Source organism: Allobosea sp. LjRoot9 (assembly GCF_964252745.1).
Taxonomy (GTDB): domain Bacteria; phylum Pseudomonadota; class Alphaproteobacteria; order Rhizobiales; family Beijerinckiaceae; genus Allobosea.
Window position 1 is genome coordinate 559,568 of sequence record NZ_CAXUPC020000002.1, and the last position, 54,577, is coordinate 614,144.

Genomic DNA, 54,577 nt, shown 5'->3' on the forward strand with positions numbered 1-54,577 from the left:
AAGGGGGAGAAGGGCGAGAGCGTTTTCGAGCGAAGTGGGTGCCGGTTCGCGTGAAGAAAACGCGTAAAAACAAGGGTCTAGAGCTGTTGAACGATCCAACTGGATCGGAAACTGCTCTAGCGCTCGATCTCGCGGACCCAGCGCTTGTTCCACTCGTCGCGCTGGCGGTTGATCTCGACCCAGTCGATCGTCTTGAGCTGGGCGACCTGCTCCGGGCCGTAAGGCATGCCGGCTCGGTACTCTGCAGGCAGGTCCGCTTTCTTGTTAACCGGTGCGAGGCCCGATGTTTTCGACATTGCGACCTGTATTTCGGGGGAAAGCAGATGGGCGATGAAGGCTTGTGCTTCGGGGCTCTCCTTGCCGCCGGCGACAGGGCAGATGCCGACACCGATCACCACGCCGCCCTCCTTCGGATAGACGAAGTCCGAGGCGAAACCGCTATCGGCCAGAGCCTTGGCCCGGCTCGAACCCCAGACAGCGAGCGCGGCCTGGCCGCTTTGCAGCAGCTCCGTCATCTTGCCGGGAGACGGCTCGTAGGCGAGGACGTTGGGGCCGATCTTGTTCTTGAACGCAGCGAAGCCGGGCTCGATGTTTGTCTCGCCGCCGCCATTGGCCTTGGCGACCTGGACGAGGCTGATCACGCCATAGGTGTTGTTCAGCGGCGGAATGACGATCTTGCCCTTGAATTTCGGGTCGGCGAGATCATTCCAGGAGGTCGGCACCGGCCAGTTATTCCTGGCGAAGGCGTCCTTGCTGTAGACGAAGCCTGCCCCCAGAAGCGCGAAAGCCAATGACTTTCCGTCCGGAAAACGGGCGATGTCATAGAGGTCGTTGACGACAGGCCCCAGATCGAGCGGCCGGCAGAAGCCGAGCGCGACGGCCTGCGCCATCGGCCCATCATCGATAATGGCGACATCGATCTGCTGGCTGCCCTTCTGGGCCTGCAACTTGGCCAGAACATCCGTCGAATTGCCAGCGACGTATTCGAGTTTGACCCCATGCTTGGCGGCGAAGGCCGGAAAGACATCGCTGCGGATAGCCTTTTCCATCGAGCCGCCGGAGCCGGCGACGTAAAGGGTTTTGTCCTGTGCCAATGCAGGAACGACATGGGTCGCAGCGATGGCGATGCTTGCGAGAAACACACCTCTTATCGTCATGATGTCCCCTTATTTTCTGGTTTTTTGACTTATTACCCCGCATGGTTCCAGCCGGCTTGGAACCAGTCAAATATAATTCTGGCTTGAGCCGAGAAGGCAATGTTATGGGTCGGCGATGATCAATCAGCGCCAGATCGAGGCTTTTCGGGCCGTGATGATTTCCGGCGGCGTGACGACCGCGGCCACCGCGCTGCGCATTTCGCAGCCCGCCGTGAGCCGCCTGATCCGTGACCTGGAGGACAGGATCGGCGTCGCTCTGTTCGAGCGGCGAACTGGCGGGCGGCTGCGGCCGACCACCGACGCCGCGACGCTGTTCCACGATGTCGAGCGCTATTTCATCAGCCTCGAACAGATCAGCCAGTCTGCAGCCAGCCTGCGTCGGCGCAGCCTCGGCAGCCTGCGGATCGCCTCGCTGCCGGCCTTGTATGTGAGATTGCTGCCACGTTTCATCGGCCGCTTCCTGGCCTCACGCCCCGATCTCGACATCGAACTCGTCGGCAATTCATCCGAAGCGGTGATCGATCTCGTATCGAGCGGTCGCTGCGATATCGGCTTCGTCGATCTGCCCTTCGAGCATGCACGGATTCGCCGCTACGAACTTGCGGCTGTGTCGGCTGTCGCCGCCATTCCGGTTTCGCACGGTCTGGCGGCCAAAGCTGTGCTTGCTCCAGCGGATTTCAGCGCCGAGCCCTTCATCTCGATCGCGAGGGCGACGCAATTGCGGACGCGTATCGACGCCTTCTTCATGACCCAGGGCATCCATCGGGAGCTTGGCCCGGAGACGCCTTTATCGATGGTCGCCTGTTCGCTGGTGGCCGCAGGTGCCGGCCTGGCGATCGTCGATCCGTTCACTGCGGACTCGGTCGCGGAACCGAAGGTCTGCTTCAAGCCGCTGGAACCGCAGATCGAGGTGCAATTCAGTCTCATAACAGCAACTGACGCCCGCCTGCCCGGCTCGGCGCGCGACTTCATCAGCGGAATGCAACAGGAGTTTGCCCTGTTCGCTCAAAGCTGCCTGCAGCATCTGAGCGCGAGCAGGTGAGCTTGCACTCCCGCTGAAAGCCCACAGCTGAGGGGCAGGCCTAGAGCATTGCGCGAGAAAGTGGATGCCGATTGGCGTGAAGAAAATGCGTTAAAACAATGATCTAGAGCAATTGAACGATCCAACCGGATCGGAAATTACCCTAGTTCAGCAACTCCATGGCGGTACGTGACAAGGCGAGCACGCCGTGGGCAATGCAGCCTTCGTCTGGCTGGTAGTTCGAGTTGTGGACGCGATCCTGCCGGCCGGGCTGCGCGGACCCGATCCGGATATGTGACGACGGCACGCGCTCGGAGAAGAAGGCGAAATCCTCGGCGCCAAAGCCGCCATCGATCTCGTGAATGGCCCCGCCCTGCATGCGAACCGCCGCGATGGTGCGATCCAGCAAGCCGTCATCGTTCATGACCGGGGGCAGGTTGCGGCTATAGGCGAGGTTGCATGTCACGCGATGCATGATTTCGGTGCCGGCGCAGATCCGGCGAACGGCGGCTTCCATGGCGTCGCGAGTCTCGAGGGCGCGCGTGCGGATCGTGCCCGCCATCATGCAGCTGTCGGGGATGATGTTGTAGGCGTCGCCCCCCTCGATCCGACCCACGGTGAGCACCGCGCTGCGGATCGGGTTGATCTCGCGCGAGACGATCGTCTGCAACTGCGTCAGGAGGTAGCCGGCCGCCATGATCGGGTCGACAGCCTCATGCGGCTGCGCCGCATGGCCGGAGCGGCCCTCTATGGTGATCTGGAAGCTGTCGGCCGAGGCGAAGCTTGCGCCGCGGATATAGCCGCTCGTTCCCGCCGGCACGCCCGGTTCGTTATGGAAGCCCAGCGCCATGTCGACACCATCGAGCACGCCGTCGGCGATCATCGCGGCGGCACCGCTGTCGATCGTCTCTTCAGCAGGCTGGAAGACCAGCCTCACCGTGCCACGCAGCTTGCCCGAGAGCTGATTGAGGACGGCCCCCACGCCGAGCAGCGTTGCGGTGTGGAGGTCGTGTCCGCAGGCATGCATGCGGCCGGGGATGGTGCTGGCATAGGCGAGGCCCGTCATCTCCTGGATCGGCAGGGCGTCCATGTCGGCCCGGATCACCAGGCAGGGGCCGGGCGCTCCGCCGACGATGTCCGCCACGACACCGGTACGCCCCACGCCGGTGCGGCAGGCGATGCCGAGCCGCGCGAGCTCAGCGGCGACGACGCCGGCGGTGCGCTGCAGCTCGAAGCCGATCTCGGGATGGGCGTGCAGATCGCGCCTGATGCCGATCAGCTTGGGCGCGATGTCCTGCACGATCGCATCGATCGCCTTGCCGACGTCGTTCATCTCACGAGCGTTGTCCACGAAGTCCCTCATTCCTTGTCGTTAAGTCGGCCGCCTTGACGTAAAACCTGCCGGTCGGAACCCGTTTGGAACATCCAGCCCTCGGATCAAAAAGCGCTCTAGCGGGCTACTGAGGCCTCGGCGATCCAACCATCGAACAGCGTCTGGTTCTCCTTGATCCAGCTGTCGCCGGCGGCTCGGATGGCGCGTGGCGAGCTGTCCGCCGCGATGACGCCTTCCCATTTCGCCCAGGTGTCGCGGGGATAGCGGGCGAGTTCGAGGAAGCGCCGGATGGCGGGGTTCTTCGCCAGGAAGTCGCGGTTGGCGACAGGCATATAGTTCCACTGGCCGAGCGCCATGCGGCACGGATCTTGCCCGCCGGCACAGCCCTTGACGCCGGAAACCAGCGCGCTGGTCGAGACCTTGAGGTTGGGCGGAACCGCATCGAACGGCGTCGGCAGCCAGACCACGTCCTTGCCCGGAACGAGCTTGTCCATCACCCAGGACGGGCTCCAGGCATAGTAGAGCGTCGGCTCGCCGCGCAGCGCGCGGCCGATCGCTTCGGCCATCAGCGCCTCGTATTTGCCGCGCACCGATTTGATCGTTTCCTTCAGGCCGAACTTGTCGAGCTGATATTCGACGACATCCCCGCAAGACCAGCCCGGGTCGCAATTGATCAGGTTGACCTTGCCGTCCGCCGCGAGCACTGCTGCGATCTTGGGGTCCTTCAGCTGATCGAGCTGGGTGATGTTGTTGGCATCGGCCGTCTTCTTGTCGATGAGATAGCCGTTGATGCCGCCCTCGATGATGGTGCCGTCGCCGATCGTGGCGAGCTGCTTTTCGACCGTCTTGAACTGCGGTTCGCGCTGCGGAAAATTGAGCCCGCTGAGCATGTCGAGATCGCCCAGCGCGGCGGCCTGGAAGAACAGCGTCGGATTGATCTGCGTTTCCGCGGTCTTGTAGCCCAGCTTCCGGAATGCGGTTTCGAGGATGTGGTCATGCATCCGCGTCGCGCCCAGCGTATCGCCGATGGCGATGCGGACGGTCCTGCCCTCGCCGGGTAAGGATTGGGCGTCAGCCGGGGACAGCGCCAGAAGCCCTGCGCATGCCAGCGCGAACAGCGAGCCCGTCTTGCCAGTCCAGGATGCAGCCATCGTCTTCGATCCCCTGCGGTTATGATCCCCGTCAGGATTCGTAGCGAGCCGGTACCGATAGAACTTCCTGTGGCAAGGCGGATGGAGAGGCGCGCTCTTCCTGCGAAATCGCGCATGCCGGCGGATATCGGGATAATCCGGACGGCTGCTTGGCCGATGACGGCGCTGCGAAGGCCTTGCCCGGCCTGGGCTCAGGGCTCGATCGGCAGGGCGAAGCCCGCCTTCACGCGGTCCATCACCACCATCGTCTTGAAACCCTTGATGTCAGGGTTCTCATAGAAGAACCGGCGCGTGAAGCGCTCATAGTCTTCCATGTCGCTGGCCGTGACATAGAGCACGAAATCGGCGTCGCCGGTCACGTAAAGGCCGATCATCACCTCCTTCGTCGCGCGGATCGACGCCTTGAAGCGGTCGACGATGTCGGCGCGCTCGCGCTCCAGCGTCACCAGCACCAGCATGGAGACCGGGCGCCCGACGGCCTTGGGCGAGACCACGGCGATATCGGCCTCGATGACACCTTCGTCGCGCAGCCGCTTCAATCGCCGCTGGCAGGCGGTGGCGGAGAGGCCGACCTGCTGGCCGAGCTCGGCGGTGGTCAGGCGGTTGTCCTGCTGGACGGCGGCGAGAAGGCGCCGGTCGAGACTGTCGAGCGAGGTCATGCAGAAATCCTGCGTGAAAGGAGAGAACGGCGCCGAAATTCGGCGCGATACCAGTGATTATACAGCAAAGAGCTGCGCCGCCCGCGATAATTTCCGGTGCGGTTCAATCACTGGTTCCGGAGGATCTTGATGCAGGGCATATCCGCGAAAGCGCTGAAGGGGCTCGCGCGAGCCGACCTGCTGCAGAGCCGGGCTTTTGTGAATGGCGCGTGGCGCCGCGCTCCGCAGCGGCAGCCGGTCACGGATCCCGCGACCGGCGAAACCATCGCGGAGGTCGCCGCCTGCGAGGTCGGCATGGTCGATGAGGCCGTTGCCGCCGCGGTCCAGGCGCAACGAGCCTGGCGCGAGCACCCACCTCTCGAACGCGGGCTCCTGCTGCGCGACTGGGCGTCGGCGATGCGCCGCAATGCCGGCGATCTCGCTGTCATCATGACGGCCGAACAGGGCAAGCCGCTGGCGGAATCCCATGGTGAGATCGCCTATGCGGCCGCCTTCCTCGATTGGTTCGCGGCCGAGGGCGAGCGGGCTTACGGCGAGACGATCCCCAGCCATCTGCCGGGAAGCCGGCTTTCGGTCCAGATGCAGCCGATCGGCGTTGCGGCAGCCATCACGCCCTGGAATTTTCCAAGCGCGATGATCACGCGCAAAGCCGGCGCGGCCTTGGCCGCCGGCTGCGTCATGATCGTGAAGCCCGCGCCGGAGACACCGTTGTCCGCGCTGGCGCTTGCCCGGCTGGCGGACGAGGTCGGTTTCCCCGCCGGCGTTCTCCAGATCGTCACCGGCGAGGCCGCGCCGTTGTCGCAGCGCCTGATGTCTCACACCGATATCCGCGCCTTCTCCTTCACCGGCTCCACCGAGGTTGGGCGGCTGCTGCTTGGGCAGGCGGCGCAGACGGTGAAGCGGGCCTCGCTCGAACTCGGCGGTCACGCGCCCTTCATCGTCTTCGACGATGCCCCGCTCGCTGCCGCCGTTGCCGGCTGCATCGCCGCGAAATTTGCAACCTCCGGCCAGGACTGCCTTGCCGCCAACCGCATCTATGTCCAGCGCAGCTCCTATCAGCGCTTCGTCGCCGCCTTCGCCGAGGCGACTGCGCGCTTGCGGGTCGGTCACGGGCTCTCCGAAGGCACCGATATAGGACCGATGACCAAAGCCTCCGTCGCCGAGAAATGCCGCCAGCAGATCGCGCAGGCGGTCGCGGCCGGCGCCCGGATCGTCACGGGCGGACAGGACAGTCCGCTCAGTGGCAATTTCGTCCAGCCGACCGTGCTCGCCGATGTCACCGATGCGATGACGATCGCGCGCGAGGAGACGTTTGGACCCGTCGCCGCCATTCTGCCTTTCGATGACGAGGACGAGGTCGTCGCCCGGGCCAATGCCACCGAGATGGGGCTCGCGGCCTATGTCTACACCGACGATCTGCGCCGTGCGATGCGGCTCACCGACCAGCTCGAATACGGCATGGTCGCGGTCAACACGCCAAAATTCACCGGAGCGCCGATCCCCTTTGGCGGCTGGAAGCAATCGGGCCTCGGCCGCGAGGGCTCGCGCCACGGCATCACCGAATATCTCGAAGCGAAATATGTCTGCTTCGGAAATCTCGCAGCCTGATCAAGGAGATCACCCATGACGATCGATGCCGCAGCCATCGGTGCGCTGGATCGCGCCAGCGTCCTGCACCCCTTCACCCAGCTCAAGGATTTTGCCAGCGGCAAGCTCGGCGAGCCGACCATCGTCGAAACCGGGAAAGGCATCCGCATTCAGGATGCGACCGGCCGCAGCTATATCGACGGCTTCGCCGGGCTCTACTGCGTCAATATCGGCTATGGCCGGACCGAGGTGGCCGAGGCGATTGCGCGGCAGGCCCACCGGCTTGCCTATTATCATAGCTACGCCGCCCACACGACCGATGAGCTCGCCATCCTCTCCGACCGCCTCGTCAGGATGGCGCCGGGACAGATGAGCAAGGTCTTCTACGGCCTATCCGGCTCGGACGCGAACGAGACCCAGGCCAAGCTGGTCTGGTATTACAACAACCTGCGCGGCCAGTCGCGGAAGAAGAAGATCATCTCGCGGCTGCGCGGCTATCACGGCTGCAGCGTCGTTTCCGGCTCGATGACCGGGATGAGCTTCTACCATGATCATATGGATCTGCCCCTCCCCGGCATCCTGCACACCGGCGCACCGCATCATTATTGGGGCGCCCAAGCCGGCGAGACCGAAATCGAGTTCTCGAAGCGCCTTGCGGACGAACTCGAAGGCCTGATCCTGCGCGAGGGTCCCGAGACTGTCGGGGCCTTCATCGGCGAGCCGGTGCTCGGCACGGGCGGCATCACCCCGCCGCCTGAGGGCTACTGGCACGAGATCCAGCTGGTGCTGCGCAAATACGACGTGCTCTTGATCGCCGACGAGGTCATCACCGGCTTCGGCCGTGTCGGCACGCCCTTCGGCTCGCATCTCTATGGCATCGAGCCGGACCTGATCACGGTCGCGAAGGGCCTGACCTCAGGCTACTTCCCGCTCTCGGCCGTGATCGTCGGAGAGAAGGTCTACAAGGTCATGGAGGACGGCGCAGACCGTGTCGGAGCCTTCTCGCACGGCTATACCTATTCCGGCCATCCGATCGGCGCCGCAGCAGCCAATGCCGTGCTCGACATCGTCGCGCGCGAGGATCTGGCGGGCAAGGCGCGCGATGTCGGCGGCTATTTCCAGGACCGGCTGAAAGCCGCCTTCGCGCAATTGCCGATCGTTGGCGAGGTGCGCGGCGTCGGCATGCTGGGCGCGCTCGAATTTGTCGCCGACCGCGCAGCCAAGACCCGCTTCGATGCGGCGCTCAAGGTCGGCGCGCGCATCTCCAAGGCGGCTCGCGATCGCGGCCTGATCGCGCGCGCGATGCCCCATGGCGATATTCTCGGCTTCGCCCCGCCACTTGTGACGACGAAGGACGAAATCGACGAGATCGTCGGCATCGCCGAGCAAGCGGTGCGTCAGGTCATGGATGAGTTGGCCCGCGAGAAGGTCAAGGTCGCCTGAGGCGTCGCAATGCGTCAGGTGCTCATCCCATGCAAAAGGGCCCACCGAGATGGCGGGCCCTGTTTCGATCGGCGGATGCCAAGAGTCGTCGGCGCAATGCGCTCAGGCGTTCTCCAGCTCCTGCTTCATCTCGTCCATGTCCTGGAAGCGATCGGCGAGCCGCGGATGGGCCCGGCTGTTGTCGCAGGCCCCGATCGCGACCAGGACCTCGTCGGCGGCCGGCGCATCCGGAACCTGGAAATTCGCCGTCAGGAAATGCGAGCGCTTGCCGGTTTCGCTCTTGTGGATCATCGGCAGCGAGAGCAGCGCGCCGGGCGCATTGCGCGTGTTGGTAAAGCTCAGATAGGCCGTGCCTTTGACGGCGTCGCGAAACATGTTGCCGAAGCGCAGCGTGTGGATCAGCGCCGAGGCGTGCTCGATCTCGCCGTTGGTGCCGACCGCCGCGGCCTTGCCATATGCCTCGACCTGTTCGGCCGGCATCAGTGCGACGAGGCGCTTGGTCAGCTCGATGCCGAGATGGGGCGCGATGCGCAGGATCTCGGGGCGCAGGTTCTCGACGAAACCCTGGCCCGCCCAAGGGTTGCGCAGCACGGCGGCGACGATGACCATGCGAACCGGCTTGTCAGCGGCTTTGCCGCCCTCGATGAAGGTTTCCTCGACGAAGGTCGAGATCTTGCGCAAGCCGAAATCCATGGGGTGCCACCTGTTGTGATTGTCCGATGCGGCCGCAGCGTAACGGCCCGGTTGCGCGAACGTCTTCCGCCGGATCGCTGGAAGATTCTGCGGACTGCCCCTGCGATGCGGGGTAAGGTCGCGATGCTGGCGCGGGAGGGCTGAATGGCGGGTCAGGCATCGCAGATGCGTTCGTTGCGGGATGTCGCAAGCCGGATCAATTCCGATGGCGATCTCGAGACCATCCTGCGCGACCTCATCCATGCCGCCTGCGAGCATGGCGGCTGGACGCTGGGATCGATCATGGCGATCGACGCCGCCCATGGCGAGGCGCATGTCATGGTGCGGCACGACCCGACGCTGCTGCGCCGACCGCTCGAAAACCGCTGGGAGCTGGCGACGAGCCCGGCACTGATCGCGCTGCAACGCAACGAGCCGGTCTATATCCGCGACGCCCGCGCCTCCGACGAGTTTCCGGGCTATCGACGCGAGGCCTTCGAGCGCGACTACCGCACGGTGCTCGTGCTGCCGATGAGCTGCGCCGATGCCGAAAACCGGCCGATGGTGCTGAACGTCGTCTCGCGCGGCATCACCGAGGTCTCGCCGGATGACCTCGCCTTCATGAGCATGATCGTCCATCTCGGCGGGATCGCGGTCGAGCGCGAGCATCGGATGAGGGCCGAACGCCAGGCCGCCGAGCAGTTGCAGAAGGCGCTGCAGACGCAGACAACACTTCTCCAGGAAGTGCTGTCGGGCGGCTCGACCTCGGCGCTGGCGGCGATGCTGGCGGATCTGTTGCCCGCCCCCGTGCTGGTCGTCGATTTCTCCGGCAATGCGCTGGTCGCCAGCCGGTCACCGACGCCGCTTCATTTCGACGACACGGCCTGGCAGCGGGCGATCGACACCAGCCTTGGCAGCCAGATCATCACAGCGGCGCGGGACGCCGTCGCGGCGCAGCGCAGCGAACCGCGGGGCTTACGGCTCGATGACGGCGAGCGGCAGCTGCAGCTCATGGCCAGGATCGAGCCCCTGAATGTCGATGGCCAGGCCGTCGGAGCGCTCGTGATCTTTCCGACTGCGCAGGCTGCCGGCGATCTCGAACGGCTCCTGCTCGACAGCGTGAAATTCGCCCTCAGCGTCCAGATGATGCGCAGCGTCATCCGTTTCCGCTTCGAGACGCGGACATTGACCGAATTGTTCTTCGAGATCATCGAGCGCCGCTGGCGCGATGCCGACGACGTCCTTCTGCGCGGCCGGCGGCTCGGCCTCGCGCTCGGCGCGCCGGCGCGCATGGTGGTCGTCGATTTCCCGGACATGCCGTCCCTGCCGGCCGACATCAGCGTCGATTGCCACCATGCGGTGACGCGGCTGGCACGCCAGTTGAACGTCCCCGCAAGCGTCGTCGCCATCGGCGGCGGGCTGGTCTGCCTCCTGCCGCATGACGGGGACGACGACCAGGAGCGGATCGGACGCCTGGCGCGCCGCATGGTCGAGACGCTGCGGCACAGCTTCAACCGGGAGCCGATCGTCGTGCTCGGCGGCGTCTGCGATGGTCTCGACAGCTATCCCAAGGAATGGGAGCGCTGCTGGCGGATGATCCGCATCGCGCGCGCTTTCGGCCGCACAGGGACCCTTTCGGCCTCGGATTTCGGCCCGATGCCGATGCTGATCGGCGCAGCGGAATCGGCTGATGTGCGCAGCTTCGTTGACAGCAGCATCGGCATCGTGGTCGCGCACGACCGCAAGCACGACACGCCCTATCTGGAAACGCTCGCCGCCTATCTGCGCGAGGGTTGCCGTGCCCAGGCCTGCGCCGATGCGATGGGGCTGCATGTGACGACGCTGCGCTACCGGCTGGCGCGCATTCAGGACCTGTTTGGCATCGACCCCGAGACGCCCGACCGCCGTTTCGCGATCGAGCTCGCCATCCGGCTCCATGGCGTTATCGAGAATGGAAGCGCCACGGCCGGTTGAGGCCAGGCGAGGCGCTTCCCACTGTCCCGTGAGGAAGATCGCCATTTCATCCTTTGCTTCATAGGAAGAATAGGCGGCGCCCGCCGCCTAGCCTTCACCGGTCCTGACTTGATCGAGGTGAAGCGCATGCTCGCTGCAGCCACTAACGCCCCCAACACGATCGATCCCGTCGCGCTGCGTCGTGCGCTGGGGACGTTCGTGACGGGCGTGACCATCATCACGACCCGCGATGCCGACGGCACGCCGCGTGGCATGACGGCGAACTCATTCACCTCGGTCTCGCTCGATCCGCCGCTGCTGCTGGTCTGCGTCGGCAAGGGCGCGCACAGCTTCGCGGCCTTCAACAGCTCGCCCGCCTTCGCGGTCAACCTGCTGCATGAGGGGCAGGTCGACGTCTCGAACCTGTTTGCCTCGAAGGCGGCCAATAAGTTCGACACCGTCAGCCATGACCGCATCCATACCGGCTCGCCGGTCCTGACGGACTGCCTGACCTGGTTCGACTGCACGGTCCACCGCCGCGTCGATGCCGGCGACCATGTCGTGCTGATCGGCGAGATCCAGGCCTTCGGCACGAGCCCGTCGGCGCCGCTCGGCTTCTGCCGGGGCCGCTACGCCAACGTCAAGGATCCGCTGCCGCCGGGATGGCTCGCCTCACATGGCATGATCGTGGGCTATCTCATCGAGGCCGACGGGCATCTGCTGTTGCGCTCGGACGGCAAGGGCGGCTGGGTGCTGCCGAGCGCGCAGCGCCGCATCGCCGATAACGAGCTGAAGCTCGAGGGCGGCGACGCGCTGACGCTGGTTCCTGACGACACCTTTCTCTACTCGGTCTTCGACGTAGCCGACGGCGACCCGGGCTATCTGATCTACCGCGCCCGCCTCGCGCAGGACATCAGCTCGGCGCCCCTGTCGGCTGGGCTGAAATTCTTCCCCGTAGACCAGCTTCCCTACGACCATATTCCGACGCGCGAGATCAGCGCGATGCTGCGCCGCTATGTGCGCGAGAGCGCCAGCAAGCGCTTCGGGATCTACATGGATTCCAACGATGGCGGGCGTCTCGCCATGGTCGGCGAGGCCCAGCCCTGGGCGCCAAACCCGCAATCCTGAGCCGGCAGAACAGATATGCAGACCACGGTCAAAACCCTCGAAGGCTCGCGCCAGGATCTCTTCATCGACGGCCGCTTCGTCGCACCCAAGAGCGGCGTCTATCTGCCCTCCTACGATCCGACGACCGGCGAGCCCTGGTACGCCTTCGCGCAAGGCGACGCCGCCGATGTCGATGCCGCCATACGCTCGGCCCGTGCTGCGCTGGTCAACCCCGCCTGGCGGCGCCTGACGCAGACCGACCGCGGCAAGCTGGTGCGCCGGCTCGCCGAGCTCGTGCTCGAGAACGCCGACGAGCTGGCGATGATCGAGTGCCGCGACAACGGCAAGCTGCTCAAGGAGATGCGCGCCCAGATGCGCGCGATTCCGGACTCCTATCTCTATTTCGCGGGGATGGCCGACAAGCTCCAGGGCGACACGATCCCGGTCAACAAGCTCGACACGCTGAACTTCAATCTGCGCGAGCCGATCGGCGTGGTCGGGATGATCATCCCGTGGAATTCGCCATTGATGATGCTGACGGGCACGCTGGCGCCCTGTCTCGCCATCGGCAACACCATCGTGGTAAAGCCCTCCGAGCACGCGACCGCCTCGACACTGGCGCTGGCCGAGCTCGTGATCGAGGCGGGCATTCCGCCTGGAGTCGTCAATGTCGTCACCGGCGACGGCGCGACCACAGGCGACGCGCTGACGCGCCATCCCGGCATCGCGAAATACGTCTTCACCGGCTCGACCTTCACCGGACGCAAGATCGCCGGCAATGCCGCCGAAAACCTCGTGCCCTGCCAGATGGAGCTGGGCGGCAAGTCGCCCCATGTCATCTTCTCCGATGTCGACATCGACAAGGCGGTGAACGGCGTCGTCTCCGGCGTCTTCGCCGCGGCCGGGCAGACCTGTGTCGCCGGCTCGCGCTGCTTCGTCGAGCAGCCGATCTATGACCGCTTCGTCGAGGCGCTGGTCGCGCGGACGCGCCGGATCAAGGTCGGCCACCCGCAGCTCGAGGACACCGATATCGGACCGCTGGCGCTCTCGGCGCAGCTCGCCAAGGTCGAGGACTATGTCGCCTCCGGCGTGCGGGAGGGCGCGAAGATCGCGGCCGGCGGACGCAAGCCGCAGGACGGCGAACTGGCGTGCGGTTGGTATTTCGAACCGACGGTGATGACCGAGGCCAGCAACGACATGCGCTTCATGCGCGAGGAGATCTTCGGGCCGGTCGTCGGCGTCGTGCCGTTCCGGAGCGAGGAGGAGATGATCGCTCTCGCCAACGACACCGAATACGGCCTGGCATCCGGCATCTGGACCCAAAATATCGACCGCGCGATGCGCTTCGCCCGCAACATCGAGGCGGGCACGGTCTGGATCAACACCTACCGCTCCGCCGCCTACATGTCCGCCAATGGCGGCATGAAGAACAGCGGCTATGGCCGCCGCGGCGGCTTCGAGGTCATGCGCGAGTTCTCGCGCCTGAAGAATGTGGTGATCGACTATTCGGGCGCCATGCAGGACCCGTTCGTGATCCGCCTGCGCTGAACCCCAAAAAGCCAAGAACGCCGAGCCGGGAGGCCATCATGAAATTTGCCGTTTCGATCAGCATGGAGCGTTTCTCGCCCCAGGATTCGATGCAGGATGCCGTCAGCAATTTCCGTGCTCTGGCGCGCATTGCCGACGAGGGCGGCTTCGAGACGCTCTGGACCGCCGAGCACCATACGATCGAGTGCACGGTCTCGCCCAACCCTTTCACGGTGCTGACCTGGCTCGGCCAGCACACCGACCGGATCAGGCTCGGCACCGCGACGCTGGTCGCCCCCTACTGGTCGCCGATCCGGCTCGCAGGCGAGGCCGCGCTCTGCGACCACCTGACCGGAGGCAGGCTCGAATTCGGCATCGCGCGCGGCGCCTATCAATACGAGTTCGACCGCATGGCCGGCGGCATTCCCCAGCAGGAGGGCGTCGCCTTCATGAAGGAACTGGTGCCGGCGGTGCAGAAGCTCTGGGCCGGCGACTATGCCCATGACGGGCATTACTGGAAGTTCCCGCTTGCGACCTCGGTGCCCAAGCCGCTGCAGCAGCCGCATCCCAGCATCTGGGTGGCGGCGCGCGATCCCGGCACCTTCGACTGGGCGGTCGGCATCGGCGCCAACATCCTGTCGACGCCGCTCTCCTCGCCTCCGGCCGAGGTCGGCGTGCTCGGCGAGAAGTTCCGCAAGGCCGTGGCCGACCATCCCGAGCGGCCGCGCCCGCGCCTGATGATGCAGCGCCGGACCTGCGTCTATGACCGGCAGGAGGATTGGGAGGTCGCGGTGCGGCACTCCGTCGATTACGGGCGCTATTTCGAGAACCTGATGCAGAATATCGGCACCGTGACCAACGGCTTCCCCGAGGCGGTGCCGTTCGAGGCCGTCGCCAACCGCGCCAACTACAATCCGCAGGCGGTCCGCGACAACCTGATGTTCGGCACGCCGGACGAGGTCATCGAGAAGCTGCAGATCTATGAGGATGCGGGCGTCGACCAGTACTGCCTCGGCCTGTCTTTCAATCTGCCCTTCGAGCTGCAGGTGAAGACGCTGCGATTGTTCATCGACGAGGTGATGCCGCATTTCGCAGCCCGCGAGCAGGAGCGCGCCACGGTACCGCGCTTCGCCGCAGCCGGGTATTGAGCCATGGGCACCGCGGAGCAAGTGGCGCGCGCACCACAGGAGCATGGCTCGACGAGCCTGACGATCGGCGACGTCAGCTTGAACTATCGCCTGCAGGGCAGCGGCGAGCCGCTGGTCTGCATTCATGGCGTCGGCTCCTATCTGGAAGCCTGGGAGGGCGTGGCCGAGCGCCTGGCCGACCAGTTCCGCATTCTCACCTTCGACCTGCGCGGCCATGGCCGCTCCAGCAAGGGCAGAGGGCGCTACGAGATCGATGATTTCGTCGGGGACGTGTTGGCGCTGGCCGACCATGCCGGTTTTGAGACCTTCCATCTCGCCGGCTTCTCTCTCGGCGGGCTGGTCGCACAGCGCATGGCGCTGACGCATCCGGCGCGGCTCAGGCGGCTCGTGCTGCTGGCGACCGTGGCGGGCCGGACCGAGGAGGAGCGCGAGCGCGTTGCTGCCCGCCTCGCAGCCCTGCAGGCCGGCGATCGCGGTTCGCATTACGACGCCTCGCTATCGCGCTGGCTGACCGAAGCCTTCCAGGCGCGCAACCCGGACCTCATCGCGACGCTGCGGCAGCGCAATGCCGAGAACGACCCCGACTGCTACGCCGCCGCCTATCGCGTGCTGGCGCAGACCGATTTCGGCGGGCTGCTCGACCAGATCCGCATACCGGTTCTCATCGCGACGGGGGAGGAGGATGCCGGCTCCAACCCGCGCATGGCGCGCTACATGCACGAGCGCATCAGCGGCTCCGAGCTGCACATCCTGCCCGGCCTGCGTCACTCGATCCTGACCGAGGCCCCCGAGCAGGTGGCCGCGCTGATGCGCGGATTTCTCGGCAGCAGCGCCGGAGATGCACAATGATTGTCGAGGAACGGGTCTATCGTATCCGCAATGGGCGGATGGGGCGATATCTCGCGCTTGTGAGGGATGAAGGCCTGGCGATCCAGCAGCCCATCCTCGGTCATCTGATCGGCTATTTCACCACCGAGATCGGCCTGCTCAGCCATGTCACCCATCTCTGGGCCTATGCCGATTTCGAGGATCGGGTGCGGCGGCGCCAGCAACTGGCTGACGATCCACGCTGGCAAGCCTTCCTCCCGCGACTGTCGGAGAACATCGAGCAGGCGGAAAACCGCATCCTGTTGCCGACCGATTTTTCGCCACTTCGGTGAAGGCACGGATCGCGCGACGCGCCACCGCCGTTTTTAGCGCTTTTCCGACAAGGGATAACAGCATCCGTCCTCTGGATCGCAGGAAGACGGGCCGTACCAACCGGCTCTTAATCGATCGCGGCAGGGGTCGGACAAGCCCGAAGACATCGGGCGCCGAAAGGAGGGGTTTTCGGACATGACCGAGCGACTGCAGATTCAGAATCTGTACAAGATCTTCTCGGCGGCACCGGAGGCGGCGCTGCAGATCCTCGCCAATGGCGGGGACAAGAACACCGTGTTCGACAAGCTCGGCGCCGTCGTTGGGCTCAACAATGTCTCGCTCAGCGTGCCTGAAGGCGCCATGTACATGGTCATGGGGCTGTCTGGCTCCGGCAAGTCGACGCTCGCGCGCTGCATCAACCGGCTGAACGAGCCCAGCGCCGGCAAGATCCTGCTCGACGGCCGCGATATCGTTCCGCTGAAGGAAGAGGAACTGCGCGAGGTTCGCCGCACGCGCATCTCGATGGTCTTCCAGCATTTTGCGCTCCTGCCGAATAAGCGCGTCATCGAGAATGTCGAATTCGGGCTGAAGCTGCGTGGCGCCTCGCCGGCGGATCGCCGCCGCCGTGCCGAGGAGGTGCTGAGCGTCGTCGGGCTTGCGCGCTGGGGCTACCATTTCCCCCATGAGCTGAGCGGCGGCATGCGCCAGCGCGTCGGCCTTGCCCGCGCGCTCGCGACCGATGCCGATATCCTGATCATGGACGAGGCGTTCAGTGCGCTCGATCCGCTGATCCGCACCGAGATGCAGGACGAATTGCTGCGCCTGCAGCGCACGCTGAACAAGACCATCCTGTTCATCACCCATGATTTCCAGGAGGCGCTCAAGCTCGGCACGCGCATCGCGATCATGTCCGAAGGCGAACTGGTTCGCGAGGGCACCCCGCAATCGATCGTGCTGGAGCCAGGCAGCGATTATGTCGCGGCCTTCACCCGCGAGATCGACCGGGCTCGGCTCTTCGACGCCCGCTCCGTCATGCGCGAGGCGGCCCCGATCCTGCGCTCCGAGAACGGCACCCTGGTGGGCGGCGCGGAGGCCGGCGATCCCGGCTTCGTTCTCGATGGCGAGGGCAGGATCCTCGGTGCGCTCGACGGCGCGGCGCTGGGCCATGCTCGCCAGAGCGGCGAAATCGGCACGCCAAGCAGCGACTACGTCAGCGTCCCGGAGAATGCCAAGCTCATCGAGGTCGCGCGCAGCTATCGCAACGGCGCGCCGATGGCGGTCATCGACGAGGATGGCAGGCTCGTCGGGACCCTGGGCGTCGGCGAGCTCCTGTCCCGCATGTCCTCGACCTCACCCAAAACCGCCTCAGCCGGAGATCGCCATGTTTAAGGCCGACGATCTTGCCATCTTCCCGATCGACAGCTGGATCCAACAGGGCGTCAGCTGGGTCGCGCTCAATCTGCGCCCCCTCTTCCTCGCCATCAAATGGCCGGTCGAGGGCCTGCTCAGCCTGAACGACACGGTGCTGCACGCCATTCCGTTCCCGGTCTTCGTCGTCGGCTTCACGCTGCTGGCATGGCGCCTGGCGACACCCGGCATCGCGGCCTTCAGCGCGATATCGCTCGTGGTGGTCGCGGTGCTCGGCGTCTGGAACGAGGCGATGACGACGCTCTCGCTGATCTCGACCGCGATCGTGTTCTGCGCCGTCATCGGCATTCCGATGGGGATCTGGTGCGCGAGCAGCGACCGTGTCTGGAATGTGGTGCGGCCGATCCTCGACATCATGCAGACCACGCCGAGCTTCGTTTATCTGGTGCCGGTCGTCATGCTGTTCGGCGTCGGCACCGTGCCGGGCGAGGTTGCCGTCGTCACGGCAGCAGCGCCGCCCTTGATCCGCTTCACCAATCTCGGCATCCGCATGGTCGAGCACGAGATCGTCGAGGCCGGCCTCGCCTTCGGCGCCGACAAGCGCCAGCTCCTGTTCGAGATCCAGCTCCCCCTTGCCATTCCGACCATCCTCGGCGGCCTCAACCAGACGGTGCTCACCGCGATGGTGCTCTCCGTCGTCGTCGCGATGATCGGCGCCGAGGGTTTGGGACTCGTCGTCCTCCAGGGCCTGGGACGTCTCGATGTCGGCCGCGCCGCGGTCGGCGGCATCGCCATCGTGCTGCTGGCGATGGTGCTCGACCGTGTCACGCAGAAGCTGGCTGAACCCAGGCGAGGCGGTGCGACGCGGACCTCGCTGCTCGCCACGGTGATGCGCCTGTTCAAGGGCGGTCGCCCGGAAGAACCGACAGCAAACGCGATAGCGGCAAAGCAAGCGCTCTGACGCTCGCCGCCAAGCGGCATGACTGGAGAATAGCCGGAGCGCTAGAGCGTTTTCGAGCGAAGTGGATACCGGTTCGCGTGAAGAAAACGCGTCAAAACAAGGATCTAGAGTATTTCCGCGATTCAGAGAAACGCGGAAATACTCTAGGGCGCGCCGGCTCGAAGACCCGCCGCGAGGCGGTCAGGGGAAATCACAAAACGATCGAACAGATCGGCATCGAGAAGGAGACCGCAATGACAGGCATGACCGGATTGAAGACATTAACGGCTGCGGCCGTCGCCGTGGCAGCGATCGCTTTCGCTGCAGCGCCTGCAGCTGCGCAGGAGCTTCCAGGCAAGGGCAAGACCATCCGCTACGCCCAGAGCGACAGCCTGGGCGCCAACTACGTCGTCGCGCAGATCGTGATGAAGGCGATGAAGCAGCTCGGCTACGAGGTTAAGCTCAGCACCGTCAACACGACGCTGTTCTTCCAGGCGGCGGCGCAGGGCGATCTCGACATTGCAACCGACGTCAATTTCCCGCAGCGCGAGCCCGGCTTCCGCGCTGTCGAGAAGCAAGCCGAAATCGTCGGCGCCGGCATGATCGTCGGTGGCGGCATCAATGGTTATCTGATCGACAAGAAGACGGCGACCGCCCACAACATCACCACGCTCGTGCAGATGAAGGACCCCAAGATCGCGGCGCTGTTCGGCCGGGACGGCAAGGCGGATCTGATCAATTGCGATCCTGGCTGGAGCTGCGGCGACGTCGTCGATTTTCAGCTCGACAAGTTCGGTCTCAAGGACACCGTGAAATCGATCCGCGGCAAATACGAGGCCCTGATGGTGGAGGCCGTCGCCCGCGTGAAGCGTGGCGAGCCGGCGTTCTTCTACGCCTGGAGCCCATCCTGGATGAACAATGCCCTCGTCCCGGGCGAGGATGTGGTCTGGCTGCCGACGCCGGCGGACGCACTGCCGCCCTCCGTGCCGAACAAGGGCTCGGCGATGGTCAGCGGCGTCAAGGGCTGCGCCGGCGGGGCCGATCCGTGCCGCATGGCGATGTCGTCATGGAACTGGTCGGCCGTCGCCAATAAGGGGTTCGTCGCCAACAACCCGGCGGTGAAAACCTTCGTGGAGCAGATGAAATTCCCGCTCGAAGACTGGTCGAACTGGGAAGCCAGCATCAACAAGAACGGCGGAAGCACCACCCTCGTGACCAAGATGGCAGATGAGTGGGTCGGCCTGCACAAGGGTCTGTTCGAGGGCTGGGTCGAGGCCGCCCGTTCGACAAAATGAGGTCCGGTCCTTCTCAATCCAGTCTTGCTCAATCCAGTCCTGCTCAATCCAGTCCTGCTCAATCCAAGCGCGCGACCGTTTCGTCGAAGCCTTTGGACCCTAACTCATAATCCGCCTGCGAACGCAGCCGCCCGGTGTGCGGCTGCGTTTAGAGCGTTTTCGAGCGAAGTGGATACCGGTTCCCTCGCGACAAACGCGAAGCGTTTGCGCGGAGAAAACGCGTTAAAACAAGGATCTAGAGCCATTGAACGATCCAACCGGATCGAAAATTGCTCTAGAGCCAAAGCCGGGCTGGGATAGCGAACTGCCGCGCGACGGCAGCATCGACTTTGAAACCGGCGTGATCGACCCGGAGGACGTGCGCCGAAATCCGAACGTCCTCCGAGGGCAGCCGCGGAGCAGGTTCGGATTGGTCATTTGGGAACGTTGCTCCAGTAGTCACTCATTTCCTGCTGACGTGTCTGGTCCGGCAAAGCGCCTTTGTCTCCATACAGGTTCGCGGCACCTCGGACCTGTGCCTCGGTGAGGTCGGTGCAATAGCCCTCAAGCTCCTTGTCGTAGGTGAGCTTTTCCCACGGGATTGTAACGTGGCGGCTGCCGATGCCGAGAAATCCTCCAAACGTCACGTCGACGAAGACAACACGGCCACTGACCTTCTCGATCAACAGCCGCTTGATGGTGCCGATCTGATCATATTTACGATCGAATACGGCGGTCCCTTCGACACGATCACTTTCGATGATCAGGTGCGATGCCGCCGGTCGCTCGACGGGCCCCCAAAGATAAAAACCGTTCTCGATAATGCCGGCCGCGACGACTGCTCTGCTGACGGGGATCGCCCATTGCTCATTGGGTCGGATCTCACGCACGAGGGTCCACGGCCCAAGATCCGGAGGCAAACTGCTACCGGCAGGCTCCTCGGCGAAGGCGCGTAGGTCTGGGGAGTTCACGGCTTGGAACAAGCAGTAGGTTCTCATGAGCGCCTCCCTTTGCCCGATCACAGTCTGATGGGCTGTGGCTCCATCCCACATCTGCGTCCCGAGGCCCTGGTCACACGTCCCGTGTCGTAGCAGGTACGGCGTCGCCGGCTTCCGCGCATCGACGGCACGGCATGGGGTTGATGGGGGTCGAGCCTATCGAGCAAGCCGTTGCCTCCTCGAAGACCTCCCGCAAAGGCCGGCACGCATCGCGATCGAGAGCCTCCAGATCGCCCGTCATGAACCCGCCACGAAGAACGCCAGCCGGGTGAAGAGCGTGTAGTTCGATTCGAAGACCATGATCCCGACGAAGACCAGCAACACCAGCGGCGGGACGAGGATCGCATAGGACAGCGCCAGCCGCTCCCAGGCCATGTGCATGAAGACGGCGATGATCAGCCCGGCCTTGAGCGCCATGAAGATCAGGATCAGCGACCATCTGAGATAGCCGACGAGGCCGAAAAAATCGACCAGGTAGGAACACAGGCTGAGGATGAAGAGCCAGCCCCAGACGACGAGATAGAGCCTGATCGGATGCTGTTGCGTATCGGTATGAGTTTCTAGCTGTGCCATGGCGGTCCCTCACCAGAGATAGAACAGCGCGAAGATGAAGACCCAAACGAGATCGACGAAGTGCCAGTAGAGCCCGGTGATCTCGACGATCTCGTAATGCCCCCTCCGGCTCGTGAAGAAGCCGCGTCGCCCATCATCGAAATCGCCACGCCAGACCTTGCGGGCGACGATGATCAGGAAGATCACGCCGATCGTGACATGGGTGCCGTGGAAGCCGGTGATCGTGAAGAAGCTGGAGCCGAATTGCTCCGCACCCCAGGGATTGCCCCAGGGGCGGACGCCCTCCGCAATCAGCTTCGACCATTCGAAGGCCTGCATGCCGACGAAAGCCGCGCCGAGCACTGCGGTCAGCAGCATCAGGATCGCGGTCTTCCTGCGATCGCGTCGATAGGCGAAATTGACCGCCATCGCCATCGTGCCGCTGCTGCTGATCAGGACGAAGGTCATGATCGCGATCAGGATGAGCGGCAGGTGGTGGCCGCCGATCTCGAGAGCGAAGACCTCGCTCGGATTGGGCCAGGGCACGGTCGTCGACATCCTGCCCGTCATGTAGGAAATCAGGAAAGTGCCGAAGATGAAGGTGTCGCTGAGCAGGAAGATCCACATCATGGCCTTCCCCCAGGACACATTTTTGAAGGCCCGCTGATCCGACGACCAATCCGCCACGATCCCTTGCCAGCCGGGCGCGTGACCGATCTTGGGGTTCAGGGTGTTCGGTGCGACCTCATTCATCGTTTCGACCTCACTTAGAGCCTCTAAGTCAGCAGTCCGCGGCAGATCGCGATGAGATCATCCGCCCAGCGCATGAGGAGGCTGAAAAGGATGAGCCAGACCAACAGCAGGAAATGCCAGTAGAGGGCGCAGAGCTCGACGCTGAGCGTGAGCTCGCCAACCGCCCGCGCAGAGCTCGTCGCCGATAGGGCGAACGCTCTGACGCTGGTTCGGCAGAGCGCCACGAGCCCGCCCAGCATGTGCAGGCCATGCACTGCGGTGATCAGGTAGAAGAAAGCGCTCGCTGGATTCGCGGCGCTGAAATAGCCCGCGGCGGCGAGCTCGCGCCACGCCAGCAATTGTCCCGCGAGGAAAGCGAGCGCGGAGATACCGGCGGCGAGCAGGCCGGATTTGACCCCATCCAGCTCGCCCCGATGTGCGGCGACCACCGCCGTTTGCAGTACGACACTGCTCAGGATCAGCAGGCCAGTACTGAACCACAAAGCGGTCGGCATCGGCAGCGCGCGCCAGTCCGCCATGTCCATCCGCATGGAATAGGCGCTGACCAGAAGCGAGAACAGCGAGCCGGCTACGACGAGGAAGGCGCCGAGTCCGACCTTCGCGGTCGGATGAGGGGGCAGCCCCGCACCGCCGGCTTGGTTGCCCACCCCGACCTCCAGCCAAGGCTTGTCGGCCAGCCCCTGGCGCGACAGCCACCAGCCGGCGAGCGCTGCCATGATGACCATGAAGGTGACGATCACGATCATGTCGCCTCTCCTCACGCGGTCCGTGGATCGGGAGGCTGGTTCTGCGGCAGGAAATCCTCCGCGGCGCCGGGCACGCTGTAGTCATAGGCCCAGCGGTAGACCACCGGCAGGGTTTTGCCCCAGTTGCCATGCGCGGGCGGCGTCTGCGGCGTCTGCCATTCCAGCGTGGTCGCGCGCCAGGGGTTGCCGCCGGCCGGTCGGCCGTGCCTGACGCTCCAGATGAGGTTGAACAGGAAGACGAGCTGGGCGGCGCCGACGATCAGGGCGACGACCGTGATGAACTGGTTCAGCGTCGCTGTCGAGGGCGGGACGAAGGCCATCCCGCTGATCTCGTGATAGCGGCGGGGCACGCCCATCAGCCCGATATAATGCATCGGGAAGAAGATCAGATAGGCCCCGAGGAAGGTGACCCAGAAATGCAGCTTCCCGAGCATGTCGTCGAGCATCCGCCCGGTGACCTTCGGGTACCAATGGTAGATCGCTCCGAAGATCACGAGGATCGGCGCGACACCCATCACCATGTGGAAATGGGCGACGACGAACATCGTGTCGGAGAGCGGCACGTCGACGACGACATTGCCGAGGAACAGGCCGGTGAGACCGCCATTCACGAAGGTGACGATGAAGCCGAGCGCAAACAGCATCGGCATGGTGAAATGGATGTCGCCGCGCCAGAGCGTCAGCACCCAGTTATAGACTTTGATGGCGGTGGGGATCGCGATGATCAGCGTGGTCGTCGCGAAGAAGAACCCGAAGGCGGGGTGCATGCCGCTGACATACATGTGGTGCGCCCAGACGACGAAGCTCAGCGCACCGATCGCCACCAGCGCCCAGACCATCATCCGGTAGCCGAAGATGTTCTTACGGGCATGGGTGCTGATCAGGTCGGAGACAATGCCGAAGGCCGGCAGCGCGACGATGTAGACCTCGGGGTGGCCGAAGAACCAGAACAGGTGCTGGAACAGGATCGGGCTGCCGCCCTTATGGGCCAGCCGCTCACCCATCGCGATGATGGCCGGCATGAAGAAGCTCGTGCCAATCAGCCGGTCGAGCAGCATCATCACGGCGCCGACGAAGAGCGCGGGGAAGGCGAGTAGCGCCATCACGGTAGCCGTGAAGATCCCCCAGATCGTCAACGGCATGCGCATCAGCGTCATGCCTCTGGCGCGCCCTTGCAGCACGGTCACCACATAGTTCAGCCCGCCCATGGTGAAGCCGATGATGAAGAGGATCAGCGAGACGAGCATCACGAGGATGCCCCATTGCTGGCCGGGCGTATTGGCGAGGATCGCCTGCGGCGGATAGAGGGTCCAGCCCGCGCCCGTCGGCCCGCCCGGCACGAAGAAACCGGCGACCAGGACCAGCACGGCCAGGAAATAGATCCAGAAGCTCAGCATGTTCACATAGGGGAACACCATGTCCCGCGCGCCGAGCATCAGCGGGATGAGGTAGTTGCCGAAACCGCCGAGGAACAAGGCGGTCAGCAGATAGATCACCATGATCATCCCGTGCATGGTGATGAACTGGTAGTAGCGGTCAGGGTCGATGAAGGAGAATGCGCCGGGGAAGCCGAGCTGCAGCCGCATCAGCCAGGACAGGACCAGGGCGACCAGGCCGATCGCCAGCGCCACCATGGAATACTGGATGGCGATGACCTTGGCATCCTGCGAGAAGACGTATTTCGTGACCCAGCTCTTCGGGTGATACAGTTCGACATCGTCGACCTCGGCCCCCGACAGCGGTCCGGCTGCGTCATGCGTCACGTCGGCCATCGGAGCATCTCCCACTCCTTTTCGGACGCAGCCCCTTACAGGGCCTGGCCCCGTATCAATCCCTAGTTTTTCGCCTGCGTCCTCACCGGCGCCTGGAGTTGGGCGAAGGTCTTTTGTTGCTGCAGCCAGGCCTGGTAACTGCCATCCGGCTCGACCACGACATTGCCGCGCATGAAAGTATGGCCGGTGCCACAGAGCTCGGCGCACAGCACATCGAAAGTGCCGGCCAGGGTCGGCGTGAACCAGTAATAGGTGACGCTGCCGGGGATCATGTCCATCTTGGCGCGGAACTCCGGCACATAGAAATTGTGCAGGACATCGACTGCGCGCAGCAGCATCTTCACCGGCTTGCCGAGCTGGAGATGGAGGTTGTCGCCCTGAATCACGACATCGTCCTGCCCGTGCGGATCCTTGGGATCGATGCCGAGCGGATTCTCCGGGGTGACATGAGCGATATCGGAGGCGCCGAGCCTGCCATCGGCGCCCGGCAGCCGGTAGGCCCACTGCCATTGCTGGCCGACGACCTCGACCATGGTAGCGTCCTTCGGAACCGTGATGAACTGGTGCCAGACGACGAGGCCGGGCGCGAGCATGGCGGCGACGCCGACGCCCGTGCCGATTGCGAGCCACCATTCGAGGCGCTTGTTCTCCGGCTCGTAGGCCGCGCGGTGGCCCTCGCGATGGCGGAACCGGAGGACGCAATAGGCCATGAACAGGACGACGGCAGCGAAGACGACGCCGGTGATCCAGAACGTGATGATGATGGTGTCGTCGATATAGCCCCAGTTGGAAGCGATCGGCGTCCACCACCACGGGCTCAAGAAGTGGAAAACCACCGAGCCGATCACGATCAGAGCCAAGACGACTGCGATACCCATCCCTCTTTCATCCTTGCCGAGGACGGCGCGAACAGGAACCAGGCTATGCCACGGCGCGTGTCATGCGCCATGCGCTACGTAAACGAGCTCACTTTCGATATGAGAACAGTGTTGCGGCCCGAGATGAATCGGGCCTGCGGTTTAAAACGGAGTTGGACTTTAAAACGGGCTTGGCCAATGACATCGCTTGCGGCACATGACCGTTGCGGGGCGCGGGCTCGGGCGAGCGCACCTTCGGGCTGCAAGTTTTGCTTCCTGTCCGCCATCGCCGAACCTTGGGCTCGCCTGGACGACCGCACGTCGCGGTTGACGCAAAAGACTCTCAGCCGGGCTGCAGGATCTTCAAGCCTTCAGCCCGTTATCTCATGTTGTCGTCCTGCTCGCGGGAGTTGTCAATCGATCCCGCTCCGAAAGCCTGCGCCGCCACAACTGCAATCGTACGCCGATCCGATTATTTTTTCTTTCCGTCCGCGTCGAATTGCTTGAGGAAGGCGAGAATGTCATCGATTTCCTGCTCCGATTTGAGGCCTGGAAACACCATCTTGGTGCTCGGGATCTTGGCCTGCGGCCCCTTGATGTAATCCCGGAACGTGGGCTCATCCCACAGGATGCCGGAGTTCTTGTTGGCGGGCGAGTAGCTGTAGCCCTCGATCGATCCCGCCGGCCGACCGAGAAGGCCGTTCAGTTTCGGCCCGACGGCATTCTTGGCCGTCTCCCCGATCTGGTGGCAGGCGCGGCACTTCTGGAAAATCTTCTCACCCGCAGCGGCATCGCCCGCCGCTTTGGCAGGATGGGGCAAGGCCGCAAACATCAACGAGGCCATCAAGGTCCAACGCAGCATCGAAGGTTCTCCTTCGAATTCGGAGGCGACCCAATCCGCTTGACCGCGGCCGAACCGCACAACCTTTCGCAATACGCTTACATCATTGCCGGCTTCCCTCCAAACCGGCTGAGGCAGCGTGAGGACGAGAACGCCAGGCTTCGGAAACTGACGCCAGTCCGAAAAGGGCCAAGTAGCGACATGAATGGCGGCGGCCGCGGGCTGCTTCGGTTCTTGCCGGCAATCGAAGTGGGGGGCCACAATGCCGAGAAGGCATCACTTCTTTTGAATTTCGGGTCGCCGAGAGAGATCAATTCCGGCTGACGCCCGGAGACTCCGCCGATTTCGGCGCAGCCTGCTGCAAATACTGGGAGGTTGAGAATTAGCTGGCGGACAGGGCGGGATTCGAACCCGCGATACGGTTTCCCGTATACACACTTTCCAGGCGTGCGCCTTCAACCACTCGGCCACCTGTCCGGCGCGCTGCTTATGACCGCCGAGCCGGCTTCTTTCAAGGGCCGATCGCAAGGCTTTTCACAGTTCGTGCGAATGAGGCGCTCGCGCCCGTTGCAAAGGCCTGTCGGAATGGGCACATCGAGGCTGGGGCCGGCCCCGATCCCGGTCTGCGGGCTCGGTTGCGCGCGAGGGAGCGATGGTGCGGTTTCTGCTGCGGCTGCTGGGCTATGTCCTGATCGCGGCCGGCTTTGTCTCTCTCGTCATCGACGGCGCGCGCTCGATCGCCAATTCCGCGCTGCAGTTCACCTCCCTCGGCACCACGCTCTCGGCCCTGCTCGGCGAGCGCTACCAATCGCTGCAGCCGGCGATCGAGCGCAATCTCCACCCGCTGCTCTGGGACCCGGTCCTGCTCAACCTGATGCGCTCGCCGACCGCGCTGGCGGCGCTCCTGCTGGGCTTCCTGCTGCTCAGGCTCGGCGCGCGGCCGGAACCGACGATCGGCATCGTCACACGACGGTGAAGTCGCGGGCGCGGATTCATGCCTGTCGAAATCGCGCCCACATGCCTATCTTGGTGGCCGACAGCACGATTAGGGAGCCCAAGATGTTCTTCCAGCGCAAAAAAGCCGTCCTGCCCCAGGCCGATGAAGCGCTGCCCGGCCGGCCGCAGGCGATCGCGACCGCCGAGCGGCATTTTCTCAGCAAACGCGCGCTGCAAGGCCCCTATCCCGAGGGGCTCGAGACCGCTGTTTTCGGCATCGGTTGCTTCTGGGGAGCGGAGCGCAAGTTCTGGCAGATCGAGGACGGCATCTGGGTCACAGCGGTCGGCTATACCGGCGGCCTGACCCCGAACCCGAACTATGAGGAGGTTTGCTCGGGCATGACCGGGCATAACGAGGTCGTGCGCGTGGTCTACGACCCCGCCAAGCTGCCCTACGAGATGCTGCTCAAGACTTTCTGGGAGAATCACGACCCGACCCAGGGCATGCGCCAGGGCAACGATATCGGCACGCAATATCGCTCCGGCATCTATGTCACCACGGCCGCGCAGCGCGAGGCCGCCGAACGCTCGAAGGCCGACTATCAGCAGGCGCTCAGCCAGCGTGGCTATGGCCCGATCACCACCGAGATCCTCGACGCGCCGGAATTCTACTTCGCCGAGGACTACCACCAGCAATATCTCGCCAAGAACTCGGCCGGCTATTGCGGATTGGGCGGCACCGGCGTCGCCTGCCAGATCGGCGTCGGCGTCGAAGCCTGACGCTCCGACCAACCCGAAACGGGACCCCGTAGGCTTGCCTGCGGGGTCTCTTCACGTCATGGCAGGAGGAGAGAGGACATCAGGAGGCACAGGATGGCACAGCAGGAGACCGAAGCGGAGACCGCGCCCGATTTCACGCCAGCAGTCCCTGAGCGCGTCCTGGAGACCTTCCTCTCGGCCAGCCGCTGGCTGCTGGCGCCGTTTTATGTGCTGCTCGTCGTCGCGCTTGGCGGGCTGCTGGTGAAGGCGCTGCAGGAGGCCTGGCACTTCATCAGCCATGTCTTCTCCGCGACCGAATCCGACGTGATCCTCGGCGTGCTCTCGCTGGTCGACCTGACCTTCACGGGCTCGCTGATCGTCATCGTGATCTTCTCCGGCTATGAGAACTTCGTCTCGAAGATCGATCCGAAGGCGCATCGCGACTGGCCGGAATGGATGTCGCAGATCGACTTCTCCGGCCTCAAGCTGAAGCTGATCTCCTCGATCGTCGCGATCTCGGCGATCCAGGTGCTGAAGGCCTTCATGAATGTGAAGGCCTCCTCCGACCGCGACCTGACCTGGCTCGTCGCGATTCATGTCGTCTTCGTGGTGTCGGGGCTGGTGATGGCCTGGACCGACAGGATCTCCGGCGAAGGGCATGGCGGCAAGGGCGGGCATTGACGCGATAGGCGCCCCGTCGCCTACGCACTCAAGGCCGGATGCGCTCGAACATGGTGACCTCAGCGCTTTTGTAGGACGCCTGCCCGAAAGGCGCATAGCCCAGCTTTCCGGCCAGCCGGACCGAGGCCGTATTGTTGGGATTGATGATGCAGACGGTACGGGTCTGTGGCCGATTGGCGTCGAACCAGGCATGAGCCGCGCCCACGGCCTCTGCCGCGATGCCACGCCCATGCGCCGCTGTCGCCGTGATCCAGGCGGCTTCCGGATAGGGATCGAACACCTCGCCGAGGCCGCGATGGAAATCGGCGAGCCCGGTCTGGCCGAGGAGGCGGCCGCTCTCCTTCTCGATGATGACGAAAAGCCCATACCCCAGCAGCGACCAGTGCCCGGCATAGCGCAGCAGACGGTGCCAACTCTCCTCCCGCGACAGCGGCCCGCCGATGAAGCTCATGACCGCGGGGTCGGAGAGCAGCGCGTAGCTCGCCTCGAAATCATCCAGGACGGGCGGGCGGAGCAGCAGGCGTTCGGTCTCGATCATAACAGCTTTGAACCATTTCCAGCGCTCGTCGCCTATGGCGGAGATGCGCGCTCCCGGTTGCGCGCCGGACACATCGCCGGCGAAGATCCCACACCGCATAAATGTGAAGCAGCCACCATAAGTTCTCGATATGTTCTTGCGTGAGACCTGAAGCTCGACTAGCCTCACGCAAGGGCAAGGGGTGGCGCTGATGGTGACGCGGGTCGCGACGGTGGCGTTCGAAGGCATCGAGGCGCGCGCCGTCGATGTGCAGGTGCAGGTGACGCCGGGCGGCGTCGCCTTCATCCTGGTCGGCCTGCCCGACAAGGCCGTGGCTGAAAGCCGCGAGCGAGTGCGCGCCGCGCTGATCGCCTCGGGACTGGCGCTGCCGGCCAAGCGCATCACTGTCAATCTCGCGCCAGCCGACCTTCCAAAGGAGGGCAGCCATTACGACCTACCGATCGCGCTCGGCGTGATGGCGGCGATCGGGGCGATCCCGGCAGATGCACTGGCGGGCTACACGGTCCTGGGCGAGCTTGCGCTCGACGGCTCGATCACGGCGGTGGCCGGCGTGCTGCCAGCCGCCATCGCCGCCTATGGCAGGGGCCAGGGGCTGATCTGCCCGGCGGCGTCCGGCCCCGAAGCGGCCTGGGCCGCCGCCGATATCGACATCCTCAGCCCGCGTTCGCTGATCCAACTCGCCAATCATTTCAAGGGCACGCAAGTGATGGCCCGGCCGGAGCCGGCCGTGGCGCGGCAATCGGGCTCCCTGCCCGATCTCGCCGACATCAAGGGCCAAGAGAGCGCCAAGCGCGTCCTCGAAATCGCTGCGGCCGGAGGTCATAATCTCCTGATGAACGGGCCGCCCGGCGCCGGCAAATCGATGCTGGCGAGCCGGTTGCCCTCGATCCTGCCACCGCTGAACCCGCGCGAATTGCTGGAAGTCTCGATGGTGCTCTCGGTCGCAGGCCATCTCGCCGACGGCGCCCTGACCGACCGGCGGCCCTTCCGCGCGCCGCATCACTCGGCCTCGATGGCGGCGCTCGTCGGAGGCGGATTACAGGCCAAGCCCGGCGAGGTCTCGCTCGCCCATCACGGCGTGCTCTTTCTCGACGAATTGCCGGAGTTCCAGGCGCAGGCGCTCGATGCGCTGCGCCAGCCGATGGAGACCGGCGACGTGCTGATCTCGCGGGCCAATCATCGCGCCGTCTACCCGGCCCGCTTCCAGCTCGTCGCGGCGATGAACCCATGCCGCTGCGGCAGGGCGACGGAGCCGGGCTTCGCCTGTCGCCGCCAGCAGAACGAGCGCTGCATGGCGCAGTATCAGAGCCGCATCTCCGGGCCGATGCTCGACCGTATCGACATCACCATCGACGTGCCGGCGGTCACAGCGTCCGACCTGATCCTGCCGAGCCCGAGCGAGGGCTCCGCCGAGGTCGCGGCCCGCGTCGCGGCGGCAAGGCGGCTCCAGACGGCGCGGTTCGAGGCGCTCGGCCTCGGCGGCATCTCGACCAACGCCGCCTGCCCGGCGACGGTGCTGGACGAGATCGCGCGGCCCGACAATGCCGGCCTCAAGCTGCTCAGGGATGCCGCCGATGCGATGCGCCTGACGGCGCGGGCCTATCACCGTGTCCTGAAGGTGGCCCGGACGCTGGCCGATCTCGACGGCGAATCCAAGGTCGGGCGCATCCATCTGGCCGAGGCCCTGTCCTACCGCTCGCGCATCGACCAGGTTGCGCAGGCGGCGTAAGTCTTGGCCTTCTCGTGAGCCTTGGCCTTCTACGGACAGCGCCCGCTTGCGACGATGCGGGCTGCACGGTCTGCGGAACGCCCGCAGGGTTAACGTTTCATGCCGTTCGATCGCTAAACTTCGACGGTCCAACCAACTCTTTCTCAATAGGGCGATGATAAGCAGGGGACATGGCTTTCCCTTCGTCATCGCTGGCATTCTGGATGGCGGTCGCAACGGCGATCCTCGCAATCCTGTTCGCGCTCAAGCTGGCGCGGCAGCGCGACCGCGTCGTGCGCCAGGCCACCGAACTCGCCCATGACATCGAGACACTGAACGACCGGCTCTGGGCACTGGCCGATAGCGAGGAGCGCTATCGCAGCCTGATCGAGGCTCAGGGCGACCTGATCGTGCGCCGCGACGGCGAGCGGATCGTCTACGCCAATGCCGGCTATGCCTCCCTGCTCGGCTTGAGCGAGGCCGAGGTCATCGGCAGCCAGGCGCAGCCGAGGCGCATCGCCTGCCGACCCGCTTTGGCGCTGGGCGACGGCGCCCGTGTCTTCGACGAGAGCCTGGCGACGCTCGAAGGCGAGCGCTGGATCTCCTGGGTCGAGACCGTCGTGCCGGTCGCGCTCGGCAAGACCGTGCTGCAGCGCGTCGGCCGCGACATCACCGCCCGCATCGCCGGCGAGCAGGAACTGGTCGAGGCCCGTGCCCGGGCCGAGAGCGCCAGCGAGGCGAAATCGCGCTTTCTTGCCACCGTCAGCCATGAATTTCGCACGCCGCTCAACGGCATTCTCGGCATGGCCGACCTGCTCGGCGACACCCGCCTCGACCCCGAGCAGACCACCTATGTCGGCGCGCTGCGGACCTCGGGCGAGGCGCTGCTCTCGCTCGTCGACGACATCCTCGACGTCGCCAAGGTCGAGGCCGGCAAGCTCGAATTGTCCGTGGCGCCCTTCGATCTCGGCCCGCTGGTCGAGACCGTCGGCGAATTGATGGCGCCGCGTGCCCAGGCGAAAGGCCTCGACATCGCGACCTATCTCGCCCCCGATCTGCCCAGCCGCCTGGTCGGCGACCGCGATCGGCTGCGCCAGATCCTGCTCAACCTCGTCGGCAACGCGATCAAGTTCACCGAGCATGGTGGCGTCGGCATCCGCCTCGATCGCGCCGGGGAGATGATCGAGATCACCGTCTCCGACACCGGGCCGGGCATCCCGGAAGACCGGCAGAAGGCGATTTTCGACGAGTTCGAGCAGGCGGACAACACCGCCACGCGCAGCCATGAAGGCACGGGGCTGGGTCTTGCCATCGTGCGGCGACTCGCCGCGCTGATGGGCGGCGAGGTCGGCGTCGAGAGCCGGCCTGGCGAAGGCGCGCTCTTTCGCGTCCGCCTGCCGCTCGGGGTCGCGGAGGCCGACGCGATCCTGGCCCCGCCGGACTGGCAAGGGCGGCGCGTGCTTGTCGTCTGCGCCGCCCCCTTCGCCGGGCGCTTCCTGGCGGACACGATCGCGACCACGGGCGCCACGGCCATGCTGGCAACCGGGCCCGACGGGGCGCTCGCCCTGCTGCGGCAAGACGCAGCTTACGACGCCATTCTCATCGATCAGTCGATCGGTCCGGACGCGGCGCGCGCACTGGCGGAAGCAGCGCGCCAGGCCGGGCCGGGCGAACGGTTGATCATGCTCTCCCCGACCGAGCGGCGGCAATTCGGCGTGCCGCGCGAGCAGGGCTTCACCGGCTTCCTGATGAAGCCGGTGCGGGCGCGCTCGCTCTATGAGCGCCTCTCGCCACGGCCGGAAGCCACCCTGCTCCCGCCGGATTCGCGTCAGGACGCGCCCGCTCCCATACTCCCGGTCGCGCCGCGGCTCACCGTGCTCGTCGCCGAGGACAACGAGATCAACGCCTTGCTGGCGACACGGACGCTGGAGCGGCTCGGCTGCGCCGCGATCTGGGCCCGCAACGGGCGCGACGCCATCAGCCATGTCGAGGCCAGCCTGAAGGGCGAGGCGGCAGCGCTTGACCTTGTCCTGCTGGACATCCGTATGCCGGAGCTCGACGGGCTCTCGGCCGCGCGCATCATCCGTACCATGGAGGCCGAGGCGAAAGCCGGCGCAAAACTGCCGCTGATCGCCGTCTCCGCCAATGTCTCCGCCGCAGATCGCAGCGCGGCGCAGGCCGCCGGCATGGATGATTGCCTGGCTAAACCTCTCGACCGCGCCGCGCTCAAACGCTGGCTCGACCATGTCGAAGGCGGCCTGATGTTGACTTTGAGTGCTTGAGACGGCGTCATAACGCTGACGCAGTTCTGTCGCGATCCTGTTAAATCGCCGGCGCTAGCGTTCCCATCGCCAGCATCGGCGGCGCAGGGGCAAGACGAGCCATGGCATTTGAGGTCTTTCGCGGCCACGATCAGCCGGCAAACCAATTGCCGGCCGGACATCCGTTCCTGGCGCGGCTGCGCAAGCTTGGCGGCCGCCCGGGCGAGTTCGACCCACTTTCAGGCACGCTCGGCCGTTCCGGCGCGCTCGAGGTCAGGCTGGCGCGAGGCCCACGCGAGATCTGGCGGGCACAACGGTTGCGCTACCGGGTGTTCTACCAGGAAATGTCGGCCAAGCCCGATGTCGTATCACGGATGTTCCGCCGCGACGCCGACCGTTTCGACGGGGCTTGCGATCATCTCCTGGTCATCGACCATGCCGCGCGCGGGCGCTTCGGCGGCACCAAGCCCAAAGTCGTCGGCACCTATCGCTTGATGCGGCAAGGCACGGCGACGCGCTTCGGCGGCTTCTACACGCAAGGAGAGTTCGACCTGCAGCCGCTGCTCGCGCGCCACCCATCCGCGCGCTTCCTCGAGCTCGGCCGCTCCTGCGTGCTCAAGCCCTATCGCACCAAGAAGACGGTCGAACTGCTCTGGCACGGCATCTGGGCCTATGTCCGCCACCATCGGATCGACGCGATGTTCGGCTGCGCCAGCTTCGACAGCACCGATCCCGACGCATTGGCGCTGCCGCTGAGCTTCCTGCACCACCATGCCCGTTCCGAAGGCGAATGGGGCGCCGCCGCCCGGCCCGACCGCAGCGTGGCGATGAACCGGCTCTCGGCGGAGGTGCTCGACGCCAAGCAGGCGCTGAAACAGATGCCGCCACTGATCAAGGCCTATCTCCGGCTGGGCGCCCGTTTCGGCACGGGCGCGGTGGTCGACCGGCAGTTCGGCACCACCGACGTGCTGGTGATCCTGCCCGTGGCCGCGATCGACCAGCGCTATCTCGATTATTACGGCGACGAGGGCCAGCGCTACGCGGCTTGAGGGCTTCAGAGCGTTTTCGAGCGAAGTGGACACCGGTTCGCTCGCGACAAACGCGAAGTTTGCGCGGAGAAAACGCGTTAAAACAAAGGAACTAGAGCTGTTGAACGATCCAATTGGATCGGAAACCGCTCTAGCTATTCCCCTGCCTCCGCCAGCGCCCGCAGGGCCTCGCGATAGGTGGGATAGCGGAGCGCGTAGCCGAGTTCCCGCTTCATCAGCGCGTTCGAGACACGCTTGTTCTCGCCATAGAAGCTCGCCGCCATGGGCGTCAGCTGCGCCGGATCGAACGGGGTCTCGGGCGGCGGCTCGATGCCGATCAGCCCGGCGGCGAAGCTCACCACATCCTGCGGCGGGGCGGGCTCGTCATCGGTCACGTTGTAGACTGCCCCGTTGCACGGCTTTTCGAGCGAGGCCAGCAGCACGCCGGCGATATCCTGCGCATGGATGCGGTTGAAGACCTGGCCGGGCTTGACCAGGCGCCGCGCCGTGCCCGCGCGCAGATTGACGATGCCGTTGCGGCCGGGGCCGTAAATGCCGGCGAGGCGGAAAATCTGCACAGGCTTTCCGGTCTTCTCCCCGAAGGCGAGCCAGGCCTTGTCGGTCGTGAGCCGCAGCGTCGAGCGCGCATTGGTCGGCCGGCATTCGGCTGTTTCGTCGATCCAGGCGCCGTCATGATTGCCATAGACACCGATGGTCGAGAGATAGCCGATCCAGCGCAGGTCGGGCGCAGCCGCAAGCTGCCCGGAGAGGCAGGCGAGCGCCGGATCGCCGTCCTCGCCAGGCTGCGCCGAGACCAGCACGGCATCGGCCTCCACGACGGCTTTGGCAAGCCGCGACGACACCGCGAAACCGTCGAAGACCAGGGTCGGAATGCCGGCGCGGCTGAGCGCTCCTGCCTTGTCGGCCGAGCGCACCGTGCCGGTGACCTCAAAGCCCTCAGCCAAAGCAGCACGCGCGAAAAAACCGGCGGTATAGCCGAGGCCGATAATGACGAGCTTCATGCGATGCATTCCGGCTGGGATGGGAGGGCGAGCCATTCGTGGCGGACATCCGCATCGGCCTCGCCTGCGAGGGCATGAGCGGCGAGGTGCCCGGCCCGCACTGGCGCGAGCCTGATCAGCGCCCAGGCAGCCATGGCGCGCACCAAAGGCGAGGCATCCGCGACCAGGGCCTCGGCGCTGGCGGCAAGCTCGGGCCGGTTGCTGTTGCCGATCGCGATCAGAACGTTGCGGATGAAGCGGTCGCGCCCCGTGCGCTTCACCGGCGTGCCGGCGAAGAGCGTGCGGAAGGCAGCGTCGTCCAGCGCCGCGAGATCGACCAATGGCAGCGCGTCGAGGCCACCCTTGAGCGCGAGCCGGGTTTCCTGCGCGGCGGCGGCGAACTTGTTCCAGGGGCAGACGGCCAGGCAATCATCGCAGCCGAAGACGCGGTTGCCGATGCCGGGGCGCAGCGCCGCATCGATATGGCCCTGATGCTCGATGGTGAGATAGGCGATGCAGCGGCGCGCATCGAGCTGATAGGGCGCGGGGAAGGCGTCGGTCGGGCAAATGTCGAGGCAGCGCCGGCAGGAGCCGCAATGGTCGCTCTCGGGCGCGTCCACCGGCAATTCGGCCGTGGTGTAGATCGCCCCGAGGAAGAGCCAGGAGCCGTGCTCGCGCGAGACCAGCACGGTGTGCTTGCCCTGCCAGCCGAGGCCGGCGGCCTCGGCAAGCGGCTTTTCCATCACCGGGGCGGTGTCGACGAAGACCTTGACGTCCGCCCCGCCCTTCGCAGCGAGCAGGCCCGCGACGCTTTTCAGCTTGCCCTTGATGACGTCGTGATAGTCGCGCCGCCGCGCATAGAGCGAGATCGCGGCCTTGTCGGGCTGACCGAGGATGGCAAGCGGGTCGCTATCGGGCGCGTAGCTCATGCCCAGCATCACGACGCGACGCGCCTCGCTCCAGAGCTTTCGCGGCGCGGCGCGCTCAGTGACGCGTTCCGCCATCCAGCTCATCTCGCCATGGTGGCCGGCCTCGAGCCAGGCCTGGAGACGCTCGGGAACCTGCGGGATGGCCTCAGTCGAAGCGATGCGGATGACGGCGAAGCCCTCGGCCCGGGCGCGCTCGACGACCGCCCGCTTCAGGCGCTCGCCTTTCAAAAATCCAGATTGTCGTAATGCGCGCTCGGAGCCATGCCCGGAATCCGGTCGGCCAGCAGCGGCCGGAAGCTCGGGCGGGACTTGATCCTCGCATACCATGCGCGCGCGGCCTCATCCTCTTCCCAGGGCACGTCGCCGAGATAGTCGACGCAGGAGAGATGCGCCGCCGCGGCGAGATCGGCATAGCTCAGTTCGGCCCCGGCGAGCCAGTTCCGCTTGGCAGTAAGCCAAGCGATGTAGCGCAGATGATAGCGCACATTGGCGCGCGCCGCGCGGATCGCGCTCATCTCGGGCGGCCCGCCGCCCTCGTCGCGGCTCATGAAGCGCTTCATCACCTTTTCCAGCACGAGCGGGGCGGTGATCTCGGCATCGAACTTCAGATTGAACCAGTCGAGCAGCCGGCGCACCTCGACACGCTCGCCCGGCCCTCCCGGCAAGAGGCGGCGTTCGGCCAGCGCCAGACCGCGCGTCTCGTCCAAATATTCGGCAATGACGCCGGCGCCGGGAACGGCAAGCCCGTTCTCCTCGCGGAAGACCGGCGTGGTGCCGGCCGTGTTGAGTTCAAGGAATTCGCGCCGCCGCTCCCAGACGCGCTCTTCGACCAGCTCGGCCTGCATGCCGAACTCGCCGAGAACCAGCCGGATGAAGCGCGAATGCGGGCATAGCGGATAATGAAAAAGGGTCGCCATGGCACTCATGAAACAGCGAGATGCGGCCGAAGCAGGGCCAGCGGAAAGGCGGGACGCAGCCATGCGCCAGGCGCTTGCTATAGTCCCAGGCCACGAAGGTCACAACCCGGGGGGTGTGTGGTGCCTCGATTTGCAGCCGCCGCATTGGCGAATTGGTAACCGAATTGCAAAGAGCTTGGTCCATGGAAGGGTGCGGTTTACCAAGCGCCGCGGCGCGCGATTCGCTTCAAAGGACAGCCTCTCATGCAAAACCTGATCGAAGCGGTCGTGCTCGGCATCGTCGAGGGACTGACCGAGTTCCTGCCGGTCTCGTCGACCGGCCATCTCCTGCTGCTCGGGCATTTCCTCGGCTTCGAATCCAACGGCAAGACCTTCGAGGTGCTGGTCCAGCTCGGCGCGATCCTGGCGATCATGCTGGTCTATTTCCGGCGCCTGCTCGATATCGCGCTGCGCCTGGGCAGCGACCCCGCCGCGCGGCGCTTCGTCATCGGCGTGCTCGTCGCCTTCCTGCCGGCGGCGCTGATCGGGGCCGTGCTGCACGGCTTCATCAAGAGCGTGCTGTTCAACCCGTTCCTGGTCTGCTGCGCGCTGATCGCAGGCGGGCTCGTGCTGCTGGTCGTCGACGAGCTCGAACTCGAGGTGAAGCACACCGACGCCACCACCTTCCCCCTGTCGATGTATCTCAAGATCGGCTTCTTCCAGTGCCTGGCGATGATCCCCGGCGTCTCGCGCTCGGGCTCGACCATCGTCGGCGCGATGCTGCTGGGCGCCAGCAAGCGCGCGGCGGCCGAATTCTCCTTCTTCCTGGCCATGCCGACCATGGCGGGCGCCTTCGCCTACGATCTGCTCAAGAGCTACAAAACCCTGACCTTCGACGATTCCCTGCTGATCGTCGTCGGCTTCGTGGCGGCCTTCTTCTCGGCTCTGATCGTGGTGCGCAGTTTCCTCGACTACGTCTCCAAGCGCGGTTTCGCGATCTTCGCCTGGTGGCGGATCATCGTGGGTCTGTTCGGCCTGGCGGGCTTGTGGATCGTCGGCTGAGAGCAGGATGCGAAAAAGTGGGCACCGGTTTTTCGCATTGATCCTGCTGTCAACGCTTGGATGAGAGACGGATTCAGACTTCAGATGGGATCCCTGCGTGATTCCAGCTGAAATCATCCGGCTCTAGCCCGATCGCTCACACCGAGCGCGGATCGCTCAGCGACTCCGTGATCATCTGAGCCTGCACCGCCGCCACGCGCGGCAGCGAGCCGGTCTGGCGCTCGATCATGCGGTGAACGACAGGCGGGTTCTCGCCCTTGTGCAAGGCGCGGACGCGATCGCCGATCTCGGCATCAGCCTGGGTGACGCGCTGGTTCTGGCGGATGTACTCGACCCAGGTCGGGCTGTCGTAGCGCTCGACCCAGAGCTCCGCATTGGTCAGATCGCGCAACAGCGTCCAGTGGCGCGCACCATCGCGGCGACGAATGCGGCGGCGCTCGGCCATCGCGTTGAGGAAAACGACGACGTCCTCCTCGCGGATCAGGTATTCGATGGTGACGATGACCGGTCCGCTGCGCGGCTCGATATCGACTGCGACCTTGGGCTCGCGCCAGCGGCTCAGCGGATCGAGGTTGAGCGCCTCCAGCGGCGGCAGGGCGTAGCGCAGGCCGAGCGCCGCGCCGACCAGAAGGATGACGGCCGCCATCAGCAGCGCCTGCTCGGTGCCGTAATGCAGGACCGCCCTGCCCCAGGCCCAGCTGCCGATCGCCATGCCGCCGAAGGCGCCCATCTGATAAAGCGCCAAGGCCCGACCGACGACCCAGCGCGGCGCCGAGAGCTGCACCGTGGCGTTGAAGGTCGAGAGCGTCAAAACCCAGCAGGCGCCGCCGACGCAGAGCGCCGGCATGGTCAGCCACAGGCTCGTGCTGACGGCGATCAGCGCAACGGAGACGGCAAAGGCGAGGAAAGTCATCCGCACCAGCGCCTCGGTGGTGAGCAACCGGCGCAGCCTTGCACTCATGAAGGCGCCGCCGACCGCACCGACCCCGAAGGCTCCGAGCAGCACGCCGAAGATCAGCGGACCGCCCTGGATGAGGTCGCGCGCGATCAGCGGCAGCAAGGCGAGAGCGACGATGCCGCCGAAGCCGAAGGCGAAGGCGCGCAGGATGACGCTGCGGATATTGGGCGACATCGCGACATAGCGCAGCCCCGCCCCCATCGCAATCCAGAGCGTCTCGCGCGGCAACAGGCGCTCGACCTTGGGCGGCCGCCAGCGCGCCAGCACCGTGATCAATGCAATATAGCTCAGCGCATTGATGGCGAAGGCAGCGAAGGCTCCGGCCGCCGCGACGATGGCGCCGCCGATCGCGGGCCCGACGCTGCGGGCGATGTTGAAGGCGACGCTATTCAGCGTCACCGCGGCGGGCACATCCCGGCGCGGCACCATATCGCCGACGGAAGACTGCCATGCCGGGTTGTTCAAGGCCGTGCCGCAGCCGATCAGGAAGGTGAAGGTCAGCAGCCACCAGGGCGTGATCAGCCCGGACCAGGAGAACACCGCGAGCGCGATCGAGACGACGAACATGAAGCCCTGCGCGGTCAACATGATCTTGCGGCGGTCGTAATTGTCAGAGACTGCGCCCGCAGCCAGCGAGAACAGCATCACCGGCAGCGTCGTCGAGGCCTGCACCAACGCGACCATGTCGGGCGAGGCCGCGATCGAGGTCATCATCCAGGAGGCGCCGACAGCCTGGATCAGCCCGCCGAAATTCGAGGCGAGGCTGGCGAACCAGACTTTGCGGAAGATCGGCTGCTGCAGCGGCACGAAGGGCGAGGTGCGCTCCGAGGACAATTCGATGCCCTCCGAGGCGAGATCAGCGGCGGCGACATCTTCGACAGGCTGGGCGTGAGGATCGACAGGCATGCCACAGGGTTAGAGCCTGCGGCGCGGGCTGCCAACCATGAAAGATCGGCTCCGCCTTCAAGCACCCGTCTGTGCCGGAACGCCATCGCTGCGACGCGCTCGGCGCGGCTTGGCCACTGGCGCCCGCCAGGCATGAACGGCCGCGACAGCAAGCCCAACCAGCGCCACCCAATGCCCCGGCCGCAGGAAGCCGAGATCCTGATAGACCACCACATCGGCATTGGCCTGGAAGACGTCCCAAGCCGAGACACCGCTCGTCAAGGCATACCAGGCCGTCTCGCAGAGCGCCGTGGCGAGCCCGGTCAAAAGCGCTGCCGCGATCAGCACCGGTGTGGTCGTCGCGATCTTCAATCGGTTCAGCCCGCGATAGAGCAAGAGCAGCGCGAAGAGCCCGTTCAGCAGCGCCGGCTGGGTGACGTCGATCTTCGACTGCAAGGCGAAATGCAGCAGGCCCAGCCCGGTGATCAGGTAGACGAGATTATGCAGGCGCTGCCAGTTCTTCGCGCCCATCCGGCGAATCATCCCGTCCGTCGAGGTGACGCCGAGCGCGGTCAGGCCGAGCAGCGCGGTGAAACCGATCGTCAGATAGAAGCGCTTGACGATCTCGGAGACGATCAGGCCCCAGTCGAAGGCGAGGTCGATGCAATAGAGCGTCAGATGCCCCGCTGCATAGGCCAGCACCGAGAGGCCGAGCATGCGGCGGATGCCCAGCAGCTTGCCCCAATCGAGAATGCGCCGGAGCGGCGAGACCGCAAGCGTGACCAGGAGCAATCGGATCGCCCAGGTGCCGGTATCGTGCACCGCCCGCGTCCAGGGCTTCGAGCCGAGCTGGCCGGTCCAGGCCTCATAGGCCAGGATCAAGGCCGGCACGAGCACCAGCGCGAAAGCAAGCGCACGCAAGGCCGAGAACCGCCCCTGCCGATCCAGCCATGGCAGCCATCCGTCCACGCCATTCTCCCGCTTACTGTTCGCCCTTTGCAGATACGCGACAGCCCTTGCCTCTGTCTTGCACGTCTGCACACAAGGACGTGAGGATGAAACTGGAATGTAACTACAAATCGTAGTAGCATGCCTGAATTCGAATGGGATCCCGAGAAGGACACTGCCAATGTCGCCAAGCATGGTGTCGCCTTCGAATTTGCAAAACGCATTTTCGAGGGACCGGTGCTGAGTTGGATCGATGACCGCGTCGATTATGGCGAGGTTCGCGAGATCAGCATTGGCGTCATCGATAGCTTTGTCATGCTCGTCGTCGTGCATACCGAGCGCGACGGCCGCATCCGCATCATCTCGGCCCGACCGGCCTCTCAAAAGGAAAGGCAGCGCTATGAAACCTCCCTATGACAAACCGCTGTCGCCCGAGGCTCTCGCCGCGCTCAAGGACGACGAAATCGATTTCAGCGACATCCCCGAACTGGACGAGACCTTCTGGAAGAATGCGAAGCTGGTCGAGCCCGACCGCACGCAACTGGTGACTTTGCGCGTCAAGAAATCGGTCCTGGAAGCCTATAAGGCCCAGGGCCGTGGCTATCAGACCCGCATGAACGCTGTTCTCGAAACCTATGCCCGTTCCCAACTCAAGCGGACTTCATGATGCCGACCCAAACCTCGCCCACCGTCGTCTTCGATGTCGGCAATGTCCTGCTCCGCTGGGATCCGCGCCTGCTCTATCGCGAATTGATTCCCGATCCCGCGAAGCTCGACTGGTTCATGCAGAATGTCTGCACCGCCGCCTGGAACATCGAGCAGGATCGCGGCCGCTCCTGGGAGGAGGCCGTGGCGCTGCTGGTCGCGGCCCATCCCGAATGGACGCACGAGATCAAGGCCTTCGACGAGCGCTGGCACGAGACGGTGCCCGGCGTGATCGAGGACAATGTCGCGCTGCTCGCCGAGCTCAAGGCTAAGGGCGAAAAGGTCTACGCCATCACCAATTTCTCGCGCGAGAAATGGGCGGAATGCCTGATCCGCTTCCCCTTCCTGCAAAGCTTCGACGGCGCGATCGTCTCGGCGCATGAAGGCCTGATCAAGCCGGATGTCGCGATCTACCGCACGCTGCTGGAGCGCTACGCCCTGAGCGCGCCCGACTGCATCTTCATCGACGACAGCCACAAGAATATCGAAGCGGCGCGCGCCGTCGGCATGAAGGCCGTGCACTTCGTCGAGCCGCTCGATCTGCGGGCGGAGCTGCGGGGGTTGGGCGTCCTGCTCTGAAGCGTCGTTTTCTCGGGACGCCTGCCCTCAAACGGCGTGGCAACCATCGAGAACCGGGGCAGCCTCCGACCAGCACCAGCGCCCGCCGCCATCGCGTTTGGCGGCGTAGAGGGCCATGTCCACGCGCTCCAGCAGAGAGCTACTCTCGGCCTCGCCGGGGCCAGCCAGGGCGATGCCGGCACTGGCGCCGATCGTCACCGCCTCGCCCAGATCGAACGGCTTGCCCAGCACCATCACGGCATGCCGGGCGAGGTTTTGCGCCGCGCTGACATCGGGCACGCCGGCCTGGAAGGGGAACAGCAGCATGAATTCGTCGCCACCCATGCGCGCCACGATGCCCTGCCCGCCCATGCAGCCGCGCAAGCGCTGCGCCACCTGGCGCAACAGCGCGTCGCCGGCATGGTGGCCGAGCCGGTCGTTGATCGGCTTGAAGCCATCGAGATCGAGCGCAATGACGACGTGGGGTGTATCGACCGACTCCAAAGCGGCAAGGAACGCCGCCCGATTCGGCAGCCCGGTGAGCACGTCATGGCTCGCCTGATGAGCCAAAGCGAGCTTGGCCTCCAGCCGGTCGATGAAGGCCGTGCTGAGATGACGCGAGGCCTCGCGCAGCGTGACCCAGAACAAGAGCAGCATCGCGGCGCCAAGCTTGTAAGGCAATTCGGGGCGCATGAAGCCACCGAGCGCGACCGGAGCCAGCAGCATTGCAGCGGTGAGCAGTACGATCCAGGGACGCACCGCTGCGCGCGAGACCATGCCGACACAAAACGACATCGCCAGACCGAAGCTGATCCAGGCGCCCGGGGCATCTCCGAGTTCGAGAGCACGATAGGAGAGTAGGCCGAGCGCGAGGCCGAAGGCGCTGGAGCGCAGCCCATAGGTGCGCTCCCAATGCAGCACCTCGGCCGGGGTCAATGGGCAGCCGCGCGGATAACGCAGCAAACCGGAGATGCGCAGCGCCGCCGTGAGCAGAACCAGAACCGCGATCACGGCATAGCCCTGGTCGCCACTGACCGTTGCGAGCGCCACGGCACCCATCAATGCCGTCAGCGCGATCGCGCCGACCTGGGGCAGCGCAGTGTAGAGAAGATCCACGAGCTCGCGATGCACGCTCGGGTGCAACGGCAAGGCGGGCGCGCGATTCGACCGGGGCATGCCCCGAGCCTTAGCCACAGCTTGCTAACCAGAGGTGGAGACGTTGCGTCAGCTTCCCCTCCACGCCTCTCCTGTAGCCTCAGCTATCCATCTTCAGCGCGGCGATGAAGGCTTCCTGCGGGATTTCGACCTTGCCGAACTGCCGCATCTTCTTCTTGCCTTCCTTCTGCTTCTCCAGAAGCTTGCGCTTGCGGGTGGCGTCGCCGCCATAGCATTTGGCGGTGACGTCCTTACGCAGGGCGCGGATGGTCTCGCGGGCGATGATCTTGCCGCCGATCGCCGCCTGCACCGGGATCTGGAACATGTGCGGCGGGATCAGTTCCTTGAGCTTCTCGCACATGGCGCGGCCGCGTGCGTCGGCGCGCGAGCGGTGCACCAGCATCGAGAGCGCATCGACCGGCTCGGCATTGACCAGGATCGACATGCGCACGAGGTCGCCCTCGCGATAGTCGGTGATGGCGTAGTCGAAGGAAGCATAGCCCTTCGAGATCGACTTCAGCCGGTCGTAGAAATCGAACACCACCTCGTTCAGCGGCAGGTCGTAGACGACCTTGGCGCGGGAGCCGACATAGGACAGGTCGGTCTGGACGCCGCGACGGTCCTGACAGAGCTTCAAAACCGAGCCGAGATATTCGTCGGGCGTGAAGATCGTCGCCTTGATCCAGGGTTCCTCGATCGTCTCGATCTTCATCACATCGGGCATGTCGGCCGGGTTGTGCAGTTCCAGCACCGAGCCGTCGCGCAGATTGAGATGGTAGACCACTGACGGCGCGGTCGAGATCAGGTTGAGGTTGAACTCGCGCTCCAGCCGCTCCTGGATGATCTCCAGATGCAGCAGCCCGAGAAACCCGCAACGGAAGCCGAAGCCGAGCGCCGCCGAGGTCTCCATCTCATAGGAGAAGCTGGCGTCGTTCAGGCGCAGCCGGCTCATCGCAGCCCGCAGCACCTCGAAATCGGCCGCATCGACCGGGAAGATGCCGCAGAACACCACCGGCTGCACCGGCTTGAAGCCGGGCAATGGGTTCGGCGTCTGGCGCTTGTCGTCGGTGATGGTGTCGCCGACCGCGGTGTCGGCGACCTCCTTGATCGAGGCGGTGAAGAAGCCGACTTCACCGGGGCCGAGCTCCTTGACCTCGAGCATCTTGGGCTTGAACACGCCGACGCGGTCGACGCCATAGGCGGCATTGGCCCGGATCATGCGGATGGTCATGTTCTTCTTCAGCACGCCGTCGATGACGCGCACCAGAACGACGACGCCGAGATAGGCGTCGTACCATGAGTCGACCAGCAGGCATTTCAGCGGCGCATCGATGTCGCCCTTGGGCGCCGGCAGCCTGGTGACGATAGCCTCCAGCACGCCCTCGATGTTGATGCCGGTCTTGGCCGAGATCGGCACGGCCTCGGAGGCGTCGAGCCCGATCACGTCCTCGATCTGCTGCTTGATGCGCTCGGGCTCGGCGGCAGGCAGGTCGATCTTGTTCAGGACCGTAACGATCTCATGGCCCGCATCGAGCGCCTGATAGACGTTGGCAAGCGTCTGCGCCTCGACGCCCTGCGAGGCGTCGACGACCAAGAGAGACCCTTCGCAGGCCGCCAGCGAGCGTGAGACCTCATAGGCGAAGTCGACATGGCCGGGCGTGTCCATCAGGTTCAGGATGTAATCCTTGCCATCCTGGGCGCGGTAGTCGAGCCGCACCGTCTGGGCCTTGATGGTGATGCCGCGCTCTTTCTCGATATCCATCGAGTCGAGCATCTGCTCGCTCATATCGCGCGCCGCCACCGTGCCGGTGGTCTGGATCAGCCGGTCGGCCAGCGTCGATTTGCCGTGGTCGATATGCGCCACGATCGAGAAATTGCGGATGTTGTCGAAACTGCGGGTGCTCATGGGCGCGCAATAGCAGCGATGCCGCATCCCGCCAAGGGTTTGCCGCCAACGGTTTGCGGCGTTTGCGGCTATTCCGCCGCGGCAAGTTGCTGCTGGGCCGGGCAGGGCTCCAGCGCCCAGGTCAGGGCGCGATAGTCGAAGCCGCTCTCCAGTGTCGGCTTCACGACTGCGAAATAGGGCGAGATGTCGAAATCGCGCGGCATGTAGAGCGAATGGTGCCGGATATGCAGGATCTCCTCGAAATCCTCCTTGTCCATCGCCTGCGCATATTCGACGGTCGGCAGCACGGGATAACGCGCCGCCTCAAAAGCCTGCGCGATCAGGGTGGAACAGATCGCCCGCGTCGGATCGCCCGAGCCCAGCGCGATCATGCGCCGGCGCCATGATGGCGGGGCCCAGGGGATCGGGATCAGCCAGCGCATCAGATCGAGGATGTTCTTGAGGTCGTACTGGGTGCCGAGCCGCTCCAGCACATAATCGACGACAATGGCACGGCCCTCGCGGTCAAGCGCCTGGGGACGGCAGATGCGGGTGCCGAAAGCGCCGTATTTCGACAGCGGCGAGAGCACGCAGCCGACGTCCATCTCGACCTCGGCCAGCACCAGCGGCTCGCCCTGCTCGCTGAACTGCCCGGTCTCCCCGACGTAAAGAGCCGCATGCGACCAGGTCGATTGCGTCAGATACTTGATCGCGGCCGAGACCTTCATGCTGCCTTCGACCAGCAGGACATCGCCCGGCCGCAACGCCGATTGCAACCGGGCCAGCGCCTTGGCGTCGACCGGGCGGGCTTCCGGCTTGCCGCGGGTGATGAACCCGACGACGGAACGCCCGAGAAGTTCAAGACCGCGATTCATGGCCGCTTCCCCCGTGTCGCTTCTTTCGCGACCCGCGCCCTTCAAGAGCGTCGTTTGAGGCTCATCAAAGCGCGGATTCCTGAATCTTTCCGGAAACGCGACCTGTCGCGGCGCCCAGACTTGGAAATGTGGTGAAAGCCGAGTTCACGCTGCGTCAGAAGCAAGCGACGACGAAGGCCCATGTTTGGGCTTGACATTCTCATATAGTAGAATAATTCTCAGTATCATGGAAATGATGGATGACCTCGAACTCGATCAGCGGCTCGGCGCGCGCATCAAGGCGCTGCGCCAGAGCCGCAGCCTGACGCTCGACATGCTGGCCGAACGCTCGGGCGTCAGCCGCGCGATGATCTCGCGGGTGGAGCGGGGCGAATCGAGCCCGACGGCCGCGCTGCTGGACCGGATCTGCGCCGGCCTCGGAATTGTTCTCTCGGTACTGTTTCGCGACGAGGGCCATGCCGGCCCGCTCGCGCGGCGCGCCGATCAGTCGGTCTGGACCGATCCGGCCAGCGGCTATGTCCGGCGCAACGTCTCTCCCGCAGGAACCGGCTCGGGGATCGAGATCGTCGATGTCGAGATGCCGGCGGGCGGGCGCGTGCTGCTCGACGCACCGCGCAGCGCCCATCGGCTCGACCAGCAGGTCTGGGTTCTGGCCGGCGAGATGGTGGTCACGCTTGGTGGCATCGAGCACCGGCTGGCGGCGGGAGATTGCCTGCAGATGCTGCTCGACGGGCCGATCGCCTACCACAACCCCGGCAGTGTGCCCGCCCGCTATGCCGTCGTGCTGACCACCTCCGGCTGAACGCCGCCCAAAGGATGAAGCTGATGCCGGTTGATGCCATCGTGATCGAAACGCTCGCCCCGGAGGCCGCCAGCAACGCCATCCCGGCGCTGGTCGAGATCCTGCGCGACAGCGTCGCGAACGGGGCCTCTGTCGGCTTCATGGCGTGGAATACGCCGGAGGATTACCGCGGCTTCTGGACCGGGGTCATCGACGAGGTCGGCGCTGGCCGCACGGTGCTGCTGATCGCAAGGTTGGCCGGGGAGATCGTCGGCACGGCGCAGCTTCAGCTGATCGGCAAGCCCAACCAGCCGCACCGCGCCGAGATCGCCAAGGTGCTGGTGCACTCCTCGGCACGGCGTCAGGGCCTCGGCGAAAAGCTGATGCGCGCGGCCGAAGATGCAGCGCACAATGCCGGGCGCACGCTTCTGGTGCTCGACACTGACGAGGCCGGCGCGGCCCGGCGGCTCTATGGCCGCCTCGGCTGGACCGAGGTCGGCACGATTCCCCGCTTCGCCCTGATGCCGGACGGCCGCGATTGCGGCTCGACCTTCTTCTACAAGACGATCGGCTGATACAAGACGTAGGCTGAGCCTCTCAGGCCTCGGGCGCGGCCTGGCGGAAATAGGGCTCGACCTCGCCCTTGAGCTTCACCGTCATCGGATTGCCGAAGCGGTCCTTGGCATTGCCGGCGGTGAGGCGCACCCAGCCCTCGCTGACGCAATACTCCTCGACATTGGTCTTATCGACGCCCTTGAAGCGCACGCCGATATCGCGGGCGAGCAGCTCCTCATTGTAATGCGGGCTGTTGGGGTTCGAGGAGAGACGGTCGGGGAGCGTGTCGGTCATCTGATAAAGCCTTGACGTGCAGATTTCGGGCGGCAGGAAGGCCGCGTTGGCGGCAGAGGTAGCGCGAACCGGCGGCGATGCCAAATCGAGCGTGTCAGCCGCCACCGGCCTGCTCGATAAGCGCCGCCACCGCGCGCTGGCCCCTCTGGCGAGCATGGGCGAGCGGCGACACGCCATCCTTGTCGGCGAGACGGGGATTGGCTCCGGCATCGAGCACGAGCTTTGCCACCTGCTGATGGCGCGGGCCGCCATCACCGAGGATCACGATTTCCAGCAGGCAGGTCCAGCCGAGATCATTGACGTGATCGAGGTCGATGCCGCTGGTCAGCAGCAGCTTCACGGCCTCGACATGAGCGCGCTCGCAGGCGGGAATCAGGGCGTTGCCACCATAGCGGTTGCGGATCGTCAGATCGGGCTTGCGCGGCAGCATCACTGCTATGATCTCGGCACGTCCCAACGCCCCGGCCAGAAGCCAGGGCGTGTCGCGATTGGCGGCCTGCGTATTCGGGCTCGCACCGGCATCGAGCAAGGCCTTGGCGGTCGCGACATGGTTTCCGGCAACGGCCAGCAGAAGAGCGGAGCGACCCTGCGAGTCCTGTGCTTCGAGCGGAGCGCCGGCCACGACGAGCCTGGCCACCTCGTCGGCGCGTCCTGCGGCTGCGGCATCGATCAATGCAGGCCCTGCAGCAGCGGCGGCGGTCGTCATCAGCATCAAACCCAAAAGCGCTGCACGCAGGCAGCCGACACGCATTACCGCCCGCCGTCGAGCAGCCGCCCGACCACCTTGGCGGTATAGTCGACCATCGGCACGATGCGGGCGTAGTTCAGCCGTGTCGGGCCGATGATGCCGACGACACCGACGATGCGCTGCTCCGCGTCGCGGAAGGGCGCGGCCACCATCGAGGAGCCCGACATCGAGAACAGCTTGTTCTCGGAACCGATGAAGATGCGCACGCCATCGCCGGCCTCGGCCCGGGAGAGCAGATCGATGACATCGGTCTGCGTCTCGAGATCGCCGAAGAGCAGGCGGATGCGCTCGAGATCCTCCTGCGCCTTCAGGTCCTCCAGCAGATTGGCCTGGCCGCGCACGATCAGATGGCGGTCGGTCGAGGGACCCGACGAGGTCGCGATGCCGCTCTCGACGAGCTTTGCGGTCAGCGCATCGAGCTCGCTTTCCATCTCAGCGCGGTGCTCGGCGATCTCGCGGCGCAGATCGCCCAGCGTCTTGCCCATGATGCGGGCGTTGAGGAAATTCGCGGCCTCCGTCAGCGCCGAGGCCGGCAGGCCGGGCGGCAAGGCGAGCAGCCGGTTCTCGACCGTGCCGTCATCGGCCACCAGCACGACGAGCGCACGAGCGGGATCGAGCCGGACGAATTCGATATGCTTGAGGCGGGCATTGGCCTTGGTGGTGACGACGACGCCGGCGCCGCGCGAGAGGCCCGAGAGCAGGGCCGAGGCCTCTGTCAGCGTCGCATCGAGCGTGCGGTTGGTGGCGGCGGCCTTCATCTGCGCCTCGATGCGGGTGCGCTCGTCGGAGGTGAGGTTGCCGACCTCCATCATGGCATCGACGAAGAAGCGCAGGCCTCGTTCCGTGGGCAGGCGCCCGGCAGAGGTATGCGGCGCATAGATCAACCCGGCCAGTTCGAGGTCGGTCATGACGTTGCGCACGGTCGCAGGCGACAGCGTCATCGGCAGCAAGCGAGCGATGTTGCGCGAGCCGACCGGCTCCCCGGTGGTGAGGTAGCCGTCGATGATCTGACGGAAAATCTCGCGCGAGCGCTGATCGGTCTCGATCAGGCCGCCGGGGGATTCAGGGCGCGGCGTATGGGCGCTCATTTCAGCGATAAAATGGCTGTGACATGCGGTTATTGTCGGCTCTGACCTGCGAGGGATCAAGCGGAAACGGCAAATGAAGGCTGCGGGGAACTCTTCTCCCGCGAGGAGAGGAGCGGCGTGTCAGTCTCGGGCGGAGCCAGGGCGCGCTTCCCTTCTCCCCTCGCGGGAGAAGGTGGATCGGCGAAGCCGAGACGGATGAGGGGGCGCTGTGAGCTTTCCAACTAGCTGAACACGACGCCAACCGGACAGGGCACGGCGCCCCCTCATCCGGCGCTGCGCGCCACCTTCTCCTGCCAGGGGAGAAGGGAGAAGCGTCACGTATCCAGCCCCAACCTTGCCGCCCCCGGCTCAACCGCTTACAAGCCGCCAACTTCGAACAATCAGGATGCTCCCATGCGACCCTCCAAACGCGCGGCCGACGAAATGCGCAAGGTCACGCTCGAACGCGGCGTGGTGCGCTATGCCGAGGGTTCCTGCATGGTCTCATTCGGCGAGACCCGGGTGCTCTGCGCCGCGACGGTGGAAGAAAAGGGTCCGCCCTGGCTGCGCGGCACCGGCAAGGGCTGGGTCACCGCCGAATATGCGATGCTGCCGCGCGCGACGCATGAGCGCAATCGCCGTGAGGTCACCTCCGGCAAGCCGTCGGGCCGCACACAGGAGATCCAGCGGCTGGTCGGGCGCTCGCTTCGCGCCGTGGTCGACCTGACCGCGATCGGCGAGCGCCAGATCGTAGTCGATTGCGACGTGCTCCAGGCCGATGGCGGCACCCGCACGGCCTCGATCACCGGGGCGTGGGTCGCGCTGCATGACGCGCTGAAATGGATGGAGGGCCGCTCCATGCTGAAGGGCTCCAACCCGCTCAAGGACCATGTCGCAGCGATTTCCTGCGGCATCGTCGCCGGCAATCCGGTGCTCGATCTCGACTATATCGAGGATTCCGGCGCGCAGACCGATGCGAACTTCGTCATCACCGGCGGCGGTGGCCTTGTGGAAGTGCAGGGAACGGCCGAAGGCGCACCCTTCTCGGAGGAGGAGCTTCTGGCGCTGCTCAAGCTCGCCAAGGGCGGCGTGAGCAGGCTTGTCGCGTTGCAGAAGGCAGCGGTGGCGTAAGAGGGAAGCGGCGATGGATTGGCTGACGACGCTTTCAGGAGTTGTGGTCGGCCTTGTCATCGTCGGAGCGATCATCGTTCTGGCATTCAGGGCCGAGCGCAAACCACGCCGAAAGCCGTCTCGATTCGCTCCTCCGTCCGGCAATTCAGATCACGCCGCGAGTGCCGGAACACCACCGGATAGCGGCAATCCCTAGAGATGAAGAGGCAAAGACCGTGACCAGCCACCGCCTCCTCACTGGCAAGGTCGTGATCGCGACCCATAACCAGGGTAAATTGCGCGAGATGCGCGATTTGCTCGAGCCTTACGGCATCGAGCTGGTCTCGGCCGGCGAGCTCGGCCTGCCCGAGCCGGACGAGGACGGCTACATGTTCGCCGAGAACGCCGCGATCAAGGCAGTCGCCGCGACCAAGGCCTCCGGCCTGCCGGCGCTCTCCGACGATTCCGGCATCTGCATCGATGCGCTCGACGGCGCGCCGGGCCTGTTCTCTGCCAATTGGGCCGGTCCGGGCAAGGACTTCGCACCGGCGCTCGCCCGCGTACAAGTCGAGCTGTCCAAGCGCGGCGCGACCGCGCCCGACAAGCGCCGGGCGCATTTCGTCTCGGCGCTGGTGATCGCCTGGCCCGACGGGCATCAGGAACTGTTCGAGGGCCGCGTTTTCGGCGAGATCGTCGATGCACCGCGCGGGCTCGGCGGCTTCGGCTATGACCCGATCTTCCGGCCGGACGGTCACGCCAAAACCTTCGGTGAAATGGCCACGCACGAAAAGCACGGCATTCCCGAGGATGGTTCGGCCGGGCTCTCACATCGGGCGCGTGCCTTCCACGAACTCGCCGCCGCCTGCCTGAGGAAGCCCTCATGACCAACGCGGCCGCCTTCACCGAGCGGCCAGGCGCGATCCTGCATCCGACCGCGGATGCCGGTTTCGCGGTCTATGTGCATTGGCCATTCTGCCTGGCCAAATGCCCTTATTGCGACTTCAACTCCCATGTCCGGCATGCGCCGCCCGACCAGGCGCGCTATGTCGCGGCCTTCCGGCGCGAGATCGCCCATCGTGCAGAGCTCACGCCCGGCCGCACGGTCTCCTCGATCTTCTTTGGCGGCGGCACGCCGTCCCTGATGGAAGGCCGTACGGTTGGTGCGATCCTCGATGCGATCGGCGAGCATTGGGCCGTCGATCCCCATTGCGAGGTCTCGCTGGAGGCCAACCCGACCAGCGTCGAGGCCGGGCGCTTCCAGGATTTCCGCGCGGCCGGCGTCAACCGCGTGTCGCTCGGCGTACAGGCGCTGAACGACGCCGACCTCAAGGCGCTGGGCCGGATGCATTCGACGCAGGAGGCACTGGATGCTGTCGCGATCGCGCGCAAATATTTCGAGCGCTACTCCTTCGACCTGATCTATGCCCGCTCGGTCGAGCAGACGCCGGCCTTGTGGCGCGCCGAGCTCGAACTCGCGATCAGCCATGCGGCCGAGCATCTCTCGCTCTACCAGCTCACCATCGAGCCCGACACGGCCTTCGAGCGGCTGTTCAAGGCCGGCAAGCTCGCGATCCCCGATCACGAGGCGGGGGCAGCGCTCTACGAAGTCACGCAGGAGATCACGGCCAAGCACGGCATGCCGGTCTACGAGATCTCGAACCACGCCAAACCCGGCGCCGAATGCCGGCACAATCTGGTCTATTGGCGCTATGGCGAATATGCCGGCATCGGGCCCGGCGCGCATGGCCGATTGGTGACGGCGCAGGGCCGCATGGCGCATTCGACCGAAAAGAGCCCGGAAGCCTGGCTGACCCGCGTCGAAGCGGAAGGGCATGCGCTGGTCGAGGACGAGCTGCTGAACGCCGAAGCCCAGGGCGACGAGTACCTGCTGATGGGGCTGAGGCTGGTCGAGGGCATCGACCCGGCCGTATTCAAGGCCCTGTCCGGGCGGAGTTTGCGCGAACCCCGCGTCACGAGCCTGATCCTGGATGGGCTGCTGACCCGAAAGCCCGGCGGCAAGCTCGCGGCGACCCCCGACGGCGCGCTGCTGCTCAACGCGCTGGTGGCTGATCTGGCGGCGTGAAGCGCCGTCATTCCCGGGCGAAGCTAAGCAGACCCGAGAATCTTTTTCATGAGATGCTCGGGTCAAGCCCGAGCATGACGGAAGGCTTACTGCGTCTTCGGCCCGAGATCGCGCGGGGCGGCGTTGACCGTGACGATCTGGCCGTTACGCAGCTCCAGCACCGCCAGCCCGCGCTCGTTCTGGCCATCGGGCCGGAAGCGGAAGACGCCGTCGGCGCCCGCAAAGCCCGAGGCGTTGGTCAGTACGGCTTCCGAGAAGCGCTGCGAACCTTGCGTACGGGCAAGCGCGGCGGCCAATGAGACCGCGTCATAGGCCAGGGTCGCGGTGCGGGTCGGGGCGCTGTTGAAGCGCTGCTGGTAGCGCCCGGCGAAGGCGTTGAAGCCGGCCGTGTCGGGCGAGGCGAACCAGCCGCCCTGGATCGCCGGAACGCGCGCAACCGCGCCGTCGTTCCAGACGCCGGTGCCCAGCGGCTTGACCTTGGTCGGGTCGAACCCGCCCTGCTGCAAGGCCAGGCCCAGGGCCGGCATGGTGTCGGCGGCAGCCGGCACGAACAGCGCGTCGGCCTGCGGCAGCGACGGAGCGAGCCTGCCGACCGCCGCGCGCATGCTGTTGGCGTCGCCGCCGAAGCGCTCGATCGCCACAGTGCGCGCGCCGCGGTCGGCGACGGCCTGCTGGAAGGCAGCCTCGACGACCTTGCCGTAAGCGGTGTCCGGCACCAGCGCGGCGAAGGATTTCTTCCCCTGCGCAGAGGCGTAAGCGATGACGCGGTTGACGTCGTTCTCGGGCGGGAAGGACAGCAGGTAGACGCCACGCGTCGCGACATTGCTGTCGCTGGAGAAGGCCATGACCGGGCGGTTGGCAGAGCGCGCGACCTGCGCCGCAGCCTGGACGGAGGGCGCAAAGAGCGGGCCGATGATCAGTTCGGCGCCCTCGCGCAGAGCCTCCTGGGTTCCAGCCTGCGCGCCTTCGGGCGTGCCGCGATCATCCTTGACCAGCAAGGTTAGGTCGGCTCCGGGGAATTCGGCGAGTGCCATCTCGGCCGCGTTGCGCAGCGAATTGCCGACCACGGCGCCCTGCCCTTCCGCCGTCAGCGGCAAGATGAGGCCTACCTTGACCTTGCCATTGCCGATCGTCTGGCCGGAGCTCGTCGGCTGGCCCTGGGCTGTTCCCGCAGAGCCCGTGTCGAAGCCCGGCATGCCCGACGGGCCACCGCTGCAGGCGGCGAGCGCGAGCGAGGCGAAGACCGCCAGCGCCGGGATGCGCAGAGACAAGATCGGAGCGAGGTGCCAGGGGCGCAACACGAGGCGATCTCCAGTCATGAGCCGAACTCTGGACCTAAAACTTATGAACCAGTGCGGCGAGAAGCCGCCCGATAGTGCAGCCCCCCGACCGTGGGGCTTTCCTGCCAGTCCGCCATGATATTTTCAAGTTGTTAACTCTGAGTTGCGCCACCGCGATCGGCCATTCCGCGGGCTGCAGCCGTGGCGAAAGCCGAGCGCTTGTGGCAGCGTGCGACCCATGTCGACCCAACCCTCCACACCCCGCTCTCCCAGCTACACCGCCTTCGGGCTCAAGGCCGAGGCCGAGCCGCTCGCGCCCGGGCTGCACATCGTCGCGACGCCGATCGGCAATCTGCGCGATATCTCCTTCCGCGCCCTGGCGACGCTTGCGGCGGCCGATGCGGTGCTCGCCGAGGACACCCGGACCTCGAAGACGCTGCTGGCGCATTACGGCATCTCGACGCCGCTTCTGCCCTATCACGAGCACAACGCCGCGCTGATGCGCCCAAAAGTGCTGGCGAAGCTGCGCGAGGGCGGCCGACTCGCCTTGATCTCGGATGCGGGCACGCCGCTGGTCTCCGACCCCGGCTACAAGCTCGTCGCCGATGTCGTAGCGGAAGGCCTGCCGGTGACCGGCATCCCCGGCCCCTCCGCCGTATTGGCGGCGCTGGTGCTGGCGGGGCTGCCGACCGACCGCTTCTTCTTCGAGGGATTCCTGCCGCCCAAGGCCGCGGCGCGGCGCGGGCGCCTGACCGAGCTCGCCGCGATTCCCGGCACGCTGGTCTTCTTCGAATCGCCGCGCCGTCTCGCCGAGATGCTGGGCGACGCCGCCGCCGTGCTCGGCGCGAGGCCCGCCGCCGTGGCGCGCGAACTGACCAAATATTACGAGAAT

53 protein-coding genes and 1 tRNA gene (1 of these 54 only partly in view) are annotated in these 54,577 nt (G+C 65.4%); 28 read left to right on the plus strand and 26 right to left on the minus strand.

All coding sequences use genetic code 11. From position 1 onward, the window contains the following. Nucleotides 1-116 precede the first annotated feature (116 nt). Entirely contained in the window at nt 117-1,160 is a 1,044-nt protein-coding gene (locus ACSQ3P_RS11255; protein WP_436166238.1) for an ABC transporter substrate-binding protein, read from the minus strand. Nucleotides 1,161-1,272: 112 nt separating this feature from the next. Between ACSQ3P_RS11255 and ACSQ3P_RS11260 the strand changes: the two genes are divergently transcribed. Then, nucleotides 1,273-2,199, plus strand: a complete 927-nt coding sequence (locus ACSQ3P_RS11260; RefSeq protein ID WP_436165660.1) for a LysR substrate-binding domain-containing protein — start codon at nt 1,273-1,275, stop codon at nt 2,197-2,199. A 142-nt stretch (nt 2,200-2,341) separates the two neighbouring features. Here ACSQ3P_RS11260 and ACSQ3P_RS11265 read toward each other — a convergent pair whose 3' ends face one another. The 3 genes from ACSQ3P_RS11265 to ACSQ3P_RS11275 form a co-directional block, all read right to left on the minus strand. After that, entirely contained in the window at nt 2,342-3,529 is a 1,188-nt protein-coding gene (locus ACSQ3P_RS11265; protein WP_436165661.1) for a M20 metallopeptidase family protein, read from the minus strand. A 98-nt stretch (nt 3,530-3,627) separates the two neighbouring features. Further along, nucleotides 3,628-4,662: a glycine betaine/L-proline ABC transporter substrate-binding protein ProX gene (gene proX / locus ACSQ3P_RS11270; protein ID WP_436165662.1), complete on the minus strand. Its 1,035-nt coding sequence runs from the start codon at nt 4,660-4,662 to the stop codon at nt 3,628-3,630. Nucleotides 4,663-4,853: 191 nt separating this feature from the next. Continuing rightward, a complete protein-coding gene (locus tag ACSQ3P_RS11275) occupies nt 4,854-5,321 on the minus strand; it encodes an Lrp/AsnC family transcriptional regulator (RefSeq protein WP_069689770.1) in 468 nt (155 codons plus the stop codon). A 129-nt stretch (nt 5,322-5,450) separates the two neighbouring features. On the opposite strand from ACSQ3P_RS11275, the gene ACSQ3P_RS11280 reads away from it, so the two are divergent. Together ACSQ3P_RS11280 and ACSQ3P_RS11285 are read left to right on the plus strand one after the other, a co-directional pair. Continuing rightward, nucleotides 5,451-6,929, plus strand: coding sequence for an NAD-dependent succinate-semialdehyde dehydrogenase (locus ACSQ3P_RS11280; RefSeq protein ID WP_436165663.1), 1,479 nt, complete (start codon nt 5,451-5,453; stop codon nt 6,927-6,929). Nucleotides 6,930-6,944: 15 nt separating this feature from the next. Continuing rightward, on the plus strand, nt 6,945-8,351 hold the full coding sequence (locus ACSQ3P_RS11285) for an aminotransferase (protein WP_436165664.1): 1,407 nt from the start codon (nt 6,945-6,947) through the stop codon (nt 8,349-8,351). A 102-nt stretch (nt 8,352-8,453) separates the two neighbouring features. Here ACSQ3P_RS11285 and ACSQ3P_RS11290 read toward each other — a convergent pair whose 3' ends face one another. Then, the gene (locus ACSQ3P_RS11290; protein WP_436165665.1) at nt 8,454-9,044 is read right to left on the minus strand and encodes an amino acid synthesis family protein; all 591 of its coding nucleotides are present in this window, start codon (nt 9,042-9,044) and stop codon (nt 8,454-8,456) included. 144 nt (nt 9,045-9,188) lie between these two features. Between ACSQ3P_RS11290 and ACSQ3P_RS11295 the strand changes: the two genes are divergently transcribed. The 9 genes from ACSQ3P_RS11295 (at nt 9,189) to proX (ACSQ3P_RS11335) (ending at nt 19,501) form a co-directional block, all read left to right on the plus strand. Continuing rightward, complete coding sequence (locus ACSQ3P_RS11295) at nt 9,189-10,997, plus strand: helix-turn-helix domain-containing protein (RefSeq protein ID WP_436165666.1); 1,809 nt, start codon at nt 9,189-9,191, stop codon at nt 10,995-10,997. Nucleotides 10,998-11,123: 126 nt separating this feature from the next. Beyond that, complete coding sequence (locus ACSQ3P_RS11300; protein WP_436165667.1) at nt 11,124-12,104, plus strand: flavin reductase; 981 nt, start codon at nt 11,124-11,126, stop codon at nt 12,102-12,104. Nucleotides 12,105-12,119: 15 nt separating this feature from the next. Further along, nucleotides 12,120-13,631 carry an aldehyde dehydrogenase gene (locus tag ACSQ3P_RS11305; protein WP_436165668.1) on the plus strand — a complete coding sequence of 504 codons (1,512 nt, stop codon included), beginning with the start codon at nt 12,120-12,122 and terminating at the stop codon, nt 13,629-13,631. Nucleotides 13,632-13,669: 38 nt separating this feature from the next. Further along, nucleotides 13,670-14,758: an LLM class flavin-dependent oxidoreductase gene (locus tag ACSQ3P_RS11310; RefSeq protein ID WP_436165669.1), complete on the plus strand. Its 1,089-nt coding sequence runs from the start codon at nt 13,670-13,672 to the stop codon at nt 14,756-14,758. Between the two features lie 3 nt (nt 14,759-14,761). Next, nucleotides 14,762-15,607, plus strand: a complete 846-nt coding sequence (locus tag ACSQ3P_RS11315; RefSeq protein WP_436165670.1) for an alpha/beta fold hydrolase — start codon at nt 14,762-14,764, stop codon at nt 15,605-15,607. Continuing rightward, complete coding sequence (locus ACSQ3P_RS11320; RefSeq protein WP_069689762.1) at nt 15,604-15,918, plus strand: NIPSNAP family protein; 315 nt, start codon at nt 15,604-15,606, stop codon at nt 15,916-15,918. Before ACSQ3P_RS11315 ends, ACSQ3P_RS11320 begins: the two co-directional genes overlap by 4 nt. Nucleotides 15,919-16,093: 175 nt before the next feature. Beyond that, a complete protein-coding gene (locus tag ACSQ3P_RS11325) occupies nt 16,094-17,287 on the plus strand; it encodes a quaternary amine ABC transporter ATP-binding protein (protein WP_436165671.1) in 1,194 nt (397 codons plus the stop codon). After that, on the plus strand, nt 17,280-18,227 hold the full coding sequence (locus ACSQ3P_RS11330) for an ABC transporter permease (protein WP_436165672.1): 948 nt from the start codon (nt 17,280-17,282) through the stop codon (nt 18,225-18,227). The genes ACSQ3P_RS11325 and ACSQ3P_RS11330 overlap by 8 nt, the downstream gene beginning before the upstream one ends. Before the next feature lie 233 nt (nt 18,228-18,460). Then, complete coding sequence (gene proX, locus ACSQ3P_RS11335) at nt 18,461-19,501, plus strand: glycine betaine/L-proline ABC transporter substrate-binding protein ProX (RefSeq protein ID WP_436165673.1); 1,041 nt, start codon at nt 18,461-18,463, stop codon at nt 19,499-19,501. Between the two features lie 413 nt (nt 19,502-19,914). Here the strand turns inward: proX (ACSQ3P_RS11335) and ACSQ3P_RS11340 are convergent, their stop codons facing one another. The 8 genes from ACSQ3P_RS11340 to ACSQ3P_RS11375 all read right to left on the minus strand — a co-directional run bounded on the left by ACSQ3P_RS11340 (nt 19,915) and on the right by ACSQ3P_RS11375 (nt 26,476). Further along, nucleotides 19,915-20,478 (minus strand): PRC-barrel domain-containing protein, encoded by a 564-nt coding sequence (locus tag ACSQ3P_RS11340; protein WP_436165674.1) that lies wholly within the window; start codon nt 20,476-20,478, stop codon nt 19,915-19,917. A 237-nt stretch (nt 20,479-20,715) separates the two neighbouring features. Beyond that, entirely contained in the window at nt 20,716-21,051 is a 336-nt protein-coding gene (locus ACSQ3P_RS11345) for a cytochrome C oxidase subunit IV family protein (RefSeq protein ID WP_436165675.1), read from the minus strand. A gap of 9 nt (nt 21,052-21,060) precedes the next feature. Continuing rightward, nucleotides 21,061-21,783, minus strand: a complete 723-nt coding sequence (locus tag ACSQ3P_RS11350; RefSeq protein ID WP_436165676.1) for a heme-copper oxidase subunit III family protein — start codon at nt 21,781-21,783, stop codon at nt 21,061-21,063. A gap of 23 nt (nt 21,784-21,806) precedes the next feature. Next, nucleotides 21,807-22,529 carry a cytochrome c oxidase subunit 3 gene (locus ACSQ3P_RS11355; RefSeq protein ID WP_436165677.1) on the minus strand — a complete coding sequence of 241 codons (723 nt, stop codon included), beginning with the start codon at nt 22,527-22,529 and terminating at the stop codon, nt 21,807-21,809. 11 nt (nt 22,530-22,540) lie between these two features. Further along, nucleotides 22,541-24,301 (minus strand): cbb3-type cytochrome c oxidase subunit I, encoded by a 1,761-nt coding sequence (locus ACSQ3P_RS11360; protein ID WP_436165678.1) that lies wholly within the window; start codon nt 24,299-24,301, stop codon nt 22,541-22,543. A 62-nt stretch (nt 24,302-24,363) separates the two neighbouring features. Continuing rightward, the gene (locus tag ACSQ3P_RS11365; RefSeq protein ID WP_436165679.1) at nt 24,364-25,179 is read right to left on the minus strand and encodes a cytochrome c oxidase subunit II; all 816 of its coding nucleotides are present in this window, start codon (nt 25,177-25,179) and stop codon (nt 24,364-24,366) included. A 451-nt stretch (nt 25,180-25,630) separates the two neighbouring features. Beyond that, complete coding sequence (locus ACSQ3P_RS11370) at nt 25,631-26,020, minus strand: c-type cytochrome (protein ID WP_436165680.1); 390 nt, start codon at nt 26,018-26,020, stop codon at nt 25,631-25,633. Nucleotides 26,021-26,386: 366 nt separating this feature from the next. Beyond that, a tRNA-Ser gene (locus ACSQ3P_RS11375) sits at nt 26,387-26,476 on the minus strand. A 175-nt stretch (nt 26,477-26,651) separates the two neighbouring features. Here ACSQ3P_RS11375 and ACSQ3P_RS11380 point away from each other — a divergent pair. From ACSQ3P_RS11380 to ACSQ3P_RS11390, 3 genes are all read left to right on the plus strand, one after another. Beyond that, nucleotides 26,652-26,975, plus strand: a complete 324-nt coding sequence (locus tag ACSQ3P_RS11380) for a hypothetical protein (protein ID WP_436165681.1) — start codon at nt 26,652-26,654, stop codon at nt 26,973-26,975. Nucleotides 26,976-27,058: 83 nt separating this feature from the next. After that, nucleotides 27,059-27,715 carry a peptide-methionine (S)-S-oxide reductase MsrA gene (gene msrA / locus ACSQ3P_RS11385; protein WP_436166239.1) on the plus strand — a complete coding sequence of 219 codons (657 nt, stop codon included), beginning with the start codon at nt 27,059-27,061 and terminating at the stop codon, nt 27,713-27,715. A gap of 93 nt (nt 27,716-27,808) precedes the next feature. Beyond that, a complete protein-coding gene (locus ACSQ3P_RS11390; RefSeq protein ID WP_436165682.1) occupies nt 27,809-28,375 on the plus strand; it encodes a TIGR00645 family protein in 567 nt (188 codons plus the stop codon). A 28-nt stretch (nt 28,376-28,403) separates the two neighbouring features. Here the strand turns inward: ACSQ3P_RS11390 and ACSQ3P_RS11395 are convergent, their stop codons facing one another. Then, nucleotides 28,404-28,913: a GNAT family N-acetyltransferase gene (locus tag ACSQ3P_RS11395; RefSeq protein ID WP_436165683.1), complete on the minus strand. Its 510-nt coding sequence runs from the start codon at nt 28,911-28,913 to the stop codon at nt 28,404-28,406. 190 nt (nt 28,914-29,103) lie between these two features. Between ACSQ3P_RS11395 and ACSQ3P_RS11400 the strand changes: the two genes are divergently transcribed. The 3 genes from ACSQ3P_RS11400 to ACSQ3P_RS11410 all read left to right on the plus strand — a co-directional run bounded on the left by ACSQ3P_RS11400 (nt 29,104) and on the right by ACSQ3P_RS11410 (nt 33,931). Continuing rightward, nucleotides 29,104-30,642 (plus strand): YifB family Mg chelatase-like AAA ATPase, encoded by a 1,539-nt coding sequence (locus ACSQ3P_RS11400; RefSeq protein WP_436165684.1) that lies wholly within the window; start codon nt 29,104-29,106, stop codon nt 30,640-30,642. A gap of 170 nt (nt 30,643-30,812) precedes the next feature. After that, nucleotides 30,813-32,903, plus strand: a complete 2,091-nt coding sequence (locus ACSQ3P_RS11405) for an ATP-binding protein (protein ID WP_436165685.1) — start codon at nt 30,813-30,815, stop codon at nt 32,901-32,903. 101 nt (nt 32,904-33,004) lie between these two features. Further along, complete coding sequence (locus ACSQ3P_RS11410) at nt 33,005-33,931, plus strand: GNAT family N-acetyltransferase (protein WP_436165686.1); 927 nt, start codon at nt 33,005-33,007, stop codon at nt 33,929-33,931. A 134-nt stretch (nt 33,932-34,065) separates the two neighbouring features. Here the strand turns inward: ACSQ3P_RS11410 and ACSQ3P_RS11415 are convergent, their stop codons facing one another. From ACSQ3P_RS11415 to ACSQ3P_RS11425, 3 genes are read right to left on the minus strand one after another with little or no spacing between them, the layout of a single operon-like run. Next, a complete protein-coding gene (locus ACSQ3P_RS11415; RefSeq protein ID WP_436165687.1) occupies nt 34,066-34,932 on the minus strand; it encodes an SDR family oxidoreductase in 867 nt (288 codons plus the stop codon). Then, nucleotides 34,929-36,167 carry a tRNA epoxyqueuosine(34) reductase QueG gene (gene queG / locus ACSQ3P_RS11420; RefSeq protein WP_436165688.1) on the minus strand — a complete coding sequence of 413 codons (1,239 nt, stop codon included), beginning with the start codon at nt 36,165-36,167 and terminating at the stop codon, nt 34,929-34,931. Before queG ends, ACSQ3P_RS11415 begins: the two co-directional genes overlap by 4 nt. Continuing rightward, a complete protein-coding gene (locus ACSQ3P_RS11425; protein ID WP_436165689.1) occupies nt 36,065-36,757 on the minus strand; it encodes a glutathione S-transferase family protein in 693 nt (230 codons plus the stop codon). Before ACSQ3P_RS11425 ends, queG begins: the two co-directional genes overlap by 103 nt. Nucleotides 36,758-37,000: 243 nt before the next feature. Here ACSQ3P_RS11425 and ACSQ3P_RS11430 point away from each other — a divergent pair, with 243 nt between their 5' ends. Continuing rightward, complete coding sequence (locus ACSQ3P_RS11430) at nt 37,001-37,798, plus strand: undecaprenyl-diphosphate phosphatase (protein WP_069689745.1); 798 nt, start codon at nt 37,001-37,003, stop codon at nt 37,796-37,798. Between the two features lie 136 nt (nt 37,799-37,934). Here ACSQ3P_RS11430 and ACSQ3P_RS11435 read toward each other — a convergent pair whose 3' ends face one another. Then, nucleotides 37,935-39,662 (minus strand): MFS transporter, encoded by a 1,728-nt coding sequence (locus tag ACSQ3P_RS11435; RefSeq protein WP_436165690.1) that lies wholly within the window; start codon nt 39,660-39,662, stop codon nt 37,935-37,937. Nucleotides 39,663-39,719: 57 nt separating this feature from the next. After that, entirely contained in the window at nt 39,720-40,610 is an 891-nt protein-coding gene (locus ACSQ3P_RS11440) for a sulfite oxidase heme-binding subunit YedZ (RefSeq protein ID WP_436165691.1), read from the minus strand. Between the two features lie 120 nt (nt 40,611-40,730). On the opposite strand from ACSQ3P_RS11440, the gene ACSQ3P_RS11445 reads away from it, so the two are divergent. Genes ACSQ3P_RS11445 through ACSQ3P_RS11455 form a run of 3 tightly spaced genes read left to right on the plus strand, consistent with a single transcriptional unit; the run spans nt 40,731 to nt 41,873 of the window. Next, entirely contained in the window at nt 40,731-41,006 is a 276-nt protein-coding gene (locus ACSQ3P_RS11445; RefSeq protein WP_436165692.1) for a BrnT family toxin, read from the plus strand. Continuing rightward, nucleotides 40,990-41,256 (plus strand): BrnA antitoxin family protein, encoded by a 267-nt coding sequence (locus ACSQ3P_RS11450; protein WP_069689743.1) that lies wholly within the window; start codon nt 40,990-40,992, stop codon nt 41,254-41,256. Before ACSQ3P_RS11445 ends, ACSQ3P_RS11450 begins: the two co-directional genes overlap by 17 nt. Then, entirely contained in the window at nt 41,253-41,873 is a 621-nt protein-coding gene (locus tag ACSQ3P_RS11455) for an HAD family hydrolase (RefSeq protein WP_436165693.1), read from the plus strand. The genes ACSQ3P_RS11450 and ACSQ3P_RS11455 overlap by 4 nt, the downstream gene beginning before the upstream one ends. A gap of 27 nt (nt 41,874-41,900) precedes the next feature. Here the strand turns inward: ACSQ3P_RS11455 and ACSQ3P_RS11460 are convergent, their stop codons facing one another. The 3 genes from ACSQ3P_RS11460 to ACSQ3P_RS11470 all read right to left on the minus strand — a co-directional run bounded on the left by ACSQ3P_RS11460 (nt 41,901) and on the right by ACSQ3P_RS11470 (nt 45,767). Next, a complete protein-coding gene (locus ACSQ3P_RS11460) occupies nt 41,901-43,028 on the minus strand; it encodes a diguanylate cyclase domain-containing protein (protein ID WP_436165694.1) in 1,128 nt (375 codons plus the stop codon). A gap of 79 nt (nt 43,029-43,107) precedes the next feature. Then, complete coding sequence (gene lepA, locus ACSQ3P_RS11465; protein ID WP_069693491.1) at nt 43,108-44,913, minus strand: translation elongation factor 4; 1,806 nt, start codon at nt 44,911-44,913, stop codon at nt 43,108-43,110. A 68-nt stretch (nt 44,914-44,981) separates the two neighbouring features. Then, on the minus strand, nt 44,982-45,767 hold the full coding sequence (locus tag ACSQ3P_RS11470; protein ID WP_436165695.1) for a YiiX/YebB-like N1pC/P60 family cysteine hydrolase: 786 nt from the start codon (nt 45,765-45,767) through the stop codon (nt 44,982-44,984). A gap of 235 nt (nt 45,768-46,002) precedes the next feature. On the opposite strand from ACSQ3P_RS11470, the gene ACSQ3P_RS11475 reads away from it, so the two are divergent. Both ACSQ3P_RS11475 and ACSQ3P_RS11480 read left to right on the plus strand, forming a co-directional pair. Beyond that, nucleotides 46,003-46,569, plus strand: coding sequence for a helix-turn-helix domain-containing protein (locus ACSQ3P_RS11475; protein WP_436165696.1), 567 nt, complete (start codon nt 46,003-46,005; stop codon nt 46,567-46,569). Nucleotides 46,570-46,592: 23 nt separating this feature from the next. After that, a complete protein-coding gene (locus ACSQ3P_RS11480; RefSeq protein WP_436165697.1) occupies nt 46,593-47,123 on the plus strand; it encodes an N-acetyltransferase family protein in 531 nt (176 codons plus the stop codon). 22 nt (nt 47,124-47,145) lie between these two features. Here the strand turns inward: ACSQ3P_RS11480 and ACSQ3P_RS11485 are convergent, their stop codons facing one another. The 3 genes from ACSQ3P_RS11485 to hrcA form a co-directional block, all read right to left on the minus strand. Further along, nucleotides 47,146-47,397, minus strand: coding sequence for a DUF3297 family protein (locus ACSQ3P_RS11485; RefSeq protein WP_092171487.1), 252 nt, complete (start codon nt 47,395-47,397; stop codon nt 47,146-47,148). A gap of 94 nt (nt 47,398-47,491) precedes the next feature. Further along, nucleotides 47,492-48,103 (minus strand): ankyrin repeat domain-containing protein, encoded by a 612-nt coding sequence (locus tag ACSQ3P_RS11490; RefSeq protein ID WP_436165698.1) that lies wholly within the window; start codon nt 48,101-48,103, stop codon nt 47,492-47,494. A gap of 44 nt (nt 48,104-48,147) precedes the next feature. Next, the gene (gene hrcA, locus ACSQ3P_RS11495; RefSeq protein WP_436165699.1) at nt 48,148-49,233 is read right to left on the minus strand and encodes a heat-inducible transcriptional repressor HrcA; all 1,086 of its coding nucleotides are present in this window, start codon (nt 49,231-49,233) and stop codon (nt 48,148-48,150) included. Between the two features lie 393 nt (nt 49,234-49,626). On the opposite strand from hrcA, the gene rph reads away from it, so the two are divergent. The 3 genes from rph (at nt 49,627) to hemW (ending at nt 52,405) form a co-directional block, all read left to right on the plus strand. Then, entirely contained in the window at nt 49,627-50,343 is a 717-nt protein-coding gene (gene rph, locus ACSQ3P_RS11500) for a ribonuclease PH (protein ID WP_436165700.1), read from the plus strand. Nucleotides 50,344-50,558: 215 nt separating this feature from the next. Next, nucleotides 50,559-51,206 carry an RdgB/HAM1 family non-canonical purine NTP pyrophosphatase gene (rdgB, locus tag ACSQ3P_RS11505; protein WP_436165701.1) on the plus strand — a complete coding sequence of 216 codons (648 nt, stop codon included), beginning with the start codon at nt 50,559-50,561 and terminating at the stop codon, nt 51,204-51,206. Then, nucleotides 51,203-52,405, plus strand: a complete 1,203-nt coding sequence (gene hemW / locus ACSQ3P_RS11510; protein ID WP_436165702.1) for a radical SAM family heme chaperone HemW — start codon at nt 51,203-51,205, stop codon at nt 52,403-52,405. The genes rdgB and hemW overlap by 4 nt, the downstream gene beginning before the upstream one ends. Before the next feature lie 86 nt (nt 52,406-52,491). On the opposite strand, the gene ACSQ3P_RS11515 is transcribed toward hemW, so the two are convergent. Next, nucleotides 52,492-53,724, minus strand: coding sequence for a penicillin-binding protein activator (locus tag ACSQ3P_RS11515; protein ID WP_436165703.1), 1,233 nt, complete (start codon nt 53,722-53,724; stop codon nt 52,492-52,494). A 199-nt stretch (nt 53,725-53,923) separates the two neighbouring features. Here ACSQ3P_RS11515 and rsmI point away from each other — a divergent pair, with 199 nt between their 5' ends. After that, a protein-coding gene (rsmI, locus tag ACSQ3P_RS11520; protein WP_436165704.1) for a 16S rRNA (cytidine(1402)-2'-O)-methyltransferase crosses the window boundary here: on the plus strand, nt 53,924-54,577 show its 5' portion. It continues 258 nt past the right edge of the window; the window shows 654 of its 912 coding nt (coding positions 1-654); it begins with the start codon at nt 53,924-53,926; the stop codon falls past the right edge of the window.

Coding starts and splice junctions, on each gene's coding strand:
- ACSQ3P_RS11260 (WP_436165660.1), top strand. CDS start 1,273: ATGATCAATCAGCGCCAGATCGAGGCTTTTCGGGCCGTGATGATTTCC.
- proX (WP_436165662.1), bottom strand. CDS start 4,662: ATGGCTGCATCCTGGACTGGCAAGACGGGCTCGCTGTTCGCGCTGGCA.
- ACSQ3P_RS11275 (WP_069689770.1), bottom strand. CDS start 5,321: ATGACCTCGCTCGACAGTCTCGACCGGCGCCTTCTCGCCGCCGTCCAG.
- ACSQ3P_RS11280 (WP_436165663.1), top strand. CDS start 5,451: ATGCAGGGCATATCCGCGAAAGCGCTGAAGGGGCTCGCGCGAGCCGAC.
- ACSQ3P_RS11285 (WP_436165664.1), top strand. CDS start 6,945: ATGACGATCGATGCCGCAGCCATCGGTGCGCTGGATCGCGCCAGCGTC.
- ACSQ3P_RS11290 (WP_436165665.1), bottom strand. CDS start 9,044: ATGGATTTCGGCTTGCGCAAGATCTCGACCTTCGTCGAGGAAACCTTC.
- ACSQ3P_RS11295 (WP_436165666.1), top strand. CDS start 9,189: ATGGCGGGTCAGGCATCGCAGATGCGTTCGTTGCGGGATGTCGCAAGC.
- ACSQ3P_RS11300 (WP_436165667.1), top strand. CDS start 11,124: ATGCTCGCTGCAGCCACTAACGCCCCCAACACGATCGATCCCGTCGCG.
- ACSQ3P_RS11305 (WP_436165668.1), top strand. CDS start 12,120: ATGCAGACCACGGTCAAAACCCTCGAAGGCTCGCGCCAGGATCTCTTC.
- ACSQ3P_RS11310 (WP_436165669.1), top strand. CDS start 13,670: ATGAAATTTGCCGTTTCGATCAGCATGGAGCGTTTCTCGCCCCAGGAT.
- ACSQ3P_RS11315 (WP_436165670.1), top strand. CDS start 14,762: ATGGGCACCGCGGAGCAAGTGGCGCGCGCACCACAGGAGCATGGCTCG.
- ACSQ3P_RS11320 (WP_069689762.1), top strand. CDS start 15,604: ATGATTGTCGAGGAACGGGTCTATCGTATCCGCAATGGGCGGATGGGG.
- ACSQ3P_RS11325 (WP_436165671.1), top strand. CDS start 16,094: ATGACCGAGCGACTGCAGATTCAGAATCTGTACAAGATCTTCTCGGCG.
- ACSQ3P_RS11330 (WP_436165672.1), top strand. CDS start 17,280: ATGTTTAAGGCCGACGATCTTGCCATCTTCCCGATCGACAGCTGGATC.
- proX (WP_436165673.1), top strand. CDS start 18,461: ATGACAGGCATGACCGGATTGAAGACATTAACGGCTGCGGCCGTCGCC.
- ACSQ3P_RS11340 (WP_436165674.1), bottom strand. CDS start 20,478: ATGAGAACCTACTGCTTGTTCCAAGCCGTGAACTCCCCAGACCTACGC.
- ACSQ3P_RS11345 (WP_436165675.1), bottom strand. CDS start 21,051: ATGGCACAGCTAGAAACTCATACCGATACGCAACAGCATCCGATCAGG.
- ACSQ3P_RS11350 (WP_436165676.1), bottom strand. CDS start 21,783: ATGAATGAGGTCGCACCGAACACCCTGAACCCCAAGATCGGTCACGCG.
- ACSQ3P_RS11355 (WP_436165677.1), bottom strand. CDS start 22,529: ATGATCGTGATCGTCACCTTCATGGTCATCATGGCAGCGCTCGCCGGC.
- ACSQ3P_RS11360 (WP_436165678.1), bottom strand. CDS start 24,301: ATGGCCGACGTGACGCATGACGCAGCCGGACCGCTGTCGGGGGCCGAG.
- ACSQ3P_RS11365 (WP_436165679.1), bottom strand. CDS start 25,179: ATGGGTATCGCAGTCGTCTTGGCTCTGATCGTGATCGGCTCGGTGGTT.
- ACSQ3P_RS11370 (WP_436165680.1), bottom strand. CDS start 26,020: ATGCTGCGTTGGACCTTGATGGCCTCGTTGATGTTTGCGGCCTTGCCC.
- ACSQ3P_RS11380 (WP_436165681.1), top strand. CDS start 26,652: ATGGTGCGGTTTCTGCTGCGGCTGCTGGGCTATGTCCTGATCGCGGCC.
- msrA (WP_436166239.1), top strand. CDS start 27,059: ATGTTCTTCCAGCGCAAAAAAGCCGTCCTGCCCCAGGCCGATGAAGCG.
- ACSQ3P_RS11390 (WP_436165682.1), top strand. CDS start 27,809: ATGGCACAGCAGGAGACCGAAGCGGAGACCGCGCCCGATTTCACGCCA.
- ACSQ3P_RS11395 (WP_436165683.1), bottom strand. CDS start 28,913: ATGATCGAGACCGAACGCCTGCTGCTCCGCCCGCCCGTCCTGGATGAT.
- ACSQ3P_RS11400 (WP_436165684.1), top strand. CDS start 29,104: ATGGTGACGCGGGTCGCGACGGTGGCGTTCGAAGGCATCGAGGCGCGC.
- ACSQ3P_RS11405 (WP_436165685.1), top strand. CDS start 30,813: ATGGCTTTCCCTTCGTCATCGCTGGCATTCTGGATGGCGGTCGCAACG.
- ACSQ3P_RS11410 (WP_436165686.1), top strand. CDS start 33,005: ATGGCATTTGAGGTCTTTCGCGGCCACGATCAGCCGGCAAACCAATTG.
- ACSQ3P_RS11415 (WP_436165687.1), bottom strand. CDS start 34,932: ATGAAGCTCGTCATTATCGGCCTCGGCTATACCGCCGGTTTTTTCGCG.
- queG (WP_436165688.1), bottom strand. CDS start 36,167: ATGGTATGCGAGGATCAAGTCCCGCCCGAGCTTCCGGCCGCTGCTGGC.
- ACSQ3P_RS11425 (WP_436165689.1), bottom strand. CDS start 36,757: ATGGCGACCCTTTTTCATTATCCGCTATGCCCGCATTCGCGCTTCATC.
- ACSQ3P_RS11430 (WP_069689745.1), top strand. CDS start 37,001: ATGCAAAACCTGATCGAAGCGGTCGTGCTCGGCATCGTCGAGGGACTG.
- ACSQ3P_RS11435 (WP_436165690.1), bottom strand. CDS start 39,662: ATGCCTGTCGATCCTCACGCCCAGCCTGTCGAAGATGTCGCCGCCGCT.
- ACSQ3P_RS11445 (WP_436165692.1), top strand. CDS start 40,731: ATGCCTGAATTCGAATGGGATCCCGAGAAGGACACTGCCAATGTCGCC.
- ACSQ3P_RS11450 (WP_069689743.1), top strand. CDS start 40,990: ATGAAACCTCCCTATGACAAACCGCTGTCGCCCGAGGCTCTCGCCGCG.
- ACSQ3P_RS11455 (WP_436165693.1), top strand. CDS start 41,253: ATGATGCCGACCCAAACCTCGCCCACCGTCGTCTTCGATGTCGGCAAT.
- ACSQ3P_RS11460 (WP_436165694.1), bottom strand. CDS start 43,028: ATGCCCCGGTCGAATCGCGCGCCCGCCTTGCCGTTGCACCCGAGCGTG.
- lepA (WP_069693491.1), bottom strand. CDS start 44,913: ATGAGCACCCGCAGTTTCGACAACATCCGCAATTTCTCGATCGTGGCG.
- ACSQ3P_RS11470 (WP_436165695.1), bottom strand. CDS start 45,767: ATGAATCGCGGTCTTGAACTTCTCGGGCGTTCCGTCGTCGGGTTCATC.
- ACSQ3P_RS11475 (WP_436165696.1), top strand. CDS start 46,003: ATGGATGACCTCGAACTCGATCAGCGGCTCGGCGCGCGCATCAAGGCG.
- ACSQ3P_RS11480 (WP_436165697.1), top strand. CDS start 46,593: ATGCCGGTTGATGCCATCGTGATCGAAACGCTCGCCCCGGAGGCCGCC.
- ACSQ3P_RS11485 (WP_092171487.1), bottom strand. CDS start 47,397: ATGACCGACACGCTCCCCGACCGTCTCTCCTCGAACCCCAACAGCCCG.
- ACSQ3P_RS11490 (WP_436165698.1), bottom strand. CDS start 48,103: ATGACGACCGCCGCCGCTGCTGCAGGGCCTGCATTGATCGATGCCGCA.
- hrcA (WP_436165699.1), bottom strand. CDS start 49,233: ATGAGCGCCCATACGCCGCGCCCTGAATCCCCCGGCGGCCTGATCGAG.
- rph (WP_436165700.1), top strand. CDS start 49,627: ATGCGACCCTCCAAACGCGCGGCCGACGAAATGCGCAAGGTCACGCTC.
- hemW (WP_436165702.1), top strand. CDS start 51,203: ATGACCAACGCGGCCGCCTTCACCGAGCGGCCAGGCGCGATCCTGCAT.
- ACSQ3P_RS11515 (WP_436165703.1), bottom strand. CDS start 53,724: ATGACTGGAGATCGCCTCGTGTTGCGCCCCTGGCACCTCGCTCCGATC.